Annotated in this window: 50 protein-coding genes and 1 pseudogene; 24 read left to right on the forward strand and 27 right to left on the reverse strand. The window is 66.0% G+C overall.

Annotated features, from left to right (window positions below; all coding sequences use genetic code 11):
• Positions 1-607: 607 nt before the first annotated feature.
• Positions 608-1,390 (forward strand): sulfite exporter TauE/SafE family protein, encoded by a 783-nt coding sequence (locus CHB99_RS25595; protein WP_042130414.1) that lies wholly within the window; start codon positions 608-610, stop codon positions 1,388-1,390.
• 35 nt (positions 1,391-1,425) lie between these two features.
• Here the strand turns inward: CHB99_RS25595 and CHB99_RS25600 are convergent, their stop codons facing one another.
• Positions 1,426-1,614, reverse strand: a complete 189-nt coding sequence (locus CHB99_RS25600; RefSeq protein ID WP_042130411.1) for a hypothetical protein — start codon at positions 1,612-1,614, stop codon at positions 1,426-1,428.
• A 129-nt stretch (positions 1,615-1,743) separates the two neighbouring features.
• Here CHB99_RS25600 and CHB99_RS25605 point away from each other — a divergent pair, with 129 nt between their 5' ends.
• Positions 1,744-5,829 (forward strand): leucine-rich repeat domain-containing protein, encoded by a 4,086-nt coding sequence (locus CHB99_RS25605; protein ID WP_042130409.1) that lies wholly within the window; start codon positions 1,744-1,746, stop codon positions 5,827-5,829.
• Positions 5,830-5,850: 21 nt separating this feature from the next.
• On the opposite strand, the gene CHB99_RS25610 is transcribed toward CHB99_RS25605, so the two are convergent.
• Positions 5,851-8,103 (reverse strand): putative bifunctional diguanylate cyclase/phosphodiesterase, encoded by a 2,253-nt coding sequence (locus CHB99_RS25610; RefSeq protein ID WP_042130407.1) that lies wholly within the window; start codon positions 8,101-8,103, stop codon positions 5,851-5,853.
• Positions 8,104-8,241: 138 nt separating this feature from the next.
• On the opposite strand from CHB99_RS25610, the gene CHB99_RS25615 reads away from it, so the two are divergent.
• From CHB99_RS25615 to CHB99_RS25625, 3 genes are all read left to right on the forward strand, one after another.
• Positions 8,242-9,864 (forward strand): NADP-dependent glyceraldehyde-3-phosphate dehydrogenase, encoded by a 1,623-nt coding sequence (locus tag CHB99_RS25615; RefSeq protein ID WP_042130405.1) that lies wholly within the window; start codon positions 8,242-8,244, stop codon positions 9,862-9,864.
• Between the two features lie 134 nt (positions 9,865-9,998).
• Positions 9,999-10,460, forward strand: a complete 462-nt coding sequence (locus CHB99_RS25620) for a VOC family protein (protein WP_042130403.1) — start codon at positions 9,999-10,001, stop codon at positions 10,458-10,460.
• Positions 10,461-10,677: 217 nt separating this feature from the next.
• Entirely contained in the window at positions 10,678-11,868 is a 1,191-nt protein-coding gene (locus tag CHB99_RS25625) for a hypothetical protein (RefSeq protein WP_042130401.1), read from the forward strand.
• Between the two features lie 519 nt (positions 11,869-12,387).
• On the opposite strand, the gene CHB99_RS29875 is transcribed toward CHB99_RS25625, so the two are convergent.
• The 8 genes from CHB99_RS29875 to CHB99_RS25660 form a co-directional block, all read right to left on the reverse strand.
• Positions 12,388-12,561 (reverse strand): hypothetical protein, encoded by a 174-nt coding sequence (locus tag CHB99_RS29875; protein ID WP_167335886.1) that lies wholly within the window; start codon positions 12,559-12,561, stop codon positions 12,388-12,390.
• Positions 12,562-12,629: 68 nt separating this feature from the next.
• A complete protein-coding gene (locus CHB99_RS25630; RefSeq protein WP_042128696.1) occupies positions 12,630-13,670 on the reverse strand; it encodes a 3-ketosteroid-9-alpha-monooxygenase, oxygenase component in 1,041 nt (346 codons plus the stop codon).
• A gap of 212 nt (positions 13,671-13,882) precedes the next feature.
• Entirely contained in the window at positions 13,883-15,283 is a 1,401-nt protein-coding gene (locus CHB99_RS25635) for a DUF1329 domain-containing protein (protein WP_245655657.1), read from the reverse strand.
• Between the two features lie 129 nt (positions 15,284-15,412).
• Complete coding sequence (locus CHB99_RS25640; protein WP_042128694.1) at positions 15,413-16,621, reverse strand: helix-turn-helix transcriptional regulator; 1,209 nt, start codon at positions 16,619-16,621, stop codon at positions 15,413-15,415.
• A gap of 112 nt (positions 16,622-16,733) precedes the next feature.
• The gene (locus CHB99_RS25645) at positions 16,734-17,708 is read right to left on the reverse strand and encodes a WD40/YVTN/BNR-like repeat-containing protein (protein WP_042128692.1); all 975 of its coding nucleotides are present in this window, start codon (positions 17,706-17,708) and stop codon (positions 16,734-16,736) included.
• Between the two features lie 314 nt (positions 17,709-18,022).
• Entirely contained in the window at positions 18,023-19,225 is a 1,203-nt protein-coding gene (locus CHB99_RS25650) for an acetyl-CoA C-acyltransferase (protein WP_042128690.1), read from the reverse strand.
• A gap of 6 nt (positions 19,226-19,231) precedes the next feature.
• Positions 19,232-19,702 (reverse strand): MaoC family dehydratase, encoded by a 471-nt coding sequence (locus CHB99_RS25655; protein ID WP_042128687.1) that lies wholly within the window; start codon positions 19,700-19,702, stop codon positions 19,232-19,234.
• An 11-nt stretch (positions 19,703-19,713) separates the two neighbouring features.
• Positions 19,714-20,499 carry an SDR family oxidoreductase gene (locus CHB99_RS25660; protein WP_042128685.1) on the reverse strand — a complete coding sequence of 262 codons (786 nt, stop codon included), beginning with the start codon at positions 20,497-20,499 and terminating at the stop codon, positions 19,714-19,716.
• A gap of 198 nt (positions 20,500-20,697) precedes the next feature.
• Here CHB99_RS25660 and CHB99_RS25665 point away from each other — a divergent pair, with 198 nt between their 5' ends.
• Positions 20,698-20,985: a hypothetical protein gene (locus CHB99_RS25665; RefSeq protein WP_052419532.1), complete on the forward strand. Its 288-nt coding sequence runs from the start codon at positions 20,698-20,700 to the stop codon at positions 20,983-20,985.
• 4 nt (positions 20,986-20,989) lie between these two features.
• On the opposite strand, the gene CHB99_RS25670 is transcribed toward CHB99_RS25665, so the two are convergent.
• Positions 20,990-21,265 (reverse strand): DUF1652 domain-containing protein, encoded by a 276-nt coding sequence (locus CHB99_RS25670; RefSeq protein ID WP_042128681.1) that lies wholly within the window; start codon positions 21,263-21,265, stop codon positions 20,990-20,992.
• A gap of 321 nt (positions 21,266-21,586) precedes the next feature.
• Here CHB99_RS25670 and CHB99_RS25675 point away from each other — a divergent pair, with 321 nt between their 5' ends.
• Positions 21,587-21,814 (forward strand): DUF6555 family protein, encoded by a 228-nt coding sequence (locus CHB99_RS25675; RefSeq protein WP_042128679.1) that lies wholly within the window; start codon positions 21,587-21,589, stop codon positions 21,812-21,814.
• A gap of 47 nt (positions 21,815-21,861) precedes the next feature.
• Here CHB99_RS25675 and CHB99_RS25680 read toward each other — a convergent pair whose 3' ends face one another.
• The 3 genes from CHB99_RS25680 to CHB99_RS25690 all read right to left on the reverse strand — a co-directional run bounded on the left by CHB99_RS25680 (position 21,862) and on the right by CHB99_RS25690 (position 24,375).
• Positions 21,862-22,728, reverse strand: a complete 867-nt coding sequence (locus tag CHB99_RS25680; protein ID WP_042128677.1) for a pirin family protein — start codon at positions 22,726-22,728, stop codon at positions 21,862-21,864.
• 96 nt (positions 22,729-22,824) lie between these two features.
• Positions 22,825-23,724, reverse strand: a complete 900-nt coding sequence (locus CHB99_RS25685) for an alpha/beta fold hydrolase (protein ID WP_042128675.1) — start codon at positions 23,722-23,724, stop codon at positions 22,825-22,827.
• Between the two features lie 18 nt (positions 23,725-23,742).
• Positions 23,743-24,375, reverse strand: a complete 633-nt coding sequence (locus CHB99_RS25690) for a LysE family translocator (protein ID WP_042128673.1) — start codon at positions 24,373-24,375, stop codon at positions 23,743-23,745.
• A 188-nt stretch (positions 24,376-24,563) separates the two neighbouring features.
• Between CHB99_RS25690 and CHB99_RS25695 the strand changes: the two genes are divergently transcribed.
• From CHB99_RS25695 to CHB99_RS25705, 3 genes are read left to right on the forward strand one after another with little or no spacing between them, the layout of a single operon-like run.
• Positions 24,564-25,043, forward strand: coding sequence for a GNAT family N-acetyltransferase (locus tag CHB99_RS25695; protein ID WP_042128671.1), 480 nt, complete (start codon positions 24,564-24,566; stop codon positions 25,041-25,043).
• A gap of 50 nt (positions 25,044-25,093) precedes the next feature.
• A complete protein-coding gene (locus tag CHB99_RS25700) occupies positions 25,094-26,968 on the forward strand; it encodes a gluzincin family metallopeptidase (RefSeq protein WP_174446759.1) in 1,875 nt (624 codons plus the stop codon).
• A 9-nt stretch (positions 26,969-26,977) separates the two neighbouring features.
• Positions 26,978-27,337, forward strand: coding sequence for a DUF2784 domain-containing protein (locus CHB99_RS25705; RefSeq protein WP_042128669.1), 360 nt, complete (start codon positions 26,978-26,980; stop codon positions 27,335-27,337).
• Between the two features lie 7 nt (positions 27,338-27,344).
• Here CHB99_RS25705 and CHB99_RS25710 read toward each other — a convergent pair whose 3' ends face one another.
• Positions 27,345-28,307 carry a bile acid:sodium symporter family protein gene (locus CHB99_RS25710; RefSeq protein WP_042128667.1) on the reverse strand — a complete coding sequence of 321 codons (963 nt, stop codon included), beginning with the start codon at positions 28,305-28,307 and terminating at the stop codon, positions 27,345-27,347.
• 83 nt (positions 28,308-28,390) lie between these two features.
• Between CHB99_RS25710 and CHB99_RS25715 the strand changes: the two genes are divergently transcribed.
• Both CHB99_RS25715 and CHB99_RS25720 read left to right on the forward strand, forming a co-directional pair.
• Entirely contained in the window at positions 28,391-29,191 is an 801-nt protein-coding gene (locus CHB99_RS25715) for an AraC family transcriptional regulator (RefSeq protein WP_042128666.1), read from the forward strand.
• A gap of 67 nt (positions 29,192-29,258) precedes the next feature.
• Positions 29,259-29,729, forward strand: coding sequence for a hypothetical protein (locus CHB99_RS25720; protein ID WP_042128664.1), 471 nt, complete (start codon positions 29,259-29,261; stop codon positions 29,727-29,729).
• Between the two features lie 3 nt (positions 29,730-29,732).
• Here CHB99_RS25720 and CHB99_RS25725 read toward each other — a convergent pair whose 3' ends face one another.
• The 3 genes from CHB99_RS25725 to CHB99_RS25735 all read right to left on the reverse strand — a co-directional run bounded on the left by CHB99_RS25725 (position 29,733) and on the right by CHB99_RS25735 (position 31,872).
• Positions 29,733-30,935 carry an MFS transporter gene (locus CHB99_RS25725; protein ID WP_042128662.1) on the reverse strand — a complete coding sequence of 401 codons (1,203 nt, stop codon included), beginning with the start codon at positions 30,933-30,935 and terminating at the stop codon, positions 29,733-29,735.
• A gap of 84 nt (positions 30,936-31,019) precedes the next feature.
• On the reverse strand, positions 31,020-31,466 hold the full coding sequence (locus tag CHB99_RS25730) for an SRPBCC family protein (RefSeq protein ID WP_042128660.1): 447 nt from the start codon (positions 31,464-31,466) through the stop codon (positions 31,020-31,022).
• A gap of 88 nt (positions 31,467-31,554) precedes the next feature.
• Complete coding sequence (locus CHB99_RS25735; RefSeq protein ID WP_042128658.1) at positions 31,555-31,872, reverse strand: DUF2388 domain-containing protein; 318 nt, start codon at positions 31,870-31,872, stop codon at positions 31,555-31,557.
• 150 nt (positions 31,873-32,022) lie between these two features.
• Between CHB99_RS25735 and ampC the strand changes: the two genes are divergently transcribed.
• Positions 32,023-33,159 (forward strand): class C beta-lactamase, encoded by a 1,137-nt coding sequence (gene ampC / locus CHB99_RS25740; RefSeq protein ID WP_042128656.1) that lies wholly within the window; start codon positions 32,023-32,025, stop codon positions 33,157-33,159.
• Between the two features lie 422 nt (positions 33,160-33,581).
• Here ampC and CHB99_RS25745 read toward each other — a convergent pair whose 3' ends face one another.
• Both CHB99_RS25745 and CHB99_RS25750 read right to left on the reverse strand, forming a co-directional pair.
• Positions 33,582-34,175: a 2-hydroxychromene-2-carboxylate isomerase gene (locus tag CHB99_RS25745; RefSeq protein WP_042128654.1), complete on the reverse strand. Its 594-nt coding sequence runs from the start codon at positions 34,173-34,175 to the stop codon at positions 33,582-33,584.
• 31 nt (positions 34,176-34,206) lie between these two features.
• Positions 34,207-34,938, reverse strand: a complete 732-nt coding sequence (locus CHB99_RS25750; protein ID WP_042128652.1) for an SDR family oxidoreductase — start codon at positions 34,936-34,938, stop codon at positions 34,207-34,209.
• A 92-nt stretch (positions 34,939-35,030) separates the two neighbouring features.
• Here CHB99_RS25750 and CHB99_RS25755 point away from each other — a divergent pair, with 92 nt between their 5' ends.
• The gene (locus CHB99_RS25755; RefSeq protein ID WP_042128701.1) at positions 35,031-35,594 is read left to right on the forward strand and encodes a TetR/AcrR family transcriptional regulator; all 564 of its coding nucleotides are present in this window, start codon (positions 35,031-35,033) and stop codon (positions 35,592-35,594) included.
• Positions 35,595-35,645: 51 nt separating this feature from the next.
• Here the strand turns inward: CHB99_RS25755 and CHB99_RS25760 are convergent, their stop codons facing one another.
• Positions 35,646-36,275, reverse strand: a complete 630-nt coding sequence (locus CHB99_RS25760; RefSeq protein ID WP_042128650.1) for a LysE family translocator — start codon at positions 36,273-36,275, stop codon at positions 35,646-35,648.
• 151 nt (positions 36,276-36,426) lie between these two features.
• Here CHB99_RS25760 and CHB99_RS25765 point away from each other — a divergent pair, with 151 nt between their 5' ends.
• From CHB99_RS25765 to CHB99_RS25775, 3 genes are all read left to right on the forward strand, one after another.
• A complete protein-coding gene (locus tag CHB99_RS25765) occupies positions 36,427-36,996 on the forward strand; it encodes an eCIS core domain-containing protein (protein WP_084702912.1) in 570 nt (189 codons plus the stop codon).
• 288 nt (positions 36,997-37,284) lie between these two features.
• Positions 37,285-37,899, forward strand: a complete 615-nt coding sequence (locus tag CHB99_RS25770; protein WP_042128648.1) for a response regulator transcription factor — start codon at positions 37,285-37,287, stop codon at positions 37,897-37,899.
• 7 nt (positions 37,900-37,906) lie between these two features.
• Complete coding sequence (locus CHB99_RS25775) at positions 37,907-41,155, forward strand: transporter substrate-binding domain-containing protein (RefSeq protein WP_042128646.1); 3,249 nt, start codon at positions 37,907-37,909, stop codon at positions 41,153-41,155.
• Positions 41,156-41,349: 194 nt separating this feature from the next.
• Here CHB99_RS25775 and CHB99_RS25780 read toward each other — a convergent pair whose 3' ends face one another.
• Positions 41,350-41,595 (reverse strand): hypothetical protein, encoded by a 246-nt coding sequence (locus CHB99_RS25780; protein WP_245655656.1) that lies wholly within the window; start codon positions 41,593-41,595, stop codon positions 41,350-41,352.
• Between CHB99_RS25780 and CHB99_RS30230 the strand changes: the two genes are divergently transcribed.
• Positions 41,569-41,838 (forward strand): hypothetical protein, encoded by a 270-nt coding sequence (locus tag CHB99_RS30230; protein ID WP_245655655.1) that lies wholly within the window; start codon positions 41,569-41,571, stop codon positions 41,836-41,838. The genes CHB99_RS25780 and CHB99_RS30230 overlap by 27 nt on opposite strands.
• A gap of 18 nt (positions 41,839-41,856) precedes the next feature.
• Positions 41,857-42,108, forward strand: coding sequence for a hypothetical protein (locus tag CHB99_RS30235; protein WP_245655654.1), 252 nt, complete (start codon positions 41,857-41,859; stop codon positions 42,106-42,108).
• A gap of 143 nt (positions 42,109-42,251) precedes the next feature.
• Here CHB99_RS30235 and CHB99_RS30720 read toward each other — a convergent pair whose 3' ends face one another.
• The 5 genes and pseudogenes from CHB99_RS30720 to ilvA form a co-directional block, all read right to left on the reverse strand.
• A complete protein-coding gene (locus CHB99_RS30720) occupies positions 42,252-42,746 on the reverse strand; it encodes a methyl-accepting chemotaxis protein (protein WP_428977851.1) in 495 nt (164 codons plus the stop codon).
• A gap of 42 nt (positions 42,747-42,788) precedes the next feature.
• Positions 42,789-43,571, reverse strand: a pseudogene (locus CHB99_RS30725) (PAS domain-containing protein); the annotation flags it as partial.
• A 93-nt stretch (positions 43,572-43,664) separates the two neighbouring features.
• On the reverse strand, positions 43,665-44,684 hold the full coding sequence (gene gntR / locus CHB99_RS25795) for an HTH-type transcriptional regulator GntR (protein WP_042128642.1): 1,020 nt from the start codon (positions 44,682-44,684) through the stop codon (positions 43,665-43,667).
• A gap of 265 nt (positions 44,685-44,949) precedes the next feature.
• Positions 44,950-46,098, reverse strand: a complete 1,149-nt coding sequence (gene yiaY / locus CHB99_RS25800; RefSeq protein ID WP_042128640.1) for an L-threonine dehydrogenase — start codon at positions 46,096-46,098, stop codon at positions 44,950-44,952.
• Positions 46,099-46,177: 79 nt separating this feature from the next.
• Positions 46,178-47,740 (reverse strand): threonine ammonia-lyase, biosynthetic, encoded by a 1,563-nt coding sequence (ilvA, locus tag CHB99_RS25805; protein WP_042128638.1) that lies wholly within the window; start codon positions 47,738-47,740, stop codon positions 46,178-46,180.
• A 355-nt stretch (positions 47,741-48,095) separates the two neighbouring features.
• Here ilvA and wecB point away from each other — a divergent pair, with 355 nt between their 5' ends.
• Genes wecB through CHB99_RS25830 form a run of 5 tightly spaced genes read left to right on the forward strand, consistent with a single transcriptional unit; the run spans position 48,096 to position 56,542 of the window.
• Positions 48,096-49,250, forward strand: a complete 1,155-nt coding sequence (gene wecB, locus CHB99_RS25810; protein WP_042128636.1) for a non-hydrolyzing UDP-N-acetylglucosamine 2-epimerase — start codon at positions 48,096-48,098, stop codon at positions 49,248-49,250.
• Complete coding sequence (gene nfrB / locus CHB99_RS25815; RefSeq protein ID WP_042128634.1) at positions 49,247-51,421, forward strand: cyclic di-3',5'-guanylate-activated glycosyltransferase NfrB; 2,175 nt, start codon at positions 49,247-49,249, stop codon at positions 51,419-51,421. The genes wecB and nfrB overlap by 4 nt, the downstream gene beginning before the upstream one ends.
• The gene (locus CHB99_RS25820) at positions 51,418-54,567 is read left to right on the forward strand and encodes an NfrA family protein (RefSeq protein WP_042128632.1); all 3,150 of its coding nucleotides are present in this window, start codon (positions 51,418-51,420) and stop codon (positions 54,565-54,567) included. The genes nfrB and CHB99_RS25820 overlap by 4 nt, the downstream gene beginning before the upstream one ends.
• A complete protein-coding gene (locus CHB99_RS25825) occupies positions 54,567-55,403 on the forward strand; it encodes a DUF4434 domain-containing protein (RefSeq protein ID WP_042128630.1) in 837 nt (278 codons plus the stop codon). Before CHB99_RS25820 ends, CHB99_RS25825 begins: the two co-directional genes overlap by 1 nt.
• A gap of 44 nt (positions 55,404-55,447) precedes the next feature.
• Positions 55,448-56,542, forward strand: coding sequence for a GGDEF domain-containing protein (locus tag CHB99_RS25830; RefSeq protein WP_042128628.1), 1,095 nt, complete (start codon positions 55,448-55,450; stop codon positions 56,540-56,542).
• The last annotated feature ends 395 nt before the right edge of the window (positions 56,543-56,937 follow it).

Consider the following 56,937-nt stretch of genomic DNA (forward strand, 5'->3'; position numbering starts at 1 on the left):
GGTGGTGAATCTTCTGTACTTCTTGGTCATCGGGGGTACTCCTCAGTAGGGGGATTCTCCCTAATTGAGGTGTCCGGAGCCATTAGACCAGCACAGAGGGTATCGTCATGCGCTCGATCTCAAGGGTGCTGCACACCTCAAGACAGGCACCTGGCAGCCTTGGTGCGTTTTCCCGCCAGACCATCAAACTTGTGTAGATATCTACGCATCCGCGTGACGAGCCACAGTTCCCGCGCTTGCTGCAACGCACTCAAAGGGATATTTCCCACATCACCAAAGGAACATTCACCCATGCAACACACTTGCAGACATAGAAAAACGGCATAGAGTGGCAAGCCTTCAAGTTCATCAGAACCGCTAAACCCCGGCGAAACATAGACCGCAATTATAATTTTCGTGCATTTCGTCGCCTTTGAACTCGATCAACTCAGAACCGTCATGCTGGACTACAACAAGCGTGTCGGGGTGGCATTTCAGTCTTTGCACGACGCTCTAAACTGACACTCTTGCATACCGTCAACCATCAATCTGATGTCTGCACGCATTTTGTCCGGGCATGCAACTTTGCCTGCCCGACAAACTATTCAAACCCGTTCGAGGCTTTTTCATGGACCTGGAAAGTGCCGTTGTCGCGCTTGCATTCTTTGCCTTCTGTGGCGGGCTGATCGATGCCGCAGTGGGTGGCGGCGGACTGGTACAGGTCCCCGCGCTGTTACATGCCCTCCCCCAGTACAGCCTGGCCACGGTGTTCGGCACCAACAAACTTGCTGTGCTGGCGGGTAACGCCGCTTCGATCTTCAGCTATGCAAGGCGTATCAACATTGTCTGGAAACTCCTGCTCCCTACCATGATTTCGGCGTTTGCATGCGCTTACCTGGGAGCGTTCTCCGTCTCACTGATTCCCCGAGCCGTCCTGGAGCATCTGATCTTCGTCGTGCTGGTGATAATGGCTGTTTATACCTTCGCCAAAAAAGATCTCGGACGAACGCATTCATCCCACCCCTGCGGCGGCAAAGAGATTCTGCTGGGCATGCTGGCAGGTGGCTTGATCGGCTTTTACGACGGTCTGTTCGGGCCCGGCAGCGGGAGCCTCTTACTCTTCGCATTCGTCAAGCTGTTCGGTTTCGATTTCCTGAATGCGTCCGCCTCGGCAAAGCTGGTCAACCTGGCGACATTCAGCGCAGCGTTGCTGTTCTTCGTTCCGTCAGGTCATGTGCTGTGGACATTCGCGGGAGTGCTCTGCGTCAGCAATATCGCCGGGGCCATTGCCGGGACTTTCCTGGCCTTGCGCTACGGAAGCGGTTTCATCCGGGTGTTCTTCCTGATCCTGCTGGTTTTTCTGATCGGCAGAATGGGCCTGTCGATTTTCCAGCCTCTTCTGCAACAGTGAGGACAAACCTCCAGAAACCACCAGCAACACCGTGCCTACTCCTCCGCCTCCGGAAAATGCCGGCAACTCTTGCGCTCCGCCATCTGCTTGTCGGTCGGTCGCTCATCGACGAAACGTGGCGGCCGGTCGCTGTGGATCTCAAGGAAGCCCCAGCGCAGATCCGCTTCGGTCTGTCCCGGCTTGGGCGGCTCGAACCACCAGACTTCGCGGCTGATCAGGGTCATGGGTTTGTCCTCGACTGAGTTTTTTCGACTCCTGTCACTATAGCCTCGCCCCCGAATAACTATGTGCCACCGCCACCGCCCGGCGGCACGGTGTGCTTGCACTCCTTTTTTCTCAGCAGGAGTGCACCCATGTCCCCCCAACCTCCCACCCACCACGATCTGCTGGTCAGGGAACGCCTGCCACGCTGGCTCGCCGACCTCAAGCCGAAACAGATCGAGCGTCTGCAACACCTCGACGACTACGCCAACTGCAGTTCGGTACGCAACGCACCAGCGGAACTGCGCGCCGAACTTGAGCAGACCCTGCTGCGCACCCGCGCGGTGACCTTCGCCCTGGCCAGGGCCCTGCGCGAACTGCGCAACCCCAGCGACTTCGCCAACCCCGTGCTGATGCAGCGCCTGCGCGAGCGCTTCGGCCTGCAGGGTGATCCGCGTGACATGCACTTCGTCCGCTTCAGCCGGGACTGGAGCTGGAGCACGCTGGTCACTGAACTCAACCACCGGGTCGAACCGCTGCTGCAGGCCGCGCTGCAGAACTTCGAAAAGGACCCGGAGCTGCAGCCGGAGAGCGTGGCGATCAAAGGCGAGTTTCGCGTCGGTTCGTTCAACGGTTACGCGCGTTACCACTTCCACCCCCTGCCCTTCAGTGCCGCCCGGTTCGCCGAGCAATGCCACGACCTGGATCTCGGCCAGCGCTATCAGGATCACCTGAATCAGCTGTACGGCCGCCCGCGGGTACGCGAACTGGCGATCAACGCGCGCCGCGAGCAATTGCGCCTGGACCTGCTGCTCGCGCGCCTGCGCGATCCGCAGCTGGAACATGAACCGATCCAGCGCCTGATCGATGGCGCGGATGCCAGCACTCTGCCGCGCTGTGAACATTTCAGCCTGTTCGGCGTGGATGTCCTGGATGCCCTGCTGATCCGTCCCGCCACAGGCGCGCAAGCGGTGTTTCTCTACCTGCCGGGCATGCCCGAGGCCCTGACCGGCCATTCCAGCTTCGCCGCCTGCCAGCACGCGCTGCTGCAACTGTTGTGCGACCCGGCGCTGCGCCAGCGCTTCTACGGGTTCATCCAGCAGGACAAGGCCGAGCACTTCGCCAGCGTGCTGCAGCGCAACCTCACCGGACAGACCGTGCCGGGCGAACGCAACAGTGCATGGAAAGCCCCGGCGGACTGCGACCTGCACTGCCACGGCACCGCCATCGAGGACGAACTCTTCGGTTTTCTGCAGGATCGCTACCACCGGCGCCTGCTCAACGAAGGCCGCCAGTTGGCGGTTCCCAGCAGCGTCGTCGACGAGGAAGCACGCCAGCGCCGCCTGCATTACTGGGAATCGGTGGGACTGGACCTGCTCGGTGTAGCGGCGTTCTTCGTGCCCGCCGCCGGCAGCCTGATGATGATGGTGTTCGCCGCGCAGATCCTCGGTGAGGTCTACGAAGGCATCGAAGCCTGGGAACAAGGTGACATCGACGGCGCCCTCGCCCATGCCAAGGCGGTGGCGCTGGACCTGGGCACCGCCGTGGTCACCGGCGTGGCCCTGCATTACGCCGGCAAGTTCACCCGCAACCTGATCGAAGTGATCCGTCCGGACGGCACGCCACGCTTGTGGAACGGTGATCTGCAACCCTACCGCGTCGACCCGCCGGCCGACGCCCGGCCCAATGCCCTGGGCCTGTTGGAGTCGGGGACGCAGCGCCATGTGCGCCTCGACGACGGACACTTCGCGGTTCGCCCCCACGCCGACGGCCAGCGCTGGTGCATCAGCCATCCCGAGTACCCCGACGCGTTCCAGCCGACGCTCGAACACAACGGCCAAGGGGTCTGGCATGCGGCCCATGAACATCCGCTGGAATGGCCACGGCGCACCCTTCTGCGCCGCCTCGGCGCGACGGTCGAGGACTACAGCGATGCGGAACTGGAAGTCGCCAGCCGTATCGAGGGCATCGGCCGCGATGAACTGCTGGACGTCTACCTCAAGCACACACCGATCCCGCCCCGCCTGCTCCCGACCTTGCAGCGCGTGCGCGCCGGCGTGCCTGCCGAAGACCCGCTGCAGGCCGCGGTCGAGGGGCTCTACCGGCCGGATCGCTGCCTCCCGGCCAGCGAGCGCCTGGCCTTGCTCAGCCTGCCCCGGCAAGCGGGTTGGCCGGAGGGCTGCAGCCTCGAACTGCGCAGCGGCGACCGCTCCGGTCCGCTGCTGCAGCGCGCCGGCGAACGTTTCGCCAGCGATCCGCGGTTGATTCTCAAGGTGCCCGGCGGCTACTGCGCAGTGCTCGACGATCAGCCGCGGGCCCCGGTCGCGGACCTGTTCGAGGCGCTGCTGCAGGCGCTGCCGGAACTGGGCAGCGAGCCGCAGGCCCTGAAGGACACCATCGTCGAGCAGGCCCAGGGCAATCCCGGGGCGATGCGCAGCCTGATCTGGTCCGCGCAGAGTGACGGCTGGAGCGATGACGGCCGTCTGCTCGGCGGCTTCGATACCCCGCCGCCAGCCCATTACCCACCGACGCGCGCTGCCGGCAATGCCCTGCTGGCCCGCTACCGCCGGCTCTACCCCAGCGTCAGCGACGAACAGGCACGCAGCGCGCTGGAACAGTGGAACAACGCCGGCCGGCCGCCCCACCTCGAACTGCGCGCGCTGGAGCGGCAACTCGACTACCTGCGCACCGTCCTCGGCCAGTGGGCCGCGGACGCGCCACTGCGCACGGTGGCACGGGACACCCTGATCCGTTGCTGGCAACGCAACCAGGCCAACCCGGCCGAACTGGACCTGTCGTCGATCGGTCTCGACGACACGGACTTCGCCACCCTGCCACACCTGGCGGATGCCTTCGCTCATGTGCGCGAACTGAACCTGAGCTCCAATCCCCTGCACGCGATTCCCCATCTGCTGTTCAGTCAACTGCCGCCACTGCGCGCGCTGTGGGCCAGCGCACTGGAGCTCAGGCACCTGCCGGCGGGACTGGGCGCGCAGTTGCGCTTCCTGGAACTGACCGACAACGCCATCACCTGGTCGTCCATTTCCCAGGAGGCCCTGGCCGAATACCCGGACCTGGAAGAGCTCAACCTGTCCGGCAACCCGTTGCAGAGCCCGCCGGACCTCACCGCGGCGCCAAACCTGCGCGATGTCAGCCTGTTCGACTGTTCCCTGCTGCGCATGCCGGAACACCTGAGCGACCTGCCGCACCTGCAGAACCTCGATCTGTCCTCGAACCTGATCTCCCGCCTGCCCGAAGGACTCGAACAGGACCTCACGCCAGCGGCGCAACGGGCCTTGAGCCTGGAATACAACCCGCTGGACAACGATTCGCTGAACCGCATCGATGCGCACTACGAGGCAACCGGCATCGACCTGCTGGTCGCCGAGGACGACTACACGACGCTGTTGCTCAATGCCGACGAGACCACCCTGGCCTGCTGGCAGCGCCTCAGTCGACTGCTGCCGATCGAGTACCGCCGCGACCTCCGCCGCGTCGCCGACGAACCCATGTACGGGGCCGCGCCGAACACCACGCGGCGGCGTTTCTGGTTCATGCTGCCGTGGCTGGAGTCCAGTCCGCGGGCACGCACCATGGCCCAGCGCATCGACGCCGGCAGGCTCCTGCAGTTCGAACGGACCGCCGACCTGGAACGACCCGAACCCTTCACCACGCCCCGCCTCAAGAGTGAGCACTACCTGCGTATCGCGGTGGACAGCGCACGCTGCCTGGCGCTCGACGATGCGCTGCTGGCACGCCTGCCGAACGCCAGCGAAGCACAGCTGGAAGCCTTGCGCGCCCTGACCCTGCAACGCCTGGGCAACGATCCGCACTTGCGCATGCGCCTGGCCCCGGGCCCGCAGGAGCCGGTGAACCTGATGGGTGTCGAACGGGAAGCGGCGCAACTGGACGGCAACTGGACCAGCGTGATCCGCCACCAGTTGCGCCTGATCGAAGGCTCGACCGCGGTCGGCCGTGACGCCCTGCTCGCCGAAGGCGCGAATGGCGAAGCGGCGATCCGCTTCTGGACCCGGCATCTGGAACAGCGCTACCACGCCGAGTTCGAAGGTTTGCAGGAACAGGCCAACGCCCAGTTGCTCGATGCCGAAAACCTGCTGAGCGAAGGCGAATACCTGAACGAAGCCAACCACCTGCGCCGCCAGCTCGACCGCGAACGCCGACGCCTGCTGGATGACCTCACCCGTGGTATCGCCGAGGGCAACCCGCTGCGCTGGTGAGCCCGGCGCCCGGCGCCGTGCTCAATACTGCACGGCGCTGAAGCGCTCGCCGGCCAGCCAGTGCTCGAAACGCTCCGCCGGCATCGGCCGGCCGATCAGGTAGCCCTGGCCGTGATCGCAACCGGCATTGCGCAGGAACTGATGCTGGGCATGGGTCTCGATGCCCTCGGCGGTGATCCGGTAACCCAGGGCGTGACCAAGATCGATGATCGCCCGGGTGATCGCCACGTCGTTGTCGCCGTGGGGCAGGTCCTTGATGAAGGCCCGGTCAATCTTCAGATGATTGATCGGCAGGGCCTTCAGATAGGCCAGCGACGAATAGCCGGTGCCGAAGTCATCCACCGCCGTCGCCACCCCCAGCGCCTGCAACTGGGCGAGGACTTCGCAGGCATGCTGCTGGCTTTCCATCAACAGGCTTTCGGTGATCTCCACTTCCAGCAACTGCGGGTCCAGGCCGTGACGCTGCAGGGCACCGGTCAGGCTGCCGACGTAATCGCTGCGCTCGATCTGCAGGGCCGCCACGTTGATCGCGATCGGCCCCGGCAACAGCTCGCGGTCGCGCCACAGGCGAACCTGCCTGCACACCAGCTCCAGCACCTGCTCGCCCAGGGGAATGATCAGCCCGGTCCGTTCGGCCAGCGGAATGAAATCGCCCGGCGACACCAGCCCGTGCTGCGGATCGCGCCAGCGCAGCAGCGCCTCGGCGCCCTCGACACGACCGCTGAACAGATCGATGCGCGGCTGGTACCAGAGTTCGAACTCCTTCTGCTCCAGAGCACGGCGCAGGGCGCGCTCCATGGCCAGGCGCTGCTGCAGGCGCTCGGTCATGTCGCTGTGGTACAGGCGCCAGGCGTTGCGTCCGCCCTCCTTGGCCGCGTACATCGCGGTGTCGGCGTGGCGCATCAGGGTTTCCCCGGTGTGCCCATGTTCAGGGCACAAGGCCACGCCGATACTGCCGCTGACCAGGGCGGCGTTGCCCTTGAGATCGAAGGGGCGTTGCAGGGCCCGCAGCAGGCCGTCCACCACCTTGCCCACATAGTCGACCGCGTGGGCACGGCCGAGGATGAAGGCGAACTCGTCGCCACCCAGGCGACACACCGTGTCATCCACCCCTATACCGGCGCGCAGGCGTTGCGCGGCCTGTTCCAGCAACAGATCGCCCAGCGCGTGGCCGAGACTGTCGTTGACCTGCTTGAAGCCATCGATATCCAGGACCAGCACCGCCACCTGCACCCGCGACGCGGCCAGGGCCTGTTCCAGGCGGCGCTGGAACAGCACGCGGTTGGGCAGCCCGGTGACCACGTCGAAATGCGCCAAGTGTTCGAACTGCGTCTGGGAATACTTGAGCTCGGCGTTGCGCTGGTTGATCAGGCGATTGCTGCGGTTCAACTGGGCCACGAACAGGCTGAACAGTCCCGTGGTGGACAGCGCGAAGAGGAACAGCGGCGAACCGAACAGGGTCATGGACGACCAGCCGTCCCGTGGCATCGCCGCCAGTTGCCAGGTCCCCCCGGGAACATCGACGTTGAGGGTCACCGACGACGACGACGCCGCGAACAGCGTCTCGTCGCCCCAGATCATCGCCCCCGCCTCGCCATCGCCGTCGGCGCCACGCAGCGCCAGGCGGAAGGTCGGATCCTCGGCCACCCCGGCCTCGCGCAGCAGGCTGTCGATATTCGCCACCACCGAGACATTGCCCCAGTACAGGCGCACGCCCTTGTGCCCCTTGAGAAACACCGGGCGCCGGTAGATCAGGGCCTCGCCGCCCTGGTACAGGCGCACGGGACCGGCCAGCACCGCTTCCTGGCTGTCCCGGGCGCGGCGCACCAGCGGGTACTGCGCGGGCAGCAGGCGGTAGTCGAGGCCGAGCACCGCGTGGTTGTGCTCCAGCGGGTAGACATCGGCGATCACATCGTTGGGCGCCAGGGAGATGTGACGGATATAGGACACCGATTCCAGGGCCTGGCGCGCCATGTCGTGAAAATGGCTGGTGGAGATATCGCCGTCGGCACTGAGCAACTGGGCAATCCCCTCGGTCTCGCCGAAGGCCGAGCGCATCTGCGCCTCCAGCCCCGCGCGAATCCCCGACAGGCGCATGCTCGCGTTGGCGATCAGCTCGCTTTCCTCGCGCTGCACGTCGAGGCGGCCGAGGGCCACGGAAAGACCGATGCCGATCACGGCGAAACCGATCGGCAGCAGACGATAAGCGGTGGAGCGCACGCGGGTGGGAAGCGGTCGAGGGGTGTTTTCCAGGGCGAGGTTTCTTGTCGTCATACGCCGGCTGCTTGCGTCCGTTTACCCGGTTATCGGCGATGGCAAAACAATATTGAGGCAGGCTGGCTTTTTTTTATCGTGCGGCGTTATGCTCGACTGAAACGTTTCACCCATTCAAAGAAAAAGAGGTGTCGTGCCATGGATCGTTTGCTGGACTCACTGTTTCCCACTGCCGAAGAAATCCCCGAGGCCTATCGCCTGGGCGCGCCGCTGGAGCAGCGCGACTACCTGGTGAACGGCCAATTGCATCACTGGCAAGGCCCGCTGGCCACGGTGCGCAGCCCGGTCTGGCTGAAAGACGCGGACGGCGACGAGCAGCAGGTGATCCTCGGCAGCGCGCCGCTGCTGGATGCCGACACCGCCCTCGGCGCCCTGGACGCCGCCGTGCACGCCTATGACAAAGGCCGCGGCGCCTGGCCGACGATGCGCGTCGCCGAACGTATCCGCCATGTCGAAGGTTTTCTCGGACGCATGCGCGAGCAGCGCGAGGCGGTGGTCAAGCTGCTGATGTGGGAAATCGGCAAGAACCTCAAGGACGCCGAGAAGGAGTTCGACCGCACCTGCGACTACATCGTCGACACCATCGGCGCGCTCAAGGAGCTGGACCGCCGCTCCAGCCGCTTCGAGCTGGAGCAGGACACCCTCGGCCAGATCCGCCGCGCGCCACTGGGCGTGGCCCTGTGCATGGGCCCCTACAACTACCCGCTGAACGAGACCTTCACCACCCTGATCCCGGCGCTGATCATGGGCAACACCGTGGTGTTCAAACCGGCCAAGTTCGGCGTGCTGCTGATCCGCCCACTGCTGGAGGCGTTCCGCGACAGCTTCCCGGCCGGGGTGATCAACGTCATCTACGGCCGTGGTCGCGAGACCGTCAGCGCCCTGATGGCCAGCGGCAAGGTCGATGTATTCGCCTTCATCGGCACCAACAAGGCCGCCAGCGACCTGAAGAAGCTGCACCCGCGCCCTCACCGCCTGCGCGCCGCCCTTGGCCTGGACGCGAAGAACCCGGGCATCGTGCTGCCCGAGGTGGACCTGGACAACGCAGTCAGCGAAGCGCTCACCGGCGCCCTGTCGTTCAACGGCCAGCGCTGCACCGCGCTGAAGATCCTGTTCGTCCACGAGCAGGTGGTCGACGCCTTCCTGGAGAAATTCCAGACCCGCCTCGCCGCGCTCAAGCCGGGCATGCCCTGGACCCCCGGTGTGGGCCTGACGCCGTTGCCCGAGCCGGGCAAGATCGACTACCTCAACGGCCTGGTCGACGACGCCCTCGGCCATGGCGCGCGGGTGCTCAATCCTGGCGGCGGGCAGAGCCGCGGTTCGTTCTTCTACCCGGCGCTGCTGTACCCGGTGAACCCGGCGATGCGGGTCTACCACGAGGAACAGTTCGGCCCGCTGGTGCCGGTGGTGCCCTATCGCGACCTGCAGACCGTGATCGACTACGTACTGGATTCCGACTTCGGCCAGCAACTCAGCCTGTTCGGCACCAATTCGAAGGAGATCGGCCTGCTGGTGGATACCTTCGCCAACCAGGTCGGGCGGATCAACATCAACGCCCAGTGCCAGCGCGGTCCCGACACGTTCCCGTTCAATGGCCGCAAGAACTCCGCCGAAGGCACCCTGTCGGTACATGACGCCCTGCGCACCTTCTCGATCCGCACCCTGGTGGCGACCCGTTTCCAGGACGCCAACAAGCAGTTGATCAGCGACATCATCCGCAACCGCGAGTCGAGTTTCCTGACCACCGACTACATCTTCTGAGCGGCTGCCCGTTCGTCCAGTGAATGCGCAATTCGATTTGCGCATTTCGCATTCCTGTACAAATATACAGGACCACGCCCGGGGCACCCGCTCCGGGTCGGTCCGTTAGTATCGTTCACAGGAGGAACACGCAAATGGCAGCTAAACCCATCCCCGAAGGCATGCACAGCATCACCCCGTACCTGGGTATCAAGGACGCCTACAAGGCCATCGATTTCTACAAGGCCGCCTTCGGCGCCGTCGAGGTATTCCGTATCCAGAGCCCCGACGGTCGCATCGGTCATGCCGAACTGAAGATCGGCGACTCGTCGCTGATGCTCGCCGATCCCTGCGACCAGGCCGCGCTGCTCAGCAGCCAGTCGCAGCCCGGCGCGTCGGTAGGCCTGCACCTCTATGTCGAGGACGTCGACGCCCGCTTCGCCCAGGCGATCAAGGCCGGGGCCACCCAGGTCAATCCCGTGCAGGACCAGTTCTACGGCGACCGCAGCGGCTCCCTGAAGGATCCGTTCGGCAACCTGTGGTTCATCGCCACGCACAAGGAAGACCTGTCGGTGGAAGAGATCCGCGCGCGGGCAGCGAAGCTGTACGGCGGTTGATCCACTTCCTTCCCGGTTCACGGACATGGCCGTGAACCGGGATTTTGCTTTATGTTTGCCCCGCCGACCTGGCGCCCTCTCTGTAGGAGCGAGGCTTGCCCGCGAAAGGACCGCTTGGCGGTCCTCGGCCATCTTGGATCCGGGACCGCTGTGCGGTCCTTTCGCGGGCAAGCCACGCTCCTACAGGAAAATTGCCGTCCGCCTTTCAAGGACACCCATGCGAATCATCGAAAAGAACGCCAGCCTGGTGCGCAGCCTCACCCCGGCCGAGGACGAACTGTTGCGCGGCTTCAACCGCGGCAGCCTGGAAGGCCCGCGGCTGCTGCAGGCCAACCAGTTGCTGATGAAGATCCGCGCCGCCGGCCACTGGCTGGCCTGCGACTGCCAGGCCAGGGCCATGCCGGTGCTCAACGTCACCCTCAACAGCCACACCGGCACCCTGTTCCTCAAGAACAACCCCGGCACCGCCGAGCACGCCGACGATTGCCCGTTCATCAAGGACGAGCGCGAAGGCGCCGAGCAGGACGACCCGGACACCCCGCCCGCCGCCTGGCTGGCGCCGGACACGCCACTGCGGCTGATCGGTGATTTCCGCCGGGCCAGCGAAGAAGGTGCCGTGGACAATGGCAGCGGCGACAAACGCGAACAGCAGCGCCTGCTCTCGCTGTTGCTGACCTGGATCGAAGCCAGCGGCCTCAACGTCCATGCCACCCACCTGAAGAAGGACCTCACCGCGCAATTCGCCGAACTGCGCGGTGTCGCCGGACGCTACCCGCTGATCGAGCGGGTGCCGGCGAGCAACTACCTGGAAACCCGTCTGGACATGAAGCACATGATGATGCTCAAGGCGCGTCTGCGTGAGTCCACGGTGTTCGGCAACCATCGCCGCCATGGGCTGCTGCTCGATTGCGTCAGCCAGATCAAGGCCCGCAAGGTCTACAACGAGCGCAGCGAGGACGGCTTCGACTTCCAGGGGCATCACCTGCTCTGGGGCGGTAGCCGCACTCCGGGCCCGCTGCTGGCCCTGGCGATCTATTCGCCGACCAGCGCCGGCAGTCATTTCTACGAACTGATCCATGTCGCCAGCGTGCCGGTGCTGTCCCGCGCCCAGCTGTTCCCGGTGTACCGCGACGAAGAGCGCGAACCGCTGAAGATGCTGGTGTCGCTGATCGACTGGATGGCCGGCAAGGGCGTGCGGGTGATCATGCGCCGGCCGGTGATCGGCGGCCGGGTGATGGACGAACTGGTGCTCAGCTCGGACCAGGACCGGGTGCTGTCGGTATCCCTGACCGAGCAGCCGCTGGGACCGGAGCCGGAAGTGGAGAACTTCCGCCGCTACGCCGACTTCAAGAGCCTGGACACCTTCCGCAAGTACGTGGCCGGGTTCTTCATGCGGGGGCGGGAATAGGCCTGGCCAGCGTGAAGGCCAGTAGATCTGAAGTGCGACCTCGAAACCCTGTGGGGCTTGCCAGCCACAGGCATAGGTATCTACACATCTTTGACGGCTTGACGGGGAACCTGTATCAAGGCCGCCAAGTTCCTGTCTTGAGCCTTGCAGCGCCCTCTAGATCGAGCGCCGCCCGCGCGGCGCATCGCGAGCACGCTCGCTCCTACATTTTTTGCAACGTGCCTATGCCTGACAGGCCATGGTTGACCGCCTTGTGTGCACGACGCGGTATCGCGTCGACCCAACAGCTTCCCCGCGATAAATCGCCAAGCGCCAAAGGCTGGCAACGCCGCTCTCACAGGCCATGGCACGTTGCAAAAAATGTAGGAGCGAGCGTGCTCGCGATGCGCCGCGCGGGCGGCGCTCGATCTCAAGGGCACTGCACCCGTCACGACGAGCACTTGGCGGCCTTCATGCGGTTTCCCGCCAGGCCGTCAAAGATGTGTAGATACCCATGCAGCCACAGGGCCCGCACCGACCTCAGCGCATGCTCGGCCACCCCTGAAACGCTGGCACCACCGCCACACACCCCGGCAGTTGCCGGCACGCCTTGACGCTCAGCGGCTCCGCCGGCACCGAAAGCAGTACCGTCAGCACCACGGACACAAGAATCAGCAAGGGAACGCAATAGGCAAGAAGGCTTCTTGTTTTCATTGTCGGCTTTCTCCAGACCTGTGCTTCAGAGGCAAAAGCCCGCCAGACGCTGACGGGCCCTGGTTATCTCAACGCTCGTCGACCGTCACGAACTCCCGCCGCTCGGCCATGCTCGCCGGCACCTGCTCTTCATCGGTGAAGAACTGCTCGTACCACTCGCGCAACTGGTAGACCGGCCCGTCGCTCTCGGCCAGCACCGGCTTGTCGATGCGGATCTTGTGCTTCCAGATATCGACGTCCTGGTAGAACGAGTCGCGGTTGCCCTGGACATAGGCCTTGGCCACTTCGCGGTTCTGCTCCTCGCTCCATTCCGGCACGCGCTTGACCATGCAGCCGAAGCGCAGCTCGAAACTGTTGGGGCCGACCGGTACGTGGCTGTTGAGCAGGATGGCGTGAATGCGCACATCGCCGAACATCGAGCTGAGGTGGGTCAGGTGGGTCGCCGGTCCGTAGTAGGCCGATTCGGCGATCAGGTCGCCGCCCAGGCGCTCGGAGTCGCCATGGAAGATCTGGTGGCCGATATGCCCTTCGAAGATGTTCGAGAAGTATTTGGTCGGGGTGCCGTGCACCGGGCCGAAGTGCTGGGCGTCCACCAGGTTGTCGACCAGCTCGCGCGGGTTGGTCTCGATCAGCATGGTGTCGATGTTCCATTCATGAATCCATTCCGCGCTGTCCATGACGTCCAGGTGCGGGATGACCACGCCTTCCTTCGGCGGATTGCCTTCCGGGTTGTTCCAGATGAACAGCAGGTCGTTTTCCTCGCAGGTCAGCCAGGCACGGGTCCTGGCCTTCGGCGGGATGCGCTTGCAGTAGGGAATTTCCACGCACTTGCCGGCGGTGTCGTATTTCCAGTGGTGGAACGGGCAGACCACACGGTCGTTCTCGATGGTGCCCTGGGACAGGTCGGCGCCCATGTGCGGGCAATAGGCATCGAGGATGCTGATGGCGCCCTCGCTGGTGGCGAACGCCACCAGGCGGGTACCGAAGATGTTCAAGGTGTGCAGCGCGCCGTCACGGTAGTCGGCCGCGTTGCCCAGGCAGTGCCAGCCGCGGGCGTAGCGATGGCTGCGCTGGGCGCTGTCGAGGGAGATTTCTGCGAGTTTCGTCATTTTGTTGTTGTTCCTCGGGTGGAAACTCTCGGGTGGCTTAACCCCAAGAAAAAGGGGTGTATTCATGGAGGACATGATTGGGCAGAAGAGGCACTGCCTTCATCCTCCAATTGGACTAGGCGAGGTGGTGGGAGCCGAGTGCCCATGGGCCTGCTTTGCAGGCCTTCGCGACGGTTCGGCGCCCCGACAGCCTCGCTCCCACCGGAAGGGCTCTACTGGCCGAAACGCCGCGCCGCCTCGGGGCCGAAGTCTTTCGGACTGAAGCCCGGACGGTTCAGCTGGTAGCCGTTGCGCTGTTCGTTGATCAGGTTGAAGGCCAGGTAGGAGCCGGCGTTGAGGTCGTGGTACAGCCCCACCCCGGCCTGCTGCCCCTGGGTTTCGTAGGCGTAGAAGTAGTTGACCATCGAGGTGCGCCACAGCTCGCCGCGGTTGTCGTAGTTGTCGGCGAGCATCGGGAACCAGGTGTCTTCGTCGATGTACAGCTTGCGTTTGCCATACAGGTGGCGATAACCCGGCTTGAGGGTGCCTTCCAGCTCCCAGACCCGGTGCTTCTCGTAGCGCATGGCGTCCGGGTTGATATGGCCCGGAGTCAGCAGGTCGGCGTACTTCAGGCTCGGCGAGTGCAGGCGATAGGCGTTGTAGGGGATGTACATCTCGCGCTTGCCGACGATCTTCCAGTCGTAGCGCTGGCCGGAGCCGTTGAACAGGCGCACTTCGTCGACGGTGATGGAACCACCGCTACCGGGGAACGACATGTCGAAACCGTACCCCGGCGACTGCCGCACGCGACGGGTACCCGGGTCGTAGCGCCAGGCCTGGCGCGGTTCGGTCTTGTCGTTCCAGAACTCGGTGCCGGTGTTGATCTCGCCCTTGTCGCGCTGCGGCAACAGGGTTTCGTTGAGGTAGAACGACGAGTTGCCCACGGTGTCGCCGATCTTGCCCGGTTCCAGGGGCGGCGCCAGGTTGCGCGAATGCACGCGGCCCCAGTTGATATTGCCGTCCTTGAGTACGTAGGCGTTGTCGGAGATGTATTCCTCGGTCCAGGCACGCAGGGTGAAGGTCGAGGCGTTCTTCAGCAGCTCCAGGCCGCTGCGCGGTACCGGGAACGGCGTGCCGCCGGTCTTGCCGACCACACCCTCGCCGTCATCCACCAGCTTGGCGATGGCCGCGTTCTCGCGGGTTGCCTGGCACACTGCGTCGTTGTAGCGGAAGTCGCGGTGGCTGGGGTAGATCGGCATCCGGAAGGTGTCCGGGTACAGCTTGAACAGCGCCTTCTGCCCGTCGGAGAGCTGGTCGGCGTACTGCGCCAGGTTGCTCGCGGTGATCACCAGCAGCGGTTTCTCGTCCGGGTAGGGGTCGACCGGGTGGTTGCCGGTGCCCTTGAAATCCACCTGGGGTGGGACACCCAGCCACTTGCCGGAGTACGGGGGGATGCTACCGTCGGCATTGCCGCTCTTGTCCGCGCCGAGGCAGGTCAGTTCGCTGCCCAGGCGCGCCACGTCTTCAGGGGCGGCCTGGGCCGGGACGATGATGACGCTGCCCAGGGCTGCCGCCAGGGTGGCGCTGCGCGTCCACGAGGTCAGGCAACGGGGGGCCAGGATACTGCCGGTCATTGTTGTTCTCCTTGGATTACCGATAGCGGGAGCCCAGTATCGGCAGGGGCCGGAGCCGGCAGCATCGTCCGTGCGGACTAACGCATTTTTACCTGCCGCCGCACCTGCCCGGGTGCTGGCGGCAGCCTTTCAGACGGCGCTCGCCGGCAGCGGCAGACTGCCCGCCTGACCGAGGGCGACCACGCTGTTGAGCATGATCCGCACCAGTTCGGTCTGCCGCCGCACGCCGGTCTTGGAGAAGATCGAGCGCAGGTGCGCCCGCGCCGTGTTGCGGCGGATGTTCAGCAACTCCGAGGCTTCCTCCAGCGACAGGCCGTTGGCCAGTTCGAGCGCCAGGGCGGTTTCCGCCGGGGTCAGGTGATAGAGCTGCGAGGTCACCACATTGCTGACCAGGGACTTGCCCACCGCGTCGCGCACATAGACCATCACCGTCGGCTTGCCCTTGCCATCGAGCAGTTCCTGGGACGGGATCAGTTCCACCACCACGCCGAGATTGACCTGCCCGGACGGCCGCGACACCGACATGGCTTCCGCGCCCTGCCCTTCGCCCTCGCCCTGGCGAGCGCGGGTAAAGGCATTGCGCACCAGGCGGCTGAGTTCGCGGTTGTCGCTGGGATAGGTGGCCTCCAGGCGACCGCCCACCAGCTTGAGGCCGTCGTTGCTGTCGAGGATTTCCCGCGCCACCGGGTTGAGCTGCAGGACGCTGCCGCTCTCGTCGAGAACGATGGTGGCCACCGCCAGGCGGCTGATGGTCTGGCTGTACAGGCTGCCCAGGGACTCGCTGCGGTCCAGCAGCGAATGCATGTGCAGGGCCCGGCGCAGGTGCGGCATGAGCATCGCGCACATGGCCCGCTCGGCCTCGCCGAAGCGCGCCTGGTCGCGCTGGCGGTTGATGCGCAGACGCAGGATGCCGCCGTCGGGCATGGCGATATCGACACCGAGCATCTGATGGCAGCCGTAGGGCTCGCAGTACAGCAAATAGAAGGATGAACTCAGCCACTCGGCCTCGCTCATCAGATCCTCGATGGTGAACACCCGGTCGGTGGGCAGCCTGTCGAACAGGGTGGACTTGGCGTAGTAGGCGTAGTGGTTGACCCCGCCCTCCTCCAGTTCGACATCGCCGGCGACCATCATCGGCGACAGGAACGGCTCGTCGGCGACGCGCAGGATCAAAGTGACGAAATTGGCCTGGAACAGCGCGCGCAGCTGCTGCAGGGCCTCGTTCAGGCGCGGCGTGTCCAGCGCCGCGTCGTAGATGTTGCCGATCAACCGTTCGTAGTCGGCCAGCTCCAGCCCCATCGCTTCCAGGACCCGGGCATTGGGCATCGTGGTCTGCATGGTCAGTCCCCCACGGGCCCGGCCTGCCGGAGCCCGCATCATTGTTTTTATCGTGGTGACGTGCGCGGGCGGTTTCGCCTGACGGAAACCCCCGGCGGCGTGATAGCAGGCTTCAGCGGGTGGCGGCAAGCGCGCCGGCGTCGTGGCCCTGGTAGACCCCGCGTTCGCCGGCGACCAGCAGGTGACGGGCATTGAGCACCACCGCCGAGGTCAGGGTACCGAGACCGAGGCGTTGCGAGCTGTCCTGCACGGCGCCATTGGCATCGAGACGGATCAGGCGGCTGCCGGCGCCGACCAGGACCAGGCCCTGGTTGCCCGGCAGCAGGGCATGACCATAGATCGGCTGGTTGCTGCCGACATCGACACGCTGCCAGCTGTCGCCGAAGTCGCTGCTGAGAAAGACATGGCCGCGCATGCCATAGGCCAGCCAGCGCTGCGCGCCAAGCCGCACCACACCGAACAGCGAGCCATTGTAGAAAGCGTCGAGGCGTTGCCAGTGCTGGCCGCCATCGCTGGAGCGCAGCACCAGGCCCTGCTCGCCCACCAGCATCTGGCGACCGTCGCGGCCACCGTCGAGGCCGTTGAAGTGGGCACCGTCACCGGGCATTTCCCGCGCCGTCCAGTGCTCTCCGGCGTCGCTGGATTCCAGGTATTTGCCGTAACTGCCGTAGGCCACCACGTGCTGGCCGTCGCTGCTCCAGACGCCCAGCAGCGGCTCGCCGAGTTCGCTGTCGTAGCGCATTTCCCGCCAGTTCTGGCCACCGTCGACGGAGCGCAGGATCCAGCCGTCATGCCCCACCGCCACCAGCAGGCCGGGCGCGAGGGTGGTGACCGCGGTGAGGGTCGTCTGGCGACCGCCGCCGACCTGACTGGCCTGCCAGGTCAGGCCGCCATCGTCGCTGCGCAGGAGAGTGCCGCGCTCGCCGACGCCCAGCAGTCGGGCACCATCGGCGAGCAGGGCATTGACCTGGACCCGGTCGGCGTTGATTCCGGTGCCTGCCAGGGACGCCGGCTGGCGCGGGGCGAAGGCGAAGGCCACCGCGGCGATGACGATGGCGCTCATGACGTAACCGATCAGATTGCGCATGACAGGCTCCCTGACGAGAGATGCGGGCACGGTGCAGGCTTCATCGGGTGATCCTCTTGGTTTTGTTGTCGGGGGATCATCCGACCGGGTGGTCATGCCGGGCATCGTCCAAATGGGGTAGCCGGGCTCTGGCGCAAGATGCCAGCGACCTTGCGCTTGCCACCGTAGGAGCGCGGCTTGTCGTGTGACGAACCACCGCGAAGGACCGCAATGCGGTCCCGCTGCAACAGGGGAGTGGGCCTGCTTTGCAGGCCTTCGCGGTGGTTCGTCACACGACAAGCCGCGCTCCTACGCAGGGGGGGCGCCCTGGAGCATCAAGGCAGTTCGAACAACCCCGCCGCCCCCATGCCGCCGCCGATGCACATGGCCACCACGACAAAGCGCACCCCGCGCCGGCGTCCTTCCAGCAGCGCATGGCCGACCATCCGCGCCCCGGACATGCCGAACGGATGACCGATGGCGATGGCGCCGCCATTGACGTTCAGGCGCTCCGGCGGGATCTCCAGGGCATCACGGCACTGCAGGACCTGGCAGGCGAACGCCTCGTTGATCTCCCACAGGCCGATGTCCTCACTGCGCAGGCCAAAGCGGCGCAGCAGCTTGGGCACCGCCAGCACCGGGCCGATGCCCATCTCTTCCGGCGCGCAGCCCGCCACGGCGATGCCCCGGTAGATGCCCAGCGGGGTCAGCCCGCGACGCCTGGCCTCGGTGCGGCTCATCAGCAGGCAGGCGGCGGCGCCATCGGAAAACTGCGAGGCGTTGCCGGCGGTGATGAACTCGCCGCGCTCCACCCACTTGCCGTCCTTCCACACCGGCTGCAGCGCCTGCAGGTCTTCCAGGCGGGTATTGGGCCGGTTGCATTCGTCACGCGCCACCCGCACCCGCTCGTGGCCGGCGGGCTGGCCGTCCTTGTCGAACAGCAGGCGCTCGACCTCGATTGGCACGATCTCGTCATCGAACAGCCCGGCGCGCTGCGCCGCCGCGGTGCGCTGCTGGCTGTGCAGGCTGTATTCATCCTGGGCGGCGCGACTGATGCCATAGCGCCGCGAGACGATCTCGGCGGTTTCCAGCATGGGGATGTAGGCCGCCGGCATCACCTCCAGCACCGCCTTCGACTGGGCGCGGTAGGTGTTCTTGTGCTTGGTCTGGGTCAGCGACAGCGACTCCACGCCACCACCGACGGCGATGTCCATTTCCCCGGCCATGATGCTGCGGGCCGCCACGCCGATGCTCATCAGGCCCGAGGCGCACATGCGGTCCAGGGCCATGCCCGGCACGCTGTCCGGCAGGCCCGCGGTATAGGCGCAGAGCCGGCCGATGTTGTAGGCCTGGGTGCCCTGCTGCACCGCCGCGCCCATGATCACGTCCTCCACCGCGTCGGGCTCGACGCCGGCGCGCGCCACCACCGCGCGCACTACATGGCCGCCGAGCAGCGGCGCCTCGGTATCGTTGAAGGACCCGCGGAAGGACTTCGCCAGCGCGGTACGCGCCGTCGAGACGATTACGACTTCATTCATGACAGTTCACTCGAACAGGGGATTGAAGGTGTAGCGGCTGATGGTGTCGATCACGCAGCCCGGACGGCTTTCGCCCTCGATCTCGACGCTGACCCGGACCACGGCCTGCACCGCCTCGCCCAGCGCTTCCACGCGCAGGATCAGGCCATGCCCGCGGACCCGCGAGCCGACCCGCACCGCTGCCGGAAAGCGCACACGGTCGGAGCCGTAGTTGACGCCCATGGCCATGTTTTCCAGGGTCATCAACTGCGGCAGGAACAGGTTGGCCAGGGACTGGGTCAGGTAGCCATGGGCGATGCACGCGCCGAACGGGCCGCTGGCGGCACGCTCGGGATCGACGTGAATCCACTGGTGATCGCCGGTGGCCTCGGCGAACAGGTCGATGCGTTGCTGGCTGATCGGCAGCCAGTCGGTGTGGCCGAGGTCCAGGCCCTGGGCATCGAGCAAGGCACGGGCGCTGCTGAAGACGTGGCTCATGTCGATCTCCTTCAGGCCTGTTGCGAGCTGACGGAGAGCACTTCGCCGACCATGTACGAGGCATAGTCGCTGGCGAGGAACATCATCACATTGGCCACCTCCCAGACCTCCGCCGCGCGGCCAAAGGCTTCGCGCCCGGCGAGACTGGCCAGCAGTTCCTCGCTGGAGGCCTTCTTGAGGAAGTCATGCAGGGCGATGGACGGCGACACCGCGTTGATGCGCACGCCGTGCTCGGCGGCCTCCAGGGCACTGCAGCGGGTCAGCGCCATCACCCCGGCCTTGGCCGCGGCGTAGTGGGCCTGCTCCTTCTGCGCCCGCCAGCCGAGCACCGAGGCGTTGTTGACGATGGCCCCGGCGCCGCGCCGCTGCATGTGCGGGAGCATGGCGCGGGTCATGCGGAAGGTGCCGGTGAGGGTGACGTCGAGCACCCTCGTCCATTCCTCGTCGCTCATCTGCACCACCGACTTCTGCCCGCCGAGGCCGGCATTGTTGATCAGCACGTCGACACCACCCAGTTGCTGTTCGGCGGCCTCGACCAGGGCCTGGACCTGCGCTTCGACGGTGACGTCGCACAACTGGCCGTGGATGGCCTCCAGGCCGGTTTCCGCCTTCAGCCGCGCGACCGCCTCTTCCAGGCGACGCGGATGGACATCGGAGATCATCAGCGCCCGGCAGCCTTCCTCGGCACTGCGCCGGGCCGCCGAATAGCCGATGCCGGCACCGGCGGCGGCGGTGATCAGGACCGACTTGCCGGCCAGCAACTGGTGACCGGGTACATAAGGGGGAGCTTGTTTCACTGCGAATGCCTCCAGGAGAAATAACCCGCTCAGGTATACGGCGGGCGGGCCGTGGGGACATCGTCAAAACGGGGTATGGGGCGCTGCGTTCGCCTCGGGTGGGCGATCGGAGGGGGAAATCTTTCGCGGATAAAACCAAGGTTACGTGGTCTAACGTCCATCAGCCAGTATCTGAGCGTCCCAAGGAGGTGAATCCTCATGCCCGCGGCCATCTCTCCTCGACCACAGACACTGCAGATCGACTTCACCCGCGACACGCTGTTCGGTGTCTCGACCCAGAGCGCCGAGTGCCAGGTGCAACTGGAAGCCCTGAATATCAATGGTCAACCCGGTATCCAGCTGCAGGTCACCCCACCCCTGCCGCCACGCCTGGAGCATGCGCACACCCTGGTGTTCATCTGGCGTGGACACACCTGCCGGGGCATCGTGCAGTCATCCCGGCAGTGCCATGACGGCAGCCTGCAACTGCGTCTGGAACTGCAGTGACGGGTTAGCGTCCGCTCATCAGGCGCGTCGCGGCCCCAGGCTTCAGCGCCTGCTGCTCGCGCTCATGGCGTACCCGCGTCACCAGCTCCGCAAGGGCCCGGCAGTCGGGCAGCGCACCGAGGTGGACATCGCTGACGGTCATCGCCGCGCGCTGGGCATCGGCGGGAAAGTGCAAGGTCAGCGTCAGGCCGTCCGCGCAACTGACCTCGCAGTGATCGGGGAGGAACGCCCCCTCGATCATTTGGCGCAATTCAAGATCACACACACCATTCATGGGCATGATTCAACCCTCCGGTTGACAGGGATGGCCGTCCAAGTCAGAACCTGCCCGGCGCCGGAATCCAATTGAAAAAAGCCATTTGCCAGCGCTTGCCCCATTGAAGCCGAGCATCACTGCCTGCCGTCGCAACCTGTACGTCTTGAGTGATGGGAGAGTGCCGGGGCGGCAGGGGTTCAGGCGGATGTCGCGGGTGTCGGACGAAAGGTCGCGGGGTACCGTTGGTCCGTCATTACCCCGCTCCGGCCAAACTTTTTGCGCCCCGTTGTTTTCATAGGGTTAGAGCTGAGCGCAAACCAACCCGAGAAAGGACTTTCCCGCTCCATGATCAACGCCAAACTCTTCGTCATCGACTATTGCCTCAATGGCACGCCCCACTCCTTCATCATCCGTGCCGAAACCATGGACAACGCCGAGGCCTGGCACTGGGCCAGTTGCGATGCCGGGGTGGGCAGGATCGGCCGCTACGAGCGGGAGAAAGTCAAGAAAGTGACCCGGCCGGTGGCGGAGCGCTACGGGATCAGCGAGGTGAGTTGGCGGTTGAGCAAATGAGCCTTGCAGCGCCCTCCAGATCAGCGCTGCAAGACTCAAGACAGGCCCTACCCCTGCATCCGCCCAAACTTCCCGGCCTGGAAGTCATCGAATGCCTGGACGATCTCGTCCTGGCTGTTCATCACGAACGGCCCATACCCCACGATCGGCTCATCCAGCGGCTCGCCACTGAGCCAGAGCAGCTTGGCTTCGCTGTCGGCTTCGATCAGCACCTCGGCGCCGTCACGCTCGAACAGCACCAGTTGCGCCGCGCCGACGGCCTTGCCGCCATTGACCCGCACGCTGCCGTGCAGCACCACCAGCGCCGCGTTGCGCCCTTCGCCACCCGGCACACGCAGGGACTTGCCGGCCGCCAGTCGCACATCCCAGACATCCATCGCGGTGAAGGTCCGCGCCGGCCCGGCATGCTCCAGGTACTGCCCGGCGATCACCCGCAGACTGCCAGCCTCGTCAGCCAGCGCCACGCGCGGAATGTCCGCGTCGAGCAAGGTCTGGTAGCCCGCCGGCGCGGATTTGTCCTTCGCCGGCAGATTGACCCAGAGCTGGACCATTTCCAGCATGCCGCCGCGCCTGGCGAACGACGGCGCATGGAACTCTTCATGGATGATCCCGCCCGCGGCGGTCATCCATTGCACATCGCCCGGACCGATCAGGCCACCGGCGCCGGTGGAGTCGCGGTGTTCCAGTTCGCCCTGGTAGACGATGGTCACCGTTTCGAAACCACGATGCGGATGCTGACCCACCCCACGACGGGCACTGGTCGCCGGGAAATGCTGCGGTCCGGCATAGTCCAGCAGCAGGAACGGGCTGATGTGCCGGGCCAGGTCGTCGTAGCTGAACAGGCTGCGCACCGGGAAACCATCGCCGACCCAGTGGGCCGGCGGGCTGTTGTAGATGCCTTGAATCTTCTTCATGAGAAACCTCCTCGTTGCATGGGAGCCACAATACCCATGCAACGAAAAAGGCGGTAGCTGGCGAAAAAAGCCCTCAGCGTTCTACTGATGGGACGATCAAGCCGACTTGAACTGCGGCTCGCGGCCCTGCAACAGCCAGGCTTCGATCTGCCGGGCGCTTTCCCGCGGGTCTTCCTGCATGAAGCAATGCCCCCCGGCCACCTTGCGCGGTTCGACCTGAGCATTGAGGCGGGCCCAGCGCGCCAGCGACAGCGGCACGAAGGGGTAGGTGCGTTCGCCATGCAATACCAGGGTCGGGGTCTGCACTCGTGACAAGGATGCCCACATGCGTTGCGGGAACGAGCTGAATATTTCCACCTCGCGGCTCGGCCGGCATTTGAGCACCACGCCTTCGCCGCACTCGCCGATGGCGTGATCCACATAGGCCTGCAGTGCCGCCTCGCTCCAGCCCTTGAAGATGCCGCGGGCGTGCAGCGAATCATGCGCGGCCTGGCGGTCCGGCCAGTAGCTGCGGCGCGTCGCCGCCTTGCGCGCGAGGCCGTGGCGACGGTGCATGCCGAACCAGCTGGCCACGCCCATGACCCCGATCATCGAGCGGCTGAACACCACCGGGTCGAGCAGCACCGCGCGCTGGAACAGCCGCGGCGCGCGATCGAGCATCAGCCCGGTGAGCACTCCGCCGAAGCTGTGCCCGACGGCGAAGCACGGGACATCGCCATACTCCCCGCGACCGGCGGCGAACGCTTCCAGGGCCAGTTCGGCGCTGCGGTTCCAGCCGACGAAGGCGCCGCCGTGATCGCTGTCGCCATGCCCCTGGACATCGCTCAGCCACAGGTCGAAATGCTCGGCGAGCAATTCCAGCAGCGGCTGGTAGGCCAGGCAGCAGAAACCGTTGCCGTGGATGAAATGCAGCAGCGGCTTGCCACTGGCCGGCGAACGCCAGCCGCGCAAGGTGAAGTGTTCGGCGCAATCATGCGTCCAGGGGATCAGTTCCATCGGGGCTCGCAGCGGGAGTCAGGAAAAACCCGATTCTACAAACAGCAGCGGATACAGAGAAAGCACCAGCAGGGCCGCCATCAGCAGGTTAAACAGCCGAAGCCAGCGGGGATTCTGCAAGACCCGGCGCAAGGCACTGCCGAACATGACCCAGACGCACACCGCCGGCAGGTTGACCAGGCAGAACACCAGGGCAATGACGACGACATTCACCAGGTATCCCTGGGCCGGGGTGTAGGTGGTGATCGCCCCCACCGCCATCACCCAGGCCTTGGGGTTGACCCACTGGAACGCCGCCGCGCCGAGGAAGCTCAGGGGCTTGCGGCTTTGCGGACCGTCCGCTGCCATCGGCCCGGACGTGGCGATCTTCCACGCCAGGTACAGCAGATAGGCGGCCCCAGCGTAACGCAGCACGGAGTAGATCGCCGGGTAGACCTTGAACACTTCACCCAGGCCAAGGCCCACCGCCAGCACCATCAGCATGAAACCGATGCTTACCCCCAGGGCGTGCGGCACGCTGCGACGCACGCCGAAGTTGACTCCGGACGCGAGCAGCATGGTGTTGTTCGGGCCGGGTGTGATGGACGAAACGAAAGCGAACAGCACGAAGGCTGAAAGCAGGTTGAGGGAGGTAAGCAACATGGCAGGCATTCCTGGTGGGGCGGATCGTTCGAGTTATGGATCAACCCTACCGGGAAAGCCTGGCCCCCGATCGATACAGTTCCCCATTATTCCGCAGGTACACCACACTGTTATGCCTGCGATCCAGGTGGCGTCGCTTACTGCCACGGCGGATCTGCACTACGATGTCGCCACCCTTTGCCTACCGGATACCCGCCATGTCGCTGCAGATCCGCCCCGCCCGCCGCGAAGACGCCACGCAAATCCTCGCGTTCATCACCGAACTGGCCGACTACCAGCGTGCCCGCCATGAGGTGGTCGCCACCCTCGACGATATCCAGCGCGGCCTGTTCAGCGAAGACAGCACCGCCAAAGCGTTGATCGCTGAACACGACGGCCAGACGATCGGTTTCGCCGTGTACTTCTTCAGCTATTCCACCTGGGTCGGCCGCCGCGGGATCTATCTGGAAGATCTCTACGTCACGCCACAGGCCCGCGGTACCGGTGCCGGCACGCAACTGCTGCGCCATCTGGCCCGACTGGCCTGCGAGCACGACTGCGCGCGCTTCGAATGGACCGTGCTGGACTGGAACCAGCCAGCCATCGATTTCTACCGCTCTCTCGGCGCCGAAGCCCTGGACGGTCGGGTGCGCTACCGAATGGAGGGTGAAACGCTTCGCGCTTTCGCCAATGGCTGAAACAGGGGAAAACGCCAGGCTCAACGGACTGAACCGAGGAGTACCGTCACATGGCAGTGAAAGCGAATACCCAGACCTTCACCATCATCGCCCAAGACCCGGCGATCGAAAGCACGCCGGGCCAGCCCCTGTTCGCCAGGGTCAGCGTGCCCCTTGAGTGGCTGGGCGACGGGCCGAACGGATACCGGCTCAAGGTGGTCGACTTCGACGCTTCGAGCGATCGCCTGTACCTTCCGCACCCTTACCTGCAAACGAGCGGCGACAGGGCCGCCGACCCCTTCGCCGCAGCCAATGGCTGTCTGCTGGGCGATCCGAACTTCCACTGCCAGCACGTCTACGCGGTGGTCATGCGCACCCTGGCGCGCTTCGAACTGGCCTTGGGCCGGCGGGTGCCCTGGGGCTTCGACGGTCATCAACTGCACATCGTCCCGCACGCCTTCACCGAGGCCAACGCGTTCTATTCCCGGGATGACCACGCGCTGATGTTCGGTTACCTCCACGACGGCGAGGAGTGGGTATTCACCTGCCTGTCTCACGACATCGTGGTGCACGAAACCACCCACGCCATCCTCGATGGACTGCGCGGCGGCCTGGTGCAGGCCTCCGGCCCGGACCAGGCGGCGTTCCACGAAGGCTTCAGCGATGTCGTGGCATTGCTCTCGATGTTCTCCCTGCGTGAGGTCATCGCTTTCGCCCTGACCGGGCAGCGTTGCCCGGCCAGCCATGACGAGGACGGCATCCGCCTGATCGACGGCGCCGCGCTGAGCCACGACGCCCTGGCCGAAACCCTGCTGTTCGGCCTCGGCGAGCAGTTCGGCGGGGCCATCAGCGGCGTGCGCGCCAACCCGCTGCGGCGCTCGGTGCGCATCCCCCCGTCCAGCACCTTGCTGGACAGCGTCGAGTACGCCGATCCGCACCGGCGCGGCGAGATCTTCGCCGCGGCCATGCTGCGCGCCATGCTCGAACTGTGGGTGGCACGCTGCGCCACCCTCGGCCGCTTCGGCAGCGATCTCTACAGCCTCGACGCCGTGATCGATGAAGGCGTCAAGGCCGCCGACCAGTTGCTGACCATCGCCATCCGCGCACTCGACTATTCGCCGCCGCTGGACCTGGAATTCGGCGACTACCTCGCGGCGCTGCTCACCGTCGACGCCGAGGTGGCGCCCGACGACTCGCGCTACAGCTACCGGCGGATCATTCGCGACAGTTTCGCCGCGTATGGCATCCAGGTACCCGCCGAGCGTACCGACGAAGACGGTTGCTGGCTGACCTTCGGTGACAACGACAAGGTGCGCTACCAGCACTGTCATTTCGATTCGATGCTGCGCGACACCGAGGAAGTCTTCCGCTTCCTCCGGGAAAACCGCGGCGTGCTGAAGATCGATGAACGCGCGCAGACCCAGGTGCTTTCCGTGCGTCCGAGCCTGCGCTTCGGCCCGGACGGCTTCATCCTGCGCGAGACCGTCTGCGAATTCGTCAGCGAGCTCAGGCTGTTCGGCTCCGAGTTCCGCTCGGTGTTCCGCCAGGCGCGCCCGGACTGGATGAAGCCGATAGACGAAGTGACCGTCTACGGCGCCGGCACGCTGATCTTCGACCAGTACGGCCGCATCAAGTACTACATCCAGCGCCCGCTGAGCGACGCCGCCTGGCAGATTCGCCGTCTGCGCTGGATGTACGGCATCGATCCGCAGGTTCCGCCTGCCGATGCCGACAGCGCGCCGCAACATTCGCCGCCCCCGCCAGCGCTGAACATGGCCGGCAAGACCCGCGCCGCGACCAAGGCCTCGCCGTTTCCGCGAGCGCCTTACGTGCGCGGGCGCAAACTGCCGCACAATGCCCGCTGGATTGTCGAGCGGGTGCGCCAGATCGCCGGTGATCAATCGCTGCCCATGCCCAGCGAGCAAGCAACCCTCGTGGACCCGTAAGGAGTCGCCATGCTCTACCGCATCGCCGCCGATGGCCTGGTCCTGCTGCACCTGCTGTTCATCCTGTTCGCCGTCGGCGGCGCTGGGTTGCTCTTCAAGTGGCCACGCCTGTGCTGGCTGCACCTGCCGGCGGCGGGCTGGGCCTTTCTGGTGGAAGTGATGCACTGGCCCTGCCCGTTGACCGCCTGGGAAAACCGCATGCGCCAGGCGGCCGGGGAACAGGGTTATGCGCAGGGATTCATCGAGCATTACCTGTTGCCGGTGATCTACCCGGCGGGGCTCACACCGGGGATCCAGGTGGGGCTGGGGATCGGCGTGCTGCTGGTCAATCTGGGCCTGTACGCCTGGCTGTACCAGCGCCGCCGCTGAGGCCCCGTCACTCCCGCCGGGCGTAGCGCTGCGCGAGTACCGCGCAGACCATCAGCTGAATCTGGTGAAACAGCATCAACGGCAGGATCAGCACCCCCAGCGTGCTCCCGGCGAACAGCAACTGCGCCATCGGCACCCCGGTGGCCATGCTCTTCTTCGACGCGGCGAACAGCAGCGTGATGCGGTCCTCGACACTCAAGCCCAGCCAGCGCCCCAAGCCGCGGGTCAGGCACAGCACCAGCGCGAGCAGGCCGCAACACACCAGCGTCAGGCCCAGCAGGCGCGACGGCGACACCGATTGCCACAGGCCACTGAGCACCGCATCGCTGAACGCCGTATACACCACCAGCAGGATCGAGCCCTGGTCCACCGACTTCAGCCACCCGCCATTGCGCGTGACCCAGGCGCCGATCCAGCGGCGCGCCAGTTGCCCGGCGACGAAGGGCACCAGCAGTTGCAGGACGATCGCCAGCAGCGCATCCAGCTGCGAACCGCCGGCACCGTCCACGCCCATCAGCAGCATCACCAGCAATGGCGTCAGCACGATCCCCAGCAGGCTCGACGCCGCCGCGCTGCAGATCGCCGCCGGGACATTGCCACGGGCCAGCGAGGTGAAGGCGATCGCCGATTGCACCGTGGCCGGCAAGGCGCACAGGTAGAGCACGCCCAGGTACAGGGCATCGCCCACCAGCGGCAGGATCAGCGGTTTGAGCAGCAGGCCCAGCACAGGAAAAAGGACGAAGGTGCAGGCGAACACCAGCAGATGCAGACGCCAGTGCCCGGCACCGGCGATCACCGCCTCGCGGGACAGCCTGGCGCCATGCAGGAAGAACAGCAGGGCGATGGCCAGGTGGGTCAGGCCGCTGAAGAACGCCGCGCCGACACCGGACGCCGGCAGCCAGGTGGCGACGGCGATGACCGCGAGCAGGGCCAGGGTGAAATGGTCGAACAGTGCGCGCAGGTGCCTCATTGCCGGTTTCCGTCTGGTTGTGGTGGGGACGGTGGAGACGATAAGGTGTCGCGGCCTTTCCGACTAACGCGAGAACGCCAGCAATGTCGTCGAATGGACACAACCCGCTCCACCTGGACGATCTGCCCAGCCTGCCGCGCCCGCTCTATGGCCAGCGCGCGAGCCTGCCGAACATCGCCCTGGACTACCGCCATCGGCACCCCTGGGGGCAGTTGTCCCACGCCCTGCACGGGGTACTGCAGGTGCACACCGACAACGCCCGCCTGGTGGTGCCGCCGCACCGCGCGGTATGGATTGCGCCGCGCCTGATGCACCGCGTGCAATGCACCCCGGGCGCCTGTATCCGCAGCCTCTACCTCGACCCCGCGCTGCAGCTGTGGCCCACGGCGGATCTGCGGGTGATCGCGGTCGACCCGTTGCTGCGCGAGCTGATCCGCGCCTTTGGCGAGCTGCCGGTGGAATACGACCGCGACAGTGCCGACGGGCGACTGGTCGAGGTGTTGGTGGATCGCCTGCGGGTGGCCGACGAGCTCGACCTGGTCCTGCCCCAGCCCCGCGATGCGCGCTTGCGCGCGCTGTGCCGCAAGGCCCAGGCGCGTCCCCACGAGCCGCTCGGCCTCGGCGATGCCAGCCGCAAGGCCGGGGTCAGCGAAAAGACCCTGAGCCGCTTGTTCCTCAAGGAAACCGGCATGACCTACCGCACCTGGCGTCAGCGCATGCGCCTGGCCAGTGCGCTGCCGGCGCTGGAGCGCGGCGAGCGGGTCACCGATGTCGCCCTGGCCTGCGGCTACGATTCGCTGTCGGCGTTCAGCGCCGCGTTTCGCCGCCTGTTCGGCCTGTCGCCGGGGGAACTGGGCCGGGGCGGCAGCGTGCCGCATGCCTGAAGCACCCGCGCTTGCTATGCTGCGCGACTGCTGTATCTCCTCCCCTCACATTGCAAGGATTCGACTCGTGAAAGCTGCCTGCGTACTGCTGCTGGGCCTGCTGCCCTTCATGGCCAACGCCGCCGAAGTCGGCGAGCGCCTGACGCCCTTCACCCTCGCTGACCAGCACGACCACACCTTCGCCCTCGACGCCAGCACCCGGGTGCTGCTGGCCGCCGCCGACATGGACGGAGCGAAACTGGTCAAGGCCGCGCTGGCCGAGCAGCCCAAGGGCTGGCTGGAAGCCCGGCATGCCGCCTTCGTCGCCGATATCCAGGGCATGCCGGCGCTGATCGGCAAGCTGTTCGCCATTCCCAAGATGCGCGACTACAGCTACCGCGTGATCCTCGACCGCGAAGGCCAGGTGGTGCCTGCATATGCCGTGGCGCCGGGCCAGGTGCAATGGCTGCAACTGGACAACGGCACGCTGGTGGCGAAACGCTCGTTCAGTGATGCCGAAACCCTGCGCAAAGCCCTCGCCGGGCTGCCGCAAGACTGAGGTTCACCCCTCCAGGCCGCGCTCGACGTACCAGGTCAGGGGCAGGGTCAACAGCAGGGTCGCCGCCAGCGCCGTCAATGCCAGCGGCACCCCGCTGACATCGCCCAGGTGCCCGAAGACGATGGGCGCCAGTGCCCCGCCGCCGATGGTGCCGGTATAGAACAGGGCGAACGCCTGTTCGCGACGGCCCGCGGCCGCCAGCTCCGGCACCACGCCATACAGCACCGACGACGTGCCATTGAGCACCAGGCCCAGCAGCGGCAGCAGGATCATCATCGCGGTCAGCGGCAGGAACACCGCGGCGACGATCGCCGCCGCGGTCAGCGATTCGCTGAGCCAGACCGTCTTCAGCAGGCCGATGCGCGCGCCGAGGTAGCCACAGATCAGCTTGCCGAAGGCACCACCGATGAACAGCAGGGTCAGGGCCAGGCCAATACCGGCGGTACCGGCGCCCTTGTCGCTGAGCAAAAACGGCAGGAAGGTGAGAAAACCCATGCGCACCGCACTGTCGAGAAAACCGGTGGCCAGCAGCGCACGCAGCCCACTGGCCGAACCGCTGCCCTCCCCGGCCCCCGCCTTGCCCGTGGCCAGCGCATGGCGCTCGACGTTGCGCGGGATCAACAGGTACATCGCCAGCGCCGCCAGCAGGCCGAGCACGCCGGCCAGGCTGACGCTGAGGCGCCAGCTCATCACCGTCAGCGACAGCCCCACCAGCGCCGGGATCAGGGTCTTGCCGATATCGCCGGCGAAGTTGTACTGCGACAGCGCCTGCTTGACCTGGCGGCCCGGTTCGTGGGTATCGCTGACCAGCGACGAGGCCAGTGGATGCTGGGTACTGGCGCCCAGACCGCCGAGGATCAGCGCCGCCATCAGAGCGATCAGGCCAGCGGCCTGCCCCGCCAGCAGATAGGCCACGCCCACCAGCGCGGTGCCGCCGATCAGCAGGGTTTCCCGGCCGTAGCGGCGTGCCGCGCGGCTGGCAAGCAACTGGAAGCCGGCCATGCTCGCCGAATAGGCGCCGCGCATCAGACCGATCTGCGCATAGCTCAGGCCGAACTGGGCCTGCCAGATGGGCAGCAGCACGTAGATCAGGTCGGTGAGGCCGTCGTTGACGGCATGCGCGCCGCACGCCGCCAGCAGGGCGCGGCGGCGCGGGGACGAAGCAGTGGATGGGGTGGAAGCGGCAGCCGGGCTGGCATCGTGCATGGTCGGAACGCCGGTGAAAATTGGATCCAACCATTAAAACAGTAACAAAAAGTTAGCGCGACCACCTTTTCTCTTGACGAAGCATCAACCCGGAATTTCGGGTTCCACCAGATTGGCCAACTGGTTCAGCGAGTCCTGCCAGCCCAGATAGCAGCCCTCCAGCGGGATCACCTCCGGCAGGCCCTCCTGGACGATATGCACTTCGGTGCCGCACGACACGCTCTTGAAGGTGATGGTGGCGGTGATCTCGCCCGGCAGGTTGGGGTCGTCGAAACGATCGGTGTAGCGAATGCGCTCGTTCAGCAGGAGTTCTTGGTACTCGCCGCCGAAGGCGTGGCGCTGGCCGCCGGAAAAATTGCAGAACGACATCTTGTAGGTACCGCCAACCCGGGCGTCGAGATGATCGACGTGACAGGTGAAGCCATGGGGCGGCAGCCATTTGGCCATGGCGTCGGCGTCGAGAAAGGCACGATAGACCCGCTCCACGGGTGCCTTGAAGACACGGTGCAGGCGGACGGTATTGCTGGTCATGTGATTATCCTTGTGAATTGCTCAGGCATGTGCAGTCAAGCCCAGCCTGGCGCTCACGTCCAGCGCGTGCGCCCGTACCGTGACGCCGTTAGCGTTCGTCGCCGAAGTGATCGCTGACCAGGATCGCCCGCGCCAGTTCTTCATCGCTGGCCTGCAGGCCCGGGTGGTCGGCACGTACCTTCTGCAGGACCGCTTCCAGGTAGGCACCGCGGATCGCGCCACCGCTGGCGACGAAGCTGGACGCCTCGTCACGGGCCGGGATCAGGCGCTTGTCGTCCTTGAAGGTCGAATACAGCGACGCGGAAACACCCGCCGAAGTGGCGACATCGCCAGCGTCGACCCGGGCCAGCGCCGAGCCAAAAGGCAGGCAAAGCAATAATGAAGAAACAAGCAATGTACGCCGCATGACGGAGTCCTCCGGTCAGCCCGAGATAAAAAGTCAGGTACTACCCAACCTAGGATCCGTCTGACCGGGTGGGAGTTCCCTTGCAGCCTGTACAGCCAGCATCTGGTTGTTCTGCTAGGGTGCATGTTTTTTCGATCCCGGATGTTCTCCATGCGTCTTCCCGCCCTTCTCCTGCTCTGCGCCAGCCCCCTGCTCGCCTGGGCCGGCCCCGACCTCGAACAGCAGGTCCGCGATGCCGCGCAGCAGGTCATGCGCGACAACGGCATCCCCGGCCTGGCGATCGCCATCAGCGACAACGGCAAGCAGTATTTCTACGAATTCGGCGTCGCCGACCAGGCCAGTGGCCAGGCCGTGAGCCGCGACACCCTGTTCGAACTGGGCTCGATCAGCAAGACTTTCAGCGCCAGCCTGGCGGCCAGGGCCGCGATCGACGGCAAGCTGTCGCTGCAGGCGCAGACCGCCGACTACCTGCCGGAGCTGGCCGGCACGCCGTTCGGCAAGCTGACCCTGCTCAACCTGGCGACCCATACCAACGGCGGCATGCCCCTGCAACTGCCCGACGCGATCCACGACAACGGGCAATTGCTGGCCTGGCTCAGGCAATGGCAACCGCAACACAACCCCGATACCTGGCGCGCCTATGCCAATCCGAGCATCGGCATGCTCGGCGTGATCACCGCGAAGCAGTTGCAGGTGCCGTTCGCCAGCGCCCTGCAGGAGCAATTGCTGCCGGCGCTGGGGCTCCAGCACACCTTCGTGCGGGTGCCGGCGGAACAGCAGGCGCTGTATGCCTGGGGTTACGACAAGGACGGCAAGCCGGTACGGGTCAATCCCGGGGTGCTGGCCGACGAAGCCTACGGGGTGAAGAGCAGCAGCCGCGACATGCTGCGTTTCGTCGAGGCCAACCTGGGCCGGCTGCAATTGCCGGCACCGCTGCAGCAGGCGCTGGACGACACCCGGCGTGGTCATTACCAGCGCGGCGCGATGACCCAGGATCTGGTCTGGGAGCAGTACGATTACCCGCTGGCCCTGCAGACCCTGATCGACGGCAACGACAACCGCCAGGCCCTGCAAGGCACCCCGGTGAGCGCGTTGCGACCGCCGCTGGCGCCGCAGTCGAAGGTCTGGGTGAACAAGACCGGGGCCACCAATGGCTTTGGCGCCTATGTGGCGTTCGTGCCGGAGTTGCAGCGCGGGGTGGTGTTGCTGGCCAACCGGAATTATCCGAATGGCGAGCGGGTGAAGCTGGCGTGGCGGTTGTTCGAGTTGCTGGATCAAGCCAGGTGAACTGATCCTCGTCCTGCTGCGACCTTTCGGGCCTCATCGCTGCATGGGTATCTACACATCTTTTGGCTGGACCATATTTGCCAGGAAGCCCGCATGAATCTGATGCAACACGGTCGGTGTGGGAGCGGATTCACCGGAGCGCCGGACCGCCGCGATCGGCGGCGAAGCCGTCGTAAAACCTGAGTCCCGGATGTATCTGACCCACCGAGATCTGAGGATTTATGGCCGCTTCGCGGCCAATCGCGGATAAATCCGCTCCCACACGGACCGTGTTGCATCAGATTCATGGGGTTTCCTGGCAGATCTTCATGCCAGAAAGTTGTGTAGATACCTATGCTCATCGCTGGCAAGCCAGCGCCCACAGGGTCCGGGCTCAGCCCGAAGGCTTGCCAGCGATGAGGCCCGGAAGATCGCGACAAAACTCAGCGCGCCAACGCCTCGGCAATGAACCCCAGGCGATCCTGGCCGAAGAACATCTCATCCCCGACAAAGCACGTCGGCGCACCGAACACCCCGCGACCCACCGCTTCCTCGGTCACCGCCTTCAGCGCCGCCTTGACCTCGGGATCGCTCACCTGGGCGTCGAACCCGCTGGCATCGAACCCCGCCCTGTCCAGCACCTCGGCCACCACCTGCGGATCCCCCAGATTGCGCCCTTCTCCCCACAGCGCCTGGTACATCGCCGCCAGCCACGCCTCGAAGCGCTCGGGCTCGCGCATCTGCACCGCAGTCGCGGCGCGCATCAGGCTCAGGGTATTGATCGGGAAATGCTCGCTGAACTTCAGCGCCACGCCATAGCGCTCGGCATGACGATGCAGGTCGCGGAAGAAGTAACGCGCCTTGGCCGGAATCATCGCCGGCGAACTGTTGCCAGTGGCCTGGAACACCCCGCCCAGCAGCATCGGGCGCAGCACCAGGCGCGCATCGTGCTCGGCGCACAGGCGCGGCAACTGGGTCCACGCCAGGTAGCTGGCCGGGCTGCCCAGATCGAAAAAGAATTCAACCGTCTTGCTCATCTCATCAGGTCCTTTTGTACAGGTGGGTGATTTACCAGCGTTCCATCCACGGGCGCAGGTCGAGTTCGAAGGTCCAGGCATCCCGGGGCTGGGCATGCAGGTGCCAGTAGTTGTCGGCGAGATGCGCGGGATCGAGGATGCCGTCCTGCTCCTTCAGCGCATAGCGCTCGGGGAAACTGTCGCGAATGAACGCCGTGTCGATGGCCCCGTCCACCACCACATGGGCGACATGGATGTTCCGCGGACCCAGCTCCCGCGCCATGCTCTGGGCCAGCGCGCGAATACCGTGCTTGGCTCCGGCGAAGGCGGCGAAACCGGCGGCGCCACGCAAGCCCGCGGTGGCGCCGGTGAAGAGGATGGTGCCGCGCTCGCGCACGACCATGCGCCGCGCAACCGCCTGGGCGGTCAGGAAGCCGGCGAAGCAGGCCATTTCCCAGATCTTGAAGTACTTGCGCGGCGTCTCCTCGAGAATGCTGCACGGCACGTTGGCGCCGATATTGAAGACGAACGCCTCGATCGGCCCGAGGGTACTCTCGATCTGCTCCACCAGCGCCGCCACCTCCTCCTCCTTGCGCGCATCGGAAGCGAAGCCATGGGCCTGGCCGCCTTGCGCACGGATTTCCTCGAGCAGCGGTTGCAGCTTGTCGGCGCTGCGCCGGGTCACGCAGGCGATGTAGCCTTCGCGGGCGAAGCGTTTGGCAATCGCGCCCCCCGTGGCATCGCCGGCGCCAATCACCAGTACGACTTTGTTGTTCTCGGTCATGGGTGTCGCCTCATTGATGAATGATCGTTTAGTAAACGAACGCTATGCTATGATCCGCCCATTCGTCAAGCGTGGTCATCGAGGATTCGCAGGTGCGTTATTCCACCGAACACAAGGAACAGACCCGGCAGAAGCTGGTGCAGAGCAGCGGCGCCATCGCCAAGCAGGGAGGCTTTTCCGCCACCGGGGTGGCCGGGCTGATGAAGGCCATCGGCCTCACCGGCGGCGCCTTCTACAACCACTTTCCGTCGAAGGACGATCTGTTCAGCGAGATCGTGCGCCAGGAACTGTCCAACAGCTACATCAACCTGCGCGCGCAGTCCGGCGAACTGAACCGCGACAAGCTGCGCCACTGCCTGGACCAGTACCTGAGCCTGGCTCACCTGCACAACCCGCAAAGCGGCTGCGCGATCCCGACCCTGGGCGCGGAGATCGCCCGGGCCGATATCAGCGTGCGCGAGGAAGCCGAGCATTGGCTGAGTACCCTGCACCAGGCCTGGGCCACCACGCTGGAGGACGAGGCCCTGGCCTGGGCCATGCTCTGTCAATGCGTGGGGGCCTTGCTGGTGGCGCGGATGCTGGCGGGGGAAGACACCCGGCTGGCGGTGTTGCAGGCCAGCCGCGGTTTTCTGGAAAAGGCCATGGAACAGCCCTGACAGGCTGATGCCCGTCGATTGGCGCCGCCTGATGGCGCCATTGCACGACGATCAGTGCAGGTCGTTGCGTCGATACAGGCTCAGGCCCACCGCCAGCACCGCGAGCATGCCGGCGCAGCCGCGGTTGATCCACTGCATCACCCGCGCCGAGAACGCGCGCACGGCATGCCGGCCCCCGAGGGCATAGACGATCATCACCAGGCAATCCAGGGACGCGGTGACCAGCGCGAGGATCACGTACTGCTGCAGGACCGGCTGCTCGGGGCGGATGAACTGCGGCAGGAACGCCGAGAAGAACAGCAGCCCCTTGGGATTGGACAGGCCGACGATCAACGCGCGCAGGAAGGTCGAGCGGGCACTGACCGCAGCCGTCGTGCCACTGACCCCGAGGGCCTTGACCGGCGCGCGCCAGAGCACCACCGCCAGGTACAGCAGGTACGCCGCGCCGATCCATTTCACCAGGCTGAACAACTGCTCCGAAGCCTGCAGCAGCGCCCCCAGGCCACAGCCCACGGCGGCGATCAGGACCAGGTCGGAAAGCATCGCCCCGGCCATGCCGAAGCCGGCCACGCGCATGCCGTGGCTGGCACCATTGTTCAACGCCAGCAGCATGGCCGGGCCGGGGGTGATCATCACCGCGCTGGCGGCGATGATGTAAAGCAGAAGAGTCGAGGCGTCCATGACGGCTCCAGGCAGATCAAAGGGCGAAGGATGCCTGTGCGACCGATCCGCCTCAAGCCCTGAAAGAAATTGTCCGTCGCCGCCAACCAAACCGCGAAATACCGGTCAAACTGCGCATTCCCCGCTTTTCCGCCTCGTCGGCAGGAGTTTCATGGTTATCCGCGCTATTTCCACGGGTTCGCTGTGCCTGGCCCTGCTCGTCGCTACGCCGCTGCATGCCGAGAACACGCCACCCAGCGGCGGCGAGGACCTGTTCAGCCTGCTGAACGACGTCGCGCGCATGGCCTCCTCCGGCCTGGCCAATTGGCTCAAGCTGTCGCGGGACAGCGCGGTGAGCGCCGGGGTCGCGCCGATCCCGCTGAACATCCGCGTGCAACTGGAGCCGTGGTACGACTTCCAGGTCCTCGACGCCGCGCGCTACCAGGTCGGCAATGCGCAGCAGCTGGATGCCGCCAGCGCCTTCCTGCAGAACCCCGACGTCGCCGCGGTGACCCTCATCGACGTGATCGTCTTTCGCAACGCCGAGGACGCCCGCGACAACGTCGCCCTCTGGGCCCATGAGCTCAAGCATGTGCAGCAGTACCAGCAATGGGGCGTGGAAGATTTCGCCACGCGCTACACGCGCAACTACGAGGCGGTGGAAGCACCGGCCTATGCGATCCAGGCTCAGGTCGCGAAAGCCCTGCGTCTGGCACCCGGCGGTACCCTGGCGAGCCACTGAGCCAGGACTTTCCTACACCCGACTAAACACATCCTTCAACCCATTTCCTATCCGGGTGTCAGGCAAGCGCCCGGCATCCAGCATTCCGGGTGCTCCGCGCTGTTGCAACACCTCGGGCAAGCGCTGTAGGACTTTTCATCTAATCAACCCGAATTGTTCCACAGCTCTATACTCCTCGTACTCATCGAACCTGATTCGACGTATCGTGAGCGGCCCGTCCAGAGCGGCGGTCGCCCCTCCTGAGTGACTCGGGAACCCTCAATTCCTGATGCAGGAGTTTCACACGCAATGAACAAGATCCTGATCGTCGACGATCACCCCACCGTCCGTTTTGCCACCCGCCTGTTGCTGGAGCGCGAAGGCTACGACGTGATCGGCGAAGCCCACGACGGTGTGAGCGCGGTCGCCATGTGCCAGGACGATCCTCCCGAGGTGGTGATCCTCGACCTCGGCCTGCCGCGCCTCGACGGCCTCAGCGTCCTGGAACGCCTGCGCGCGCTGAATCCCGCCCCGCGCATCATGGTCTTCACCGGCCTGCCGCCACGCTTGTTCGCCAAGCGCTGCATCGAGGCCGGGGCCTCGGCCTTCGTGCGCAAGGACGAAGACCTGCAGATCCTCGTCGGCGCCCTCAAGGCCGTGCTCAGCGGCTACTCCTACCTGCCCGATGCCCTGCGCGTGTCGTCGCGCTCGCACTCCGAGACCGACCGCCTGGACCGCCTGTCCAACCGTGAATTCGAAGTGATGCGGCAACTGGCCAAGGGCGCGAGCAACAACGAGATCGCCGAAGCGATGATCCTCAGCTCCAAGACCATCAGCACCTACAAGACCCGCATCATGGACAAGCTGCAGGTGCAATCGCTGGCGGAACTGCTCGATCTGGCCAATCGCCACGAAATGATCTGAAGCCAGCATGAACCTCCATCTGCTCGCCGCCTGCGGCATCGGCGGCCTGCTTCTGCTGAGCGCGCCCGCCCCCGGCACGGCGCAGGAAGCTGCCCGCCGCGAGCTGCTCGGGCGCTCCCTGAGCAGCAGCGCGCCGCCGGCCCTGAGCCACGCCGACCGACGCTGGCTGGAGCACAGGAAAGTCCTGCGCCTGGGCACCTCCGCGCCGGATTACCCGCCGTTCGACATCAATGTCAGCCAGCACGACTACGAGGGCCTGAGCGCCGACTACGCCGGGCTGATCGGCGAGCAGTTGAAGATCGCCGTGGAGGTGCGCCACTACCCCAGCCGCGGCCAGGCGATCCAGGCCCTGCAACGGGGCGAGATCGACCTGCTGGGCAGCGCCAACGGTTACGAAGGCGCCAATACCGAACTGCTGCTGAGCCTGCCCTACGCCGATGACCAGGCGATCGTCGCCACGCCGCTGGGCAAGCCACGCCACCCGGACGACGACCTGGCCGGTGCGCGCCTGGCGATGGTCGATCATTACCTGCCGGTGGAGCGCATCCGCCAGGCCTATCCGCGGGCCACCCTGCAGCTCTACGCCTCGAGCATGGCCGCCCTGTCCGCCCTGACCCAGGGAGACGCCGACGCCTTCATCGGCGACGCCATCAGTTCCGACTACCTGATCGGCAATCACTACCGCGACAGCGTGCAGATCGCCTGGTACGTCAAAGCCCTGCGCTCCTCCTTCAGCTTCGCACTGGAACACGACAACACCACCCTGTTGCGGGTCGTCGACCAGGCGCTGGCGAGCCTCTCGGAAAGCGACCGGATCAATGTCGCCAGGCGCTGGAGCAGTGGCCTGAACAGCCCGCTGCTCAATCGCGGGGTGCTGGACCTGAACGCCGCGGAACAAGCCTGGATCCGCCAGCATCCCGAAGTGCGGGTGGTGATCAACAAATACTTCGCGCCGTTGACCTTCCTCGACGACAAGCAGCAGTTTCGCGGTATCACCGCCGACCTGCTGGAGCAGATCAGCCTGCGCACCGGCCTGCAGTTCCAGATCATCGAAGCCGACAGCGTGGCGCGGATGATCCACCTGGTGGAAAGCGGCGAGGCCGAGCTGATCGGCGCCCTGCCCTACGGCGGCGAACGGGCGCGCACCCTGGACTTCACCCGCCCCTACCTGACCACGCCGCGGGTGCTGGTCACCTCGACCCACCCGCAGGCGCCGGACACCGCCGAGGCGCTGAAGGGCAAGCGCCTGGCGCTGATCCGCGGCACACCGTTCAGCGACACCCTGCGCCGCGAACACCCCGGCATCGAGCTGGTCGAGGTGGATGACCCGCTGGCTCTCATGGAATACGTCGCCCAGGGTCGCGCCGACGCGGCGATCAGCTCACAGATCAACGCCGCCTATTTCATCAGCCGCCTGTTCAAGGACCGCCTGCGCATCGCCGCGCTGCTCGACGACAGCCCGGCCACGGCGGCCTTCGCCACCGCCCGCGGCAACGACGTCCTGCACGCCATCCTCGACAAGACCCTGCTGAGCATCGAACCGGATGAAATGACCCAGCTCGCCAATCGCTGGCGCACCAACGCGCTGATCAGCGACAACCCGTGGCGCAACTACCGCGGGCTGGTCCTGCAGATTCTCCTGGTCGCCGGCCTGGCGATTGCCGCGGTGGTCCTGTGGAACCGCTACCTGCGCCGTCTGATCGGCCAGCGCGAGACGGCGGAACAGGCCCTGCAGCGCCAGCTGAAGATCAGCGAGGGCCTGCTGGACGAGCTGCGCCAGGCCAAGGAGCAGGCCGACAGCGCCAACCACGCCAAGAGCAGCTTTCTCGCCACCATGAGCCATGAGATCCGCACGCCGATGAACGCGGTGATCGGCCTGCTGGAGCTGGCCCTGAAAGACGCCGCGCAGGGTCGGGTCGACCAGCCGTCGTTGCAGGTGGCATTCGATTCGGCCAGCGGCCTGCTGGAGTTGATCGGCGATGTGCTGGATATCGCCCGTATCGAGTCCGGGCACATGGCCCTGGCCCCGCAGCCGACCGACCTGCATGCGCTGATCCGCGGCACCGCCCAGGTGTTCGAGAGCAGCGCCCGCCTCAAGGGCCTGGCGCTGCGCCTGGAACTGCCCGCGCCGACCCGGCCGCTGGCGGTGGACCCGCTGCGCCTGCGCCAGGTGCTGGCGAACCTGCTGAGCAATGCGTTGAAGTTCACCGAACTGGGTGAGGTGCGCGTCAGCCTGCGCCTGGAAGCAGAGGGCGATGGCGCGCGGCTCGAACTGAGCGTGGACGACAGCGGCATCGGCATCAGCGCGGCGGACCAGGCGCGCCTGTTCAGCCCCTTCGTCCAGGCCGGGCAACAGACGCCGCGCCAGGGCACCGGGCTGGGCCTGGTGATCAGCCGGACCCTGTGCGAGCTGATGGGCGGCGCCCTGCGCCTGCGCAGCGAACCGGGGCACGGCACCCGCGCCACGGTGTCCCTGCACCTGCCCTGGGCCGGCAGTCTGCCGGCCACGCCGCCCGACGCCGCGGAAACGCCGGCCAACACCGCCAGCCTGAAAATCCTCGTGGTGGACGACTACCCGGCCAACCTGATGCTGCTGGACAAGCAACTGGTCCTGCTCGGGCACCGCGTCAGCCAGGCCGGCGATGGGGCCGCTGCCCTGCAGCTATGGCGTGATGGCGATTTCGACGTGCTGATCACCGACTGCAACATGCCGGGCATGGACGGCCATGAACTGACCCGTGCGGTGCGTACCGAAGAAACCGGCGAACGGCGGCGCTGCCTGATTCTCGGCCTGACCGCCAATGCCCAGGCCGAGGAGCGCGAGCGCTGCCTGGCGTCGGGGATGGACGATTGCCTGTTCAAGCCGATCGGGCTGGGCGCGCTGCGCAGCCACCTGGGCGGGCTGGCGGTGGCCAGCAGCGATGACAGCGGCTTCGACCTCAACGAACTGCGTCATCTGACCCGGGACGATCCCCGGATGGTCGAACGTCTGCTGGCACAACTGGCCGAGAGCACCGAAGAAGACCTCGCCTCCCTGCGCGCACTGGGGCCAGCGTCGCCGCGACCGGCGCTGAAGGCCCTGGCCCATCGGATTCGCGGGGGAATGAAGATGCTCAAGGCGCGGGGCCTGGTGGCGCACTGCGATGCGCTGGAGCAAGGGTGTGCGGGGAATGTTGGGGACCAGGAGTTGCAGGTGCTGAAGGCGCGGCTGGAAAAGAGTCTGGAGCAATTGCTCAAGCGCCTGGAACTGCGCTGACCTATGAACGTGCTGTCGGTGGCGCTGACTACGAACACGAAAAACGCGTAGGAGCGAGGCTTGCCCGCGAAAGGACCGCATAGCGGTCCCATCTTTGAGCTACCCGAACTTGGGACCGCTTTGCGGTCCTTTCGCGGGCAAGCCTCGCTCCTACAGGTCTTTCGCGGCATGGGTATCTACAGCCAGCCACACACCTACCGAGTAGTGGGCAAGCGCACCAGCGACCACCCCGTCTCCGGCTCCGACAAGGTCAGGCGGATCTCGTCCAGTTGCAGGGTATTGAGCAAGGTCGCCACCAGATCCCCAACCATCCAGTTCGCCGTGTTCGAAGCAATTACCCGGCCGTCCGCCGACAGCAGCACCGCCTCGTGATCCAGCTTCATCAGGCTGCGCACCAGCAGGCGCTCCAGGTTGTGCAGCGACAGATCCAGCCCGGCCACGCCAATGAAGCGCCCCTGGACCAGGATCGGGTTGGCTACAGCGGTGACGAGTTGGGCGTGCTGCTCTCGGTGCAGTCGGTGGTCGGCCTGATCGGCCCGCTGCTGGCGGCCATGATCGGCAAGCGCTTCGGCATGAGCACGCCGGTGATCCTCGCGGGACTGCTGACCGGCGCGACCAGCCTCAGCTATGTGCTGGGCGAGCACTCGAAGACGATGTACACGGCGGGTGTGATGACCATCTGAATCACCTACTTCTATGCCTTGAGCTACCTGACCGGACTGGCGGCGGAGCTGGACCGCGAGGGTCGCGTGGTGGCGGCGGCCGGCAGCTTCCTCAGCCTGGGCCTGGCGGTGGGGCCGGCGATTTCCGGTGGCCTGATTTCCTTGGGTGGGTTCACCCTCGCGGCCTGGGGCATCGCGGTGACGGTGGTGCTGACCCTGGCGCTGGTGAGCGTACCGCTGGCGCGGATTCGTCGGGAGCATGTGGTGGCGCAGTTGGCCGCCGCAGTCTGATTACGGGCATGAGAACCCCGTAGGAGCGTGGCTTGCCCGCGAAGGACCGCAAAGCGGTCCCCAATGGAAAGGCAGTTTGGGACCGCTTTGCGGTCCTTCGCGGGCAAGCCACGCTCCTACGGGCCAATTCAAAAGCAACTTGATCAGTGCAGTTGCAGGGTCGAGTTGATCTGACTGATCGCATCCACCACATGCCGTGACCCCTGCTGGATCTCCAGGATCACCTCCCCCGCCTCGTTCGCCAGTTCCACCCCCAACCCGGTACGGCTCAGGCTGGATTGCATGCTGGCCACCGCACTCAGCGACAGGTCATGGTTCTGCCGCACCACCTCGACGATCTCCAGGGTCGCCTTGCTGGTGCGCGCCGCGAGGTTGCGCACTTCCTCGGCGACCACGGCGAAACCACGCCCGTGCTCGCCGGCCCGCGCCGCTTCGATCGCCGCGTTGAGCGCCAGCAGATTGGTCTGGTCGGCAATCCCGCGGATGGTCAGGACGATCTGCCCGATCAGCTCCGACTGACGGTTCACCGCATCGATGCTGCGCGCCGCCGCATTCAGGTCGTTGGAAATCTCCTCGATCACATGCACAGTCTGCTGCACCACCTCCGAGCCCTTGCGCGCGCAGGCGTCGTTCTGCACCGAGGTGGCATGGGCGGCCTCGGCGGCGGATTGCTGGGTGCTGACCTGGTGCGTGATGTCGCTGGCGAACTTGACCACCTTGTACAGGCGGCCCTTGGTGTCGAAGATCGGGTTGTACGACGCTTCCAGATAGACCATCTGCCCCAGCTTGTTGACGCGTTCGAACCGGTGCGAGTGGTATTCGCCACGGTTGAGCGAGGCCCAGAACGCCTTGTACGCCGGCGATTCGCTTTCGCTCTTGTGGCAGAACAGGCTGTGATGCTGGCCGACCACCTCGTCGAGGCGATAGCGCATGGTGTTGAGGAAGTTGTCGTTGGCGGTGATCACCCGCCCTTCCGGGGTGAATTCGATCACCGCCATGGAGCGGCCGATGGCGTTGAGCAGGCAGTCGGCCTCATGTTCGTGAATCACCCGCAGGGAGATATCGCTGGCCACCTTGATGATGCTGCTGACCACGCCATTGCCGCCGAACACCGGCATGTAGCTGGCTTCCAGCCAGATGTCCTCGTGCTTGCGGTTGAGCCGCAGAAAGGTGCCGCTACGCGGCTGCCCCTGGCCCAGGTCACGCCAGAGCTGGCGGTATTCCTCGGTCTTGGTATAGGCCTCCTCGCAGAAGATCCGGTGGTGCTGGCCGCGGATTTCGTCGAGTTTGTAGCCCATGGCGTTGCAAAAATGCTCGTTAGCGTCGAGTACTACTCCATCGGGGCTGAATTCGATCATGGCCATGGAACGGCTGATCGCTGCCAGTTTCGCGTTGGCTTCAGCCAGCGCCCGATTACACCGCTCGATTTCTGCCAGATCCGATTTGCGATGGGAGTCGAACATGGTTACGCACACTCCATTGGCGGAATTGTGCTCAGCATAGATGCGGCAAGGCGTCTAGCAAGCCATCTGCCACCACCATTTATCGGCTGATCTTCAACTGCTTTCGCGGACCATCAGTTCGAACCCCAGATCCCGCGACGCGCTCTGCCCGCGCCTGCCGTCGAGCAGATCGAGCAGGGCCTGCGCCGCGTGGTGACCGACGGCGGCCAGCCGCGTGCGGATCGAGGTCAGGCGCGGAACCGTGTGCGCCGAGGCCGGCAGGTCGTTGAAACCGACCATGGCCACCTGCTGCGGTACCCGGATGCCCTGGCGCTGGGCCTGGAAGATGGCGCCGTGGGCCAGGTCGTCGTTGCAGAAGAAGATCCCGTCGAGATCGCCATGGCGCGCCAGCAACTGGCTGAACAGCTCGCCGCCGAGGCCGATGGCGGACGGTTGCGGCACCATCAGTTCCAGGTCGGGGTCATGCAGCCCGGCTTCGCTCAAGGCCCGGCGAAAGCCCGCGGCGCGCTGCAGCACGCGCTGATCCAACTGCGCGGCGATGAAACCGAGGCGGCGTCGGCCGCGTTCGAGCAGGTGGCGGGCCGCGGCGTAACCGGCATCCTCCTGGGAGAAGCCGACGCAGACGCTGCCGTCGTGGTTGTCCAGCTCCATCATGTGTACCCGCGGTACGCCGCTGGCGGCGAGCATCCGCCGGGCGCCGTCGCTGCGCTCCAGGCCGGTGAGCAGCAGACCGCGGGGCTGACAGGCCAGGTAACTGCGAATCAGGTTCTCTTCCACCGCGGGATCGTAGTGGTAGTTGCCGATCAGCACTTCCAGGCCGCGCGGGCGCAGGACATCGTGGATGGCGTCGAGGGTCTCGACGAACAACTGGTTGGACAGCGAGGGGATCAGCACTACCACCGACTGGCTCTGCGCCGAGGCCAGGGCGCGGGCGGCGGGATTGGCGACATAGCCCAGTTCGGCGGCGGCGGCCTTGACCCGGGTCACCAGGTCCGGCGCCACCGTGGCCACGCCACGCAGGGCGCGGGACACGGTGATCGGCGAGACGCCGCAAAGCCGGGCGACTTCGGCGAGAGTGGGACGTCCAGTGGTACGGGAGCCAGTGCGGGTCATGGGATCTCGGGTGGGGCGGGAAACCGGCTAGGTTAGTGGCGCGCCCCCAGACTGGCAACTTGCGAATGACTGGACGGTCACCCTCCCCCGGCCCGCCCCCCCCGTAGGAGCGAGGCTTGCCCGCGAAGGACCGCACAGCGGTCCCAAACCCGGATGACAGGGATCCTGCTGATCCACGGTGGTGCCTGGGTTGGGACCGCTGTGCGGTCCTTCGCGGGCAAGCCGCGCTCCTACGGGGAGGGCGTGAGGCGTCCAGCCATCTGTGCTAGAACGCCGCCTTGAACACCGCCTCGATCTCCACTTGGCTGGCCGGGCGTGGATTGGTCAGGCCGCAGGCATCCTTCAGGGCATTGGCCGCGAGGATCGGCACGTCCTCGACCTTGGCCCCGAGCACCGCGAGCCCTTGCGGAATCTCGATATCCCGACTCAACGCCTCGATCGCCGCGATGGCCGCGCAGGCGCCCTGCTGGGCATCCAGCTCACGGATCTCCACCCCCAGCGCCCCCGCCACGTCCCGCAGGCGCGCCGCGCAGACCTTGGCATTGAAACGCTGCACATGGGGCAGCAGCACCGCGTTGCACACTCCGTGCGGCAGGTCATAGAAACCGCCGAGCTGGTGCGCCATGGCATGCACGTAGCCCAGCGAGGCGTTGTTGAACGCCATCCCCGCCAGGAACTGGGCATAGGCCATGGCCTCCCGCGCCTGCAGGTCATTGCCGTCGGCCACGGCCTGGCGCAGGTTGGCGCTGATCAATTCGATGGCCTTCAAGGCGCAGGCATCGGTGATCGGCGTCGCCGCGGTGGAGACATAGGCCTCCACCGCATGGGTCAGCGCGTCCATGCCCGTGGCCGCGGTCAGCGACTTCGGCATGCCGACCATCAGCGCCGGGTCATTCACCGAGAGGATCGGCGTGACGTTGCGGTCGACGATGGCCATTTTCACGTGGCGCGCTTCGTCGGTGATGATGCAGAACCGGGTCATTTCGCTGGCGGTGCCGGCAGTGGTGTTGATCGCCACCAGCGGCAACTGCGGCCTGGCCGAACGGTCCACGCCCTCGTAGTCGGCGATCTTGCCGCCATTGGTGGCGCACAGGGCGATGCCCTTGGCGCAGTCATGGGGCGAGCCGCCGCCGAGGGAAATCACGAAGTCGCACTGCTCGCGCCGCAACATCGCCAGGCCCTGCTCGACGTTGGCGATGCTCGGGTTCGCCTTGGCCCCGTCGAACACCCGCGAATCGATGTCGCGCACCGCCAGTTGCTCGGCGATCCGCTCGGCCACGCCGGCCTTGGCCAGGCCTGTGTCGGTGACGATCAGCGCCTTGCGAAAACCGTGGCCGACGATGGCATTCAGCGCTTCTTCCAGGCAATCGATGCCCATGATGTTCACGGCGGGGATGAAAAACGTGCTGCTCATGGCGGGTACCTCATCTGGCGTGTCTCGATACCCTCAGCATCCGCCGCCCATGGGCAGCCCGTGTTGATCCAGGGCAAGCTCAGCCGAGGAACAGGCGATAGGCCGGATTGTCGGTCTCGTCCCAGTAGCGATAGCCCATGGCATCCAGCAGGCCCGGCAGGTCGGCGCGTTCGTCCGCCGGCACTTCCAGGGCGGCGAACACCCGGGCATCGGCGGCGCCGTGGTTGCGGTAGTGGAACAGGCTGATGTTCCAGCGCTTGCCCAGGCTCTCCAGGAAGCCCAGCAGCGCCCCCGGCCGCTCGGGGAACTCGAAGCGCAGCACGCGCTCTTCGGCACCCGGCCCGGCATGGCCGCCGACGGTGTGGCGGATATGCAGCTTGGCCAGTTCGTTGTCGGTCAGGTCGAGCACTTCGTAGCCCTGCTCGCGCAGGCTGGCCAGCAGCGCGTCGCGCGGATCGGTGACGGGATGGGTCTGCACGCCGACGAACAGCCGCGCTTCCTTGCCCGGGTAGTAGCGGTAGTTGAACTCGGTGATCTGACGACGGCCGAGGGCCTGGCAGAAGGCACGGAAACTGCCCGGACGCTCGGGGATGGTCACCGCGATCACCGCCTCGCGCTGCTCGCCCAGCTCGGCGCGCTCGGCGACATGGCGCAGGCGGTCGAAGTTGACGTTGGCCCCGGAATCGATCGCCACCAGGGTCTGCCCGCTCACCCCGCGGGCGGCCACGTACTTCTTGATCCCGGCCACGGCCAGGGCGCCGGACGGCTCGGTGATGGAACGGGTGTCGTCGTAGATGTCCTTGATCGCCGCGCACAGTTCGTCGCTGCTGACGGTGATCACTTCATCGACGTAGTGCCGGCAGATCTCGAAGCAATGCGCGCCGATCTGCGCCACCGCCACGCCGTCGGCGAAGGTGCCGACCTGCGGCAGGACCACACGCTCGCCCGCGGCCAGGGCCGCCTGCAGGCAGTTGGAATCCTGCGGTTCGACGCCGATCACCTTGACCTCCGGACGCAGGTATTTGACATACGCGGCGATCCCCGAGATCAGCCCGCCGCCGCCCACCGGCACGAAGATCGCATCCAGCGCCCCCGGTTGCTGGCGGAGGATTTCCATGGCCACGGTGCCCTGCCCGGCGATCACGTCCTGGTCGTCGAACGGCGGAACGAAGGTGGCGCCGTCGCGCTGCGCCAGTTGCAGGGCATGGGCCAGGGCGCGGGGGAAGGCATCGCCGTGCAGCACCGCGTGACCGCCACGGGAGCGCACGCCCTCGACCTTCAGCGCCGGCGTGGTCTCGGGCATGACGATGGTGGCCTTGATCCCCAGTTCGCGGGCGGCCAGGGCGACACCCTGGGCGTGGTTACCGGCGGACGCGGTGATCACGCCGCGCGCGCGCTGCTCGGCGGTCAGCTGGCTGAGGCGGTTGTAGGCACCGCGGATCTTGAAGGAGAAGGTCGGCTGCAGGTCTTCACGCTTGAGCAGCACGTTGTTGCCCAGTTGCGCCGACAGCGCGCGGGCCGCTTGCAGCGGGGTTTCAATGGCCAGGTCGTACACCGGTGCGGACAGAATCCGGCGCACGTAGTCCGACAGCAGGTTGGGTGCGCTGACAGGTGCGGTGGGGCATGCGGTGAGGCTGGTCATCGGTAACTCCTGGTTTTTTCAAAAAGCCCAGGAGTCGAGAGAAAGAACCCGCCTCCAGGGCGGGTTCGGTGCAAGTGCCAGCTAGCCCGCCAATCCGATAATGGCGGTAATAATGCTGCTGGTCGGCAAATGCGGGAAGGTATTCATGGGGGTCGAAACTAGCGAAACGTTTTTGCCAAGTCAACGACTGATTCAAAAAGTTGCTGCGACAGGTGTCGCAAAGCCCCCGACACTGCACCAAAAAAGCCCAGCCCTGATTGGACAAGGGTTGAGTCCGCTGCTTGTATCTAGTTCCTGCACCCATGCACCCCGCGTATGACTCACTCAACTGAGAGACCGGACCATGAGCGAAGGAATGTCCTGCAAAGTCATGATGGTGTTCGGCACCCGCCCGGAAGCGATCAAGATGGCCCCGCTGGCCCGGGTGTTGCGCGAGTGGCCCGGGATCGAGCTGAACATCTGCTCCACCGGCCAGCACCGGGAAATGCTCCAGCAAGTCCTGCACGACTTCGGCCTGAAGGTCGACGAAGACCTGGAGGTGATGACCCAGAACCAGACCCTCAACGGTCTCTCGCAACAGTTGCTCACGCATATCGACGCCGCCTACGAACGTTTCCAACCACGCATCGTCCTGGTCCATGGCGACACCACCACCAGCTTCATCGCCGCCCTCGCCGCCTTCAACCGGCAGATCGCCATCGCCCATGTCGAAGCCGGCCTGCGCACCGGCAACCTGCGCCAGCCCTGGCCGGAGGAAGCCAACCGGCGCCTGACCGGGGTCATCGCCGACCTGCATTTCCCGCCGACCCGGGATTCGCGCGACAACCTGCTGCGCGAGGGCGTGCCCCTGGAACACATGGAAGTCACCGGCAACACGGTGATCGATGCCCTGCTGTGGATGCGCGAGGACCTCAAGCGCAGTCGCTGGCAGCCCGCCGCCGACTCGCCGCTGGCCGCCCTGCGCGACGATCAGCGGCTGATCCTGATCACCGGGCACCGACGGGAAAACTTCGGCCCGGGCTTCGAGCGCATCTGCCTGGCCCTGGCCGAACTGGCCCTGCGTTACCCCGATGTGCAGTTCGTCTACCCGGTCCACCTCAACCCGCAGGTGCAGAAGGCGGTGTACTCGGTGCTGTCGCACCAGCCCAACATCCACCTGATCGCACCGCAGGACTACCGGCATTTCGTCTGGCTGATGGACCGCGCCTACCTGATCCTCACCGACTCCGGCGGCGTCCAGGAAGAAGCCCCGGCCCTGGGCAAACCGGTACTGGTGCTGCGCAAGGTCACCGAGCGCCCGGCGGTGCTGGCGGGCGGCACGGTGATGCTGGTCGGTACCCTGACCGAACGCATCGTCAGGGAGACCAGCCACCTGCTGGATGATCCCGCGACCTACACGCGCATGAGCCAGGTGTTCTTCCCGGTCGGCGACGGCCACGCCAGCCAGCGCATCGCCGAGCGCCTGCAGCGCTGGCTGGAGGAAAGCAGCGACGGGCACGCGGCCTCATGAGTCTGTTCTGGGTCGATGTCCTCACCTACATCCTGTTCGGTCTGAAGTGGCTGGCGATCGTTCTCGCCAGCCTGATGTTCCTCCTCGGCCTCGATGACCTGTTCATCGACATCGTCTACTGGGGACGCAAGCTGATTCGCCTGTTTCGCATCTACGACAAGCACGAGCGGGCCGACGAGAAACGCCTGTTCGAGGTCAAGGAAAAACCCCTGGCGATCATGGTCCCGGCCTGGAACGAGGTCGGCGTGGTCGGCGAGATGGCGCGCCTGGCGGCCTCGACCCTGGACTACGAGAACTACCAGATCTTCGTCGGCACCTACCCCAACGACCCGCAGACCCAGGCCGACGTCGACGCCGTGTGCCTGCACTACCCCAACGTGCACAAGGTGGTCTGCGCCCGCCCCGGCCCGACCAGCAAGGCCGACTGCCTGAACAATGTGATCGACGCGATCCTGCGCTTCGAACGTGACGCGCGCATCGAATTCGCCGGCTTCATCCTGCATGACGCCGAAGACGTGATCTCGCCCATGGAGCTGCGCCTGTACAACTACCTGCTGCCGAACAAGGACATGATCCAGATCCCGGTCTACCCCTTCGCCCCCGAGTGGCAGGGCTTCACCGCCGGGCACTATGTCGACGAGTTCGCCGAGAACCACGGCAAGGACGTCATCGTCCGCGAGGCCCTGACCGGCCAGGTGCCCAGCGCCGGGGTCGGCACCTGCTTCAGTCGGCGCGCCATCGGCGCCCTGCTGGAAGACGGCGACGGCATCGCCTTCGACGTGCAGAGCCTGACCGAGGACTACGACATCGGCTTTCGCCTGAAGCAGAAAGGTATGAAGTGCATCTTCGCCCGCTACTCCATCAGCGACCCGCAACTGGCCCTGCCGCAGACCTGGGTGCCGGGCATGAGCCGGGCCTTCTCCCAGGTGATCTGCGTGCGCGAGCACTTCCCGCGCGACTGGCAGCACGCGATCCGGCAGAAGTCGCGGTGGATCGTCGGCATCGTCTTCCAGGGCACCCGCAACCTCGGCTGGAGCCGCACGGGCGCGCTGAACTACTTCCTCTGGCGTGATCGCCGCGGGCTGTTCGCCTACCTGCTGAGCTTCCTGGTCAACCTGCTGCTCCTGGTGCTGCTGAGCATGTGGCTGATCACCCTGGTCTTCCCCGAGGCCTGGCGCTTCCCGTCGATCCTCTCCGACAGCGTCCTGCTCAGCACCCTGCTCTGGCTCAACGGTTTTCTCCTGCTCAACCGGCTGTTCCAGCGCGGCTGGTTCGTCACCCGCTACTACGGGATCTTCCAGGGCCTGCTGTCGGCGCCACGGATGATGTGGAGCAACTTCGTCAACTTCTTCGCCAACGTCCGCGCCCTGCGCCAGGTCCTGGAAATGGGCGACTCGCGGCGCGTGGCCTGGGACAAGACCACCCATGAGTTCCCCGCCCTCGCGGCGCCGGCGCGCACGCCGCTGGGTCATCGCCTGGTCGAAAAAGGCCTGCTCAGCGAGGAGCAGTTGCAGGCGGCGATCACCGCGCCGGAACGCCGCCGCCTGGGGCGCGAGCTGCTGGTCCGCGGGCTGATCGACAGCGAACAGCTGGTGCAGACGCTGTCCGAACAGCTGGATATCCCCTGGGCGCCACTGAACCCGTTCCAGATCGATGCCCACCTGATCGCCCAGTTGCCGCGCCGGCTTGCCGTGCACTACGGCGTGCTGCCGGTGGCCGAGGACGGCGCGACCCTGGTGCTGGCCAGCGAAAGCCCGGTCAGCCAGGTGTCGCTGGGGGCCATCGCCCGCCAGCTCAAGCGCCCGGTCAGTTGCCGCCTGGCGCCGCAGGGACGGGTCACCCTGGGCCTGCGCTACAACTACCCGAGCCCCTGGCAGAAGGAGGAAACCCGGCAGATGCTCGCGGTCCTCGAACGCCACCAGGACGACGCCGAGCTGATCGAGCGGGTCAGCCATCACCAGGTCCTGCTCGGCACGCTCCTGCAGACCCGCGGCATGGTCCCCGCCACCCTGTTCAACCAGGTGATGATCGACTTCCATCCGGAGCAGACCAGCCTCGGCGACTACCTGATCGAACGCGGCATCATCAGCGAGCAGGTGCTGGAAGACGCCCTGGCCGAACAGGCCGCGGAACAGCAGGCGGCCCATCGCATCATCCAGGAGGTGGCATGAGCACGCGCCTGCCCCTGGCCGCCACCGGCCTGTTGCTGTGCCTGTCCGGCCTGCAGGCCGCCGCCGCGCCGATGACCGATTTCGAGCGTTTTCGCAGCTATCCGTACATGGATCGCAGCTACCGCGAGGCGAAGAAGGACAACTGGGCCGAAGTGGAGCGCCTGACCCGCTACCTGCTCGAACGGGTACCCAACAACGACGAGGCCCGCAGCCTGCTGATCCAGGCCCTGGCCCATCAGGGGCGCTACCGGGACGCCGAGAAAATGGCCGAGGCGCAAGGCAAGGACAGCGCCGCGCTGCTCGAACTGCGCCTGACCCGAATCGAGCAGGATCCGCCCGACGCCGCGGTGGTCGAACGCTGGATGAACGAAAGCCAGATCAACCCGCGCATTCGCCTGCGCCAGGCCTACAGCCTGAGCCTGGGCACGCACTACGGACCGCAGCGGGCGCTGGACTGGCTGAACCAGTTGCGTCCGGGGCTCGACGACAACATCCTGCGCCAGTCCCGGGCGACCTGGGCGGAACAGGTCGGCGACTGGGACGAGACGGTGCGGCAACTGGCGCCGCTGGCCAGCCGCGGGCAGCTCGGCGACGACGACTGGCAGCGCCTGGCCAATGCCTACGTGCAACGGCTCGACGATGCGCCCCTGCGGGCCCTGCTCAAGCAGGCCCCCTCCGAGCAGGCCGCGCGCCAGACGCGCCTGGCCATGGTCGACCGCGCCGTCGCCATGGGCCATGAACAACAGGCCCGGCGCTGGCTGCAAAGCCTGCCGCAAGACGATCGCGAGCAACCGCAGCACCGCGAGCAACTGCTGGAGCTGGCCCGCCAGAGCGAGGACGGCGCGCTGGTCCGGGAACTCAGCAACGACCTGGGCAAGTCCTGCCTGGAAACCGCCGAATGGCTCTCGCGCAACGCCCCGGAGCACGCCCTGGAGCAGTTGCGCCAGTGCCGCGCCGAGGACGATCCGCAGACCTGGCTGGTGCTCGCCCAGCGCCTGCATGCCGCCGACCTGCTGCAACAGCAGCGCCTGCCGCAGCCCTGGGACAGTCAGCGCCAGCAACGGCTGCTGGACGTCTGGCGCGAAGAAGGCCGGAACGACCAGGTCATGGCCTGGCTCGCCAGCCAGCCGCAGACCCCGGCGGTCCTCCAGCAGCGTGCCGAGCTGCTGCAGAGCAGCGGCCGCGACAGCGATGCCAGCGCGGCCTGGGAACGCCTGTACCGCCAGACCGGCAGCCTGACCGCGCTGGACCAGGCCAGCTACCTGATGCTCAAGGGCGGACGCGACGATGCTGCCCGCGGCCTGTTGGAACAAGCCTACGACCGCCATCAGGGACGTCTTTCCGCGCCCTTGCTGCAGCGCCTGGCCGGGCTCTACAGCCAGAACGGCGCACCGCTGGACGCCCGGCGCATCAGCGGCCTGATTCCGCGGGTCGATGCCGCCAGCCGCGCCCTGCTGCTCGCCCGTCTCGCCGAGGCGGGACACTGTGATGCCGTGCGCGCGGCGATCCCCGGCGAACCGCGCGAGGTCGGCCAGTTGCGCGCCCTCGGCCGTTGCGCCATGCCCGAGCGTCCGGGCGAAGCGGTGGTCTACTACCAGGCCGCCGAGCGCCGTGGCGATCGCGGCAGCCGACTGCCCCTGGCCTATGCCCTGGAAGCCGCCGGCGACTCCCGCGGCGCCACACAGATCTTCGACAGCCTGTCCGCCAGCGAATGGACCGCCAACGCCCGCCTCACCGCCGCCCGCAGCGCGCTGAACGCCGGCAATGGCGAGCGTGCCGAACAGCACTGGCAGGCCGCCGACCATCCCGGCGCCGACGACTGGGCTCTCGGCGCCAGCATCGCCCAACGCCGCGGCGACCTGCCCGCCGCGCTGGAACGCCAGCGCCAGGCCCTGCAGCGCCAGCCCCGCGCCGAGCACTACTACGACGCCTCGATCCTCGCCCAGCGCAACGGCGACCTCGCGCAAAGCGACGCCTGGCTGGCCGAGGCCGTGCGCCTGGCGCCGGACCATCCACGCTATCGCGCCGACTACGGCATGCGCCTGGCCGGGTCCGGGGACAAGGCCCAGCGCCGCCAGTCCATCCCCCTGCTGCAGCGCGCGACCCGGGACTTCCCCGAGGACTATCGTCTCGGCGAAACCCTGGCCTGGCGCTACGCCGAAGTGGAAGACAGCGCCGCCGCGCGCCAGGAACTGCGCCGGGTGCTCGACGTGGAACAGGACCTGGTGGATGGCGACGACGAATACGGCAGCCTCGAAGCCCGCAAGTACCGCCAGCGCCGCGCCCACGAAGCGCTGTCGCGGCGCGACACGGTGACCCTGGCCAGCACCTGGTCGCCGGCCGGCACCTCGACCAACGACAATTTGCGCAACGACAGCACCGACCCCAAACGCCGCGCCCGCTCGCAGAACGTGCAGTTGGCGATGTGGGACCACGCCCTCGGCGAGGAACCCAGTCGCAACGGCAGCACCCTGTCGGTATACGGCCGCGTGCTGTTCGGCGGCAGCGGGCGCAGCGACTATGCACAGAGCATGGGCACCGGCGTCGGCCTGCGCTACAAGCCACTGGGCCAGGCCAATCTCAACCTGTACGCCGAGCTGTATCACCAGCGCCAGATCGACGACGCGCACTACGACGGCCTGCGCCTCGGCCAATTACTCAGCCCGGCCAGGGTGGGCGGCAACTGGCGCGACCTACGCAGCCATGCCGAGAGCAGCAACGACCTGCTGCTGCGGGCCACGGCGTCGTTCTTCGATCAGGGCGACTACCGCGCCGACTGGCGCGTCGACGAGGACGACTGGGACGAGCGCTTCCTCTACCTGGATGCCGCCTGGTGGACCCGCGCCGGCGATCACCAGTGGCTGTCGCGGTATCAGCAGGGCCACACCTGGAAGCTGCACACCCGCTCGCCGCAGACCGTCATGCCCTACGGCTTCGTCGAGTTCGGCAGCCAGGATCCGAGCAACGACTGGCGCCAGGACCTGCGCGCCGGCGTCGGCCTGCGCTGGCAGTGGTGGTTCGATGACGATCGCTACAACGCTTATCGTGGCTCGCTCAAGGTGCGTACCGAGTACCAGCAGTCCCTGGGCGGCAATCTTTACGAGCGCGCCAATGGCGTGCTGCTGGGCGTGGAGCTGACCTTCTGATGCGCCGAATCCTGCTCGTGCTGCTGTTCGTCTGCCTGCCGGCCGTTGCCGACCAGCGCGTCATCTATCAACCACTGAACCGCGACGCCGTGCTCAGCACCGAACAATGGCGTCAGTTGTGGGCGGACACCGTGCGCAATGGCGGGCGCACCCTGATCGTGCAGTGGACCCGCTACGGCGACGAGCGCTTCGGCGGTGCCGACGGCTGGCTGGCCAGCAGCCTGCGCCTGGCTCACGAACAGGGGCTGGAACTGGTGCTCGGACTGCACCTGGACAGCGCCTACTACACCCGCATCGACGAGTTGGACAGCACTGGCCTGGCGGCCTACTGGAAGGTCCAGCTGGGCGAGTCCCTGGCCCAGCAGCGCGAGGTGCGCACCTGGCAGCTGCCGGTGGCGGGCTGGTATCTGCCGATGGAGCTGGATGACGTGCATTTCCAGGGTGAGGACCGGCGTGAGGCGCTGTTCACCCAGTTGCAGGAGTTCAACCGCAAGCTGGATGCGCCGTTGCACCTGAGCGCGTTCAGCGCCGGCAGGCTGGCGCCGGGGGTGCAGGCGAACTGGTTCGGACAACTGGCCGGGCTGAAGCTGATGTTGTGGTGGCAGGACGGTGCGGGCACCGGGCGGCTGCCGGCCCTGGTGCGGCAGCAGTATGCGGCGGCGTTGCCGTGCGAGGTGGGCATCATCCGCGAGGCGTTTCGTCAGGTCAGTGGCGACGGCGAGCCGTTTCGGGCGGAGCCGGCGAATCCGGGGACCGGGGCGGGTTGTCATGCCGAGGCGGTATTCGCGTTGAACTACCGGCCGTGGGCGAAGGTATTGCCAAGCGCACCCCATTAGCAGCCCTGCACAGACCGCGTCGATCCGCCAATTCTGGACATAGCATGTACAAAACCATCGAAGCCCAGGTACGCCAGCACATCCCTTCCCCCGCCGTGCGCGCCGAGTTCCGCCAGCACGACTTCGAGCACCTGCGCGGCTTCTGCATCCTGATCTTCTGCCTGAGCATCGCCATCTGGGTGATCTTCGACCTGCTGGTGAGCTTCGTCGGCAGCCAGGGCTTCACCTGGCGCTCGGTGGCGCTGCTGGCGCTCATGGGCATTCTCACCGTGGTCCTGCTGTTTGTGCGCAATGCCGGACAGTTCAGCCTGCTCAACCTGCTGTTCGTCAGCCTCATGGCCTTCGCCGTGCGCCTGGTGGTGGACGGCACCCCGGAGGACTTCCAGGCCGGCTGGCTGATCATGGCCGCATCGAGCATCCTCTACTCCATTTCGGTGCTGCCGGTGCGGCGCTGGTCGTTCTTCGCCTCGGCCCTGATCACCTGGCTGCTGCTCAATCCGTTCCAGGCCGAAGGCACCGAGCCCTTCGACCTGCGCGGCTTCATGATCATCAGCTACGCCGCCTTCATCACCGGCCTGACCTTCCACAGCTACGTGGTGCTGCGCCAGGCCAAGCTGCAGAACTTCCACATGTCGCGCCTGCTGCTGGACCAGGCCTATATCGACGTACTCACCGAAATCCCCAACCGCCGCTCCTTCGTCGCCCAGGCCGAACGCCACCTGAACGACGCCAGCCAGGGCCCGGGCGGCTACCTGGCGATGATCGACGTGGACAACTTCAAGAAGGTCAACGACCAGTTCGGCCATGACAGCGGCGACGTGGTGCTCAAGCGCATCGCCGCCAACATCAAGGCGAGCATGGGCGAGTTCGTCTATGCGCGACTGGGTGGCGAGGAGTTCGTCATCTACCTGTGGGGCCTGGACCAGGCCGCCACCGAGGCGCGGGTCGCGGCGTTGTGCGCGCTGGTGCGGGAATCGCCGGGCGAACACCCGGTCACGGTGAGCATCGGCCTGACCCGCATGGACCGGGGCGACAGCCTGAGCAACGCCCTCGCCCGCGCCGACGCCGCGCTGTATGACGCCAAGCATGCGGGGAAGGACCGTTATGTGTTGTGGCGTGAGTCGGTTTCGGTGGTTTGAAACTGCACTGAGGCTGCGAGGTGCCTGTCTTGGGTCTTGCAGCGCCTATGAGATCGAGTGCCGCCCGCGCGGCGCATCGCGGATGAATCCGCTCCAACATTTGTTGCAACGTACCTATGCCTGACAGGCCATGGTTGTTCGCCTTGTCGGCACGACGCGATACCGAGCCGAACCCAACAGCCTCCCGCGATGCATCGCCGAAAAAACAAAGGCTGACAACTCAAATCCAACAGGCCATGGCACGTTGCAAAAAATGTGGGAGCGGATTTATCCGCGATGCGCCGTGCGGACGGCGCTCGAACTTGAGGGCGCTGGAAGAGCATCGTCATGCACAGCGATGCGCCGCGCGGGCGGCGCTCGATTTCGAGAGCGCTGCAACTCCCAAGACAGGCACC

The sequence above is a fragment of the Pseudomonas japonica genome, assembly GCF_900188455.1.
Classification (GTDB): Bacteria; Pseudomonadota; Gammaproteobacteria; order Pseudomonadales; family Pseudomonadaceae; genus Aquipseudomonas; species Aquipseudomonas japonica.

Excerpts from the sequence above, each read along its gene's own strand:
- CHB99_RS25595 (WP_042130414.1), top strand. The coding sequence starts at position 608 with ATGGACCTGGAAAGTGCCGTTGTCGCGCTTGCATTCTTTGCCTTCTGT.
- CHB99_RS25600 (WP_042130411.1), bottom strand. The coding sequence starts at position 1,614 with ATGACCCTGATCAGCCGCGAAGTCTGGTGGTTCGAGCCGCCCAAGCCG.
- CHB99_RS25605 (WP_042130409.1), top strand. The coding sequence starts at position 1,744 with ATGTCCCCCCAACCTCCCACCCACCACGATCTGCTGGTCAGGGAACGC.
- CHB99_RS25610 (WP_042130407.1), bottom strand. The coding sequence starts at position 8,103 with ATGACGACAAGAAACCTCGCCCTGGAAAACACCCCTCGACCGCTTCCC.
- CHB99_RS25615 (WP_042130405.1), top strand. The coding sequence starts at position 8,242 with ATGGATCGTTTGCTGGACTCACTGTTTCCCACTGCCGAAGAAATCCCC.
- CHB99_RS25620 (WP_042130403.1), top strand. The coding sequence starts at position 9,999 with ATGGCAGCTAAACCCATCCCCGAAGGCATGCACAGCATCACCCCGTAC.
- CHB99_RS25625 (WP_042130401.1), top strand. The coding sequence starts at position 10,678 with ATGCGAATCATCGAAAAGAACGCCAGCCTGGTGCGCAGCCTCACCCCG.
- CHB99_RS29875 (WP_167335886.1), bottom strand. The coding sequence starts at position 12,561 with ATGAAAACAAGAAGCCTTCTTGCCTATTGCGTTCCCTTGCTGATTCTT.
- CHB99_RS25630 (WP_042128696.1), bottom strand. The coding sequence starts at position 13,670 with ATGACGAAACTCGCAGAAATCTCCCTCGACAGCGCCCAGCGCAGCCAT.
- CHB99_RS25635 (WP_245655657.1), bottom strand. The coding sequence starts at position 15,283 with ATGACCGGCAGTATCCTGGCCCCCCGTTGCCTGACCTCGTGGACGCGC.
- CHB99_RS25640 (WP_042128694.1), bottom strand. The coding sequence starts at position 16,621 with ATGCAGACCACGATGCCCAATGCCCGGGTCCTGGAAGCGATGGGGCTG.
- CHB99_RS25645 (WP_042128692.1), bottom strand. The coding sequence starts at position 17,708 with ATGCGCAATCTGATCGGTTACGTCATGAGCGCCATCGTCATCGCCGCG.
- CHB99_RS25650 (WP_042128690.1), bottom strand. The coding sequence starts at position 19,225 with ATGAATGAAGTCGTAATCGTCTCGACGGCGCGTACCGCGCTGGCGAAG.
- CHB99_RS25655 (WP_042128687.1), bottom strand. The coding sequence starts at position 19,702 with ATGAGCCACGTCTTCAGCAGCGCCCGTGCCTTGCTCGATGCCCAGGGC.
- CHB99_RS25665 (WP_052419532.1), top strand. The coding sequence starts at position 20,698 with ATGCCCGCGGCCATCTCTCCTCGACCACAGACACTGCAGATCGACTTC.
- CHB99_RS25670 (WP_042128681.1), bottom strand. The coding sequence starts at position 21,265 with ATGCCCATGAATGGTGTGTGTGATCTTGAATTGCGCCAAATGATCGAG.
- CHB99_RS25675 (WP_042128679.1), top strand. The coding sequence starts at position 21,587 with ATGATCAACGCCAAACTCTTCGTCATCGACTATTGCCTCAATGGCACG.
- CHB99_RS25680 (WP_042128677.1), bottom strand. The coding sequence starts at position 22,728 with ATGAAGAAGATTCAAGGCATCTACAACAGCCCGCCGGCCCACTGGGTC.
- CHB99_RS25685 (WP_042128675.1), bottom strand. The coding sequence starts at position 23,724 with ATGGAACTGATCCCCTGGACGCATGATTGCGCCGAACACTTCACCTTG.
- CHB99_RS25690 (WP_042128673.1), bottom strand. The coding sequence starts at position 24,375 with ATGCCTGCCATGTTGCTTACCTCCCTCAACCTGCTTTCAGCCTTCGTG.
- CHB99_RS25695 (WP_042128671.1), top strand. The coding sequence starts at position 24,564 with ATGTCGCTGCAGATCCGCCCCGCCCGCCGCGAAGACGCCACGCAAATC.
- CHB99_RS25700 (WP_174446759.1), top strand. The coding sequence starts at position 25,094 with ATGGCAGTGAAAGCGAATACCCAGACCTTCACCATCATCGCCCAAGAC.
- CHB99_RS25705 (WP_042128669.1), top strand. The coding sequence starts at position 26,978 with ATGCTCTACCGCATCGCCGCCGATGGCCTGGTCCTGCTGCACCTGCTG.
- CHB99_RS25710 (WP_042128667.1), bottom strand. The coding sequence starts at position 28,307 with ATGAGGCACCTGCGCGCACTGTTCGACCATTTCACCCTGGCCCTGCTC.
- CHB99_RS25715 (WP_042128666.1), top strand. The coding sequence starts at position 28,391 with ATGTCGTCGAATGGACACAACCCGCTCCACCTGGACGATCTGCCCAGC.
- CHB99_RS25725 (WP_042128662.1), bottom strand. The coding sequence starts at position 30,935 with ATGCACGATGCCAGCCCGGCTGCCGCTTCCACCCCATCCACTGCTTCG.
- CHB99_RS25730 (WP_042128660.1), bottom strand. The coding sequence starts at position 31,466 with ATGACCAGCAATACCGTCCGCCTGCACCGTGTCTTCAAGGCACCCGTG.
- CHB99_RS25735 (WP_042128658.1), bottom strand. The coding sequence starts at position 31,872 with ATGCGGCGTACATTGCTTGTTTCTTCATTATTGCTTTGCCTGCCTTTT.
- ampC (WP_042128656.1), top strand. The coding sequence starts at position 32,023 with ATGCGTCTTCCCGCCCTTCTCCTGCTCTGCGCCAGCCCCCTGCTCGCC.
- CHB99_RS25745 (WP_042128654.1), bottom strand. The coding sequence starts at position 34,175 with ATGAGCAAGACGGTTGAATTCTTTTTCGATCTGGGCAGCCCGGCCAGC.
- CHB99_RS25750 (WP_042128652.1), bottom strand. The coding sequence starts at position 34,938 with ATGACCGAGAACAACAAAGTCGTACTGGTGATTGGCGCCGGCGATGCC.
- CHB99_RS25760 (WP_042128650.1), bottom strand. The coding sequence starts at position 36,275 with ATGGACGCCTCGACTCTTCTGCTTTACATCATCGCCGCCAGCGCGGTG.
- CHB99_RS25765 (WP_084702912.1), top strand. The coding sequence starts at position 36,427 with ATGGTTATCCGCGCTATTTCCACGGGTTCGCTGTGCCTGGCCCTGCTC.
- CHB99_RS25770 (WP_042128648.1), top strand. The coding sequence starts at position 37,285 with ATGAACAAGATCCTGATCGTCGACGATCACCCCACCGTCCGTTTTGCC.
- CHB99_RS25775 (WP_042128646.1), top strand. The coding sequence starts at position 37,907 with ATGAACCTCCATCTGCTCGCCGCCTGCGGCATCGGCGGCCTGCTTCTG.
- gntR (WP_042128642.1), bottom strand. The coding sequence starts at position 44,684 with ATGACCCGCACTGGCTCCCGTACCACTGGACGTCCCACTCTCGCCGAA.
- yiaY (WP_042128640.1), bottom strand. The coding sequence starts at position 46,098 with ATGAGCAGCACGTTTTTCATCCCCGCCGTGAACATCATGGGCATCGAT.
- ilvA (WP_042128638.1), bottom strand. The coding sequence starts at position 47,740 with ATGACCAGCCTCACCGCATGCCCCACCGCACCTGTCAGCGCACCCAAC.
- wecB (WP_042128636.1), top strand. The coding sequence starts at position 48,096 with ATGTCCTGCAAAGTCATGATGGTGTTCGGCACCCGCCCGGAAGCGATC.
- nfrB (WP_042128634.1), top strand. The coding sequence starts at position 49,247 with ATGAGTCTGTTCTGGGTCGATGTCCTCACCTACATCCTGTTCGGTCTG.
- CHB99_RS25820 (WP_042128632.1), top strand. The coding sequence starts at position 51,418 with ATGAGCACGCGCCTGCCCCTGGCCGCCACCGGCCTGTTGCTGTGCCTG.
- CHB99_RS25825 (WP_042128630.1), top strand. The coding sequence starts at position 54,567 with ATGCGCCGAATCCTGCTCGTGCTGCTGTTCGTCTGCCTGCCGGCCGTT.
- CHB99_RS25830 (WP_042128628.1), top strand. The coding sequence starts at position 55,448 with ATGTACAAAACCATCGAAGCCCAGGTACGCCAGCACATCCCTTCCCCC.